This is a genomic window from Stenotrophomonas sp. FR024, assembly GCF_047500745.2.
Classification (GTDB): Bacteria; Pseudomonadota; Gammaproteobacteria; order Xanthomonadales; family Xanthomonadaceae; genus Stenotrophomonas; species Stenotrophomonas maltophilia_A.
This window is the reverse complement of sequence record NZ_JAXAXM020000005.1, coordinates 54,518-110,091: the sequence shown is the minus strand read 5'-3', so window position 1 is coordinate 110,091 and position 55,574 is coordinate 54,518. Positions and strand designations below refer to the sequence as shown.

54 protein-coding genes (1 of these 54 cut by a window edge) are annotated in these 55,574 nt (G+C 66.5%); 30 read left to right on the top strand and 24 right to left on the bottom strand.

What is annotated here, in order from left to right:
• The 10 genes from ACMZ91_RS07620 to ACMZ91_RS07575 all read left to right on the top strand — a co-directional run.
• Nucleotides 1–1,226 carry the 3' portion of an NAD(P)/FAD-dependent oxidoreductase gene (locus ACMZ91_RS07620; protein ID WP_049463350.1) on the top strand. It extends 52 nt beyond the left edge of the window, so only the last 1,226 of its 1,278 coding nucleotides appear in the window; the start codon falls outside the window, past its left edge; its stop codon occupies nt 1,224–1,226.
• The gene (locus tag ACMZ91_RS07615) at nt 1,223–1,990 is read left to right on the top strand and encodes a DUF1365 domain-containing protein (RefSeq protein WP_049463349.1); all 768 of its coding nucleotides are present in this window, start codon (nt 1,223–1,225) and stop codon (nt 1,988–1,990) included. Before ACMZ91_RS07620 ends, ACMZ91_RS07615 begins: the two co-directional genes overlap by 4 nt.
• Entirely contained in the window at nt 1,987–3,246 is a 1,260-nt protein-coding gene (locus tag ACMZ91_RS07610; protein WP_049463348.1) for an SAM-dependent methyltransferase, read from the top strand. Before ACMZ91_RS07615 ends, ACMZ91_RS07610 begins: the two co-directional genes overlap by 4 nt.
• A gap of 1 nt (nt 3,247) precedes the next feature.
• A complete protein-coding gene (locus ACMZ91_RS07605; RefSeq protein ID WP_049463347.1) occupies nt 3,248–3,793 on the top strand; it encodes a DUF2878 domain-containing protein in 546 nt (181 codons plus the stop codon).
• Nucleotides 3,790–4,575 carry a DUF1295 domain-containing protein gene (locus tag ACMZ91_RS07600; RefSeq protein WP_049463346.1) on the top strand — a complete coding sequence of 262 codons (786 nt, stop codon included), beginning with the start codon at nt 3,790–3,792 and terminating at the stop codon, nt 4,573–4,575. Before ACMZ91_RS07605 ends, ACMZ91_RS07600 begins: the two co-directional genes overlap by 4 nt.
• Nucleotides 4,572–5,645 (top strand): SAM-dependent methyltransferase, encoded by a 1,074-nt coding sequence (locus tag ACMZ91_RS07595; protein ID WP_049463345.1) that lies wholly within the window; start codon nt 4,572–4,574, stop codon nt 5,643–5,645. The genes ACMZ91_RS07600 and ACMZ91_RS07595 overlap by 4 nt, the downstream gene beginning before the upstream one ends.
• 8 nt (nt 5,646–5,653) lie before the next feature.
• Nucleotides 5,654–6,187 (top strand): lipocalin family protein, encoded by a 534-nt coding sequence (locus ACMZ91_RS07590; RefSeq protein ID WP_049421983.1) that lies wholly within the window; start codon nt 5,654–5,656, stop codon nt 6,185–6,187.
• A 135-nt stretch (nt 6,188–6,322) separates the two neighbouring features.
• Nucleotides 6,323–6,850, top strand: coding sequence for a GNAT family N-acetyltransferase (locus ACMZ91_RS07585; protein ID WP_032127338.1), 528 nt, complete (start codon nt 6,323–6,325; stop codon nt 6,848–6,850).
• Nucleotides 6,851–7,014: 164 nt separating this feature from the next.
• A complete protein-coding gene (locus tag ACMZ91_RS07580) occupies nt 7,015–7,641 on the top strand; it encodes a LuxR C-terminal-related transcriptional regulator (protein ID WP_049463344.1) in 627 nt (208 codons plus the stop codon).
• Nucleotides 7,638–9,962, top strand: a complete 2,325-nt coding sequence (locus ACMZ91_RS07575) for an ATP-binding protein (RefSeq protein WP_080356584.1) — start codon at nt 7,638–7,640, stop codon at nt 9,960–9,962. The genes ACMZ91_RS07580 and ACMZ91_RS07575 overlap by 4 nt, the downstream gene beginning before the upstream one ends.
• On the opposite strand, the gene ACMZ91_RS07570 is transcribed toward ACMZ91_RS07575, so the two are convergent.
• From ACMZ91_RS07570 to ACMZ91_RS07530, 9 genes are all read right to left on the bottom strand, one after another.
• Complete coding sequence (locus tag ACMZ91_RS07570) at nt 9,963–10,718, bottom strand: SapC family protein (RefSeq protein WP_032127340.1); 756 nt, start codon at nt 10,716–10,718, stop codon at nt 9,963–9,965. It abuts the gene before it with no gap.
• Between the two features lie 110 nt (nt 10,719–10,828).
• Nucleotides 10,829–11,101 carry a hypothetical protein gene (locus tag ACMZ91_RS07565; RefSeq protein WP_005409616.1) on the bottom strand — a complete coding sequence of 91 codons (273 nt, stop codon included), beginning with the start codon at nt 11,099–11,101 and terminating at the stop codon, nt 10,829–10,831.
• Between the two features lie 252 nt (nt 11,102–11,353).
• Nucleotides 11,354–13,390: an elongation factor G gene (gene fusA, locus ACMZ91_RS07560; protein WP_049463343.1), complete on the bottom strand. Its 2,037-nt coding sequence runs from the start codon at nt 13,388–13,390 to the stop codon at nt 11,354–11,356.
• Nucleotides 13,391–13,805: 415 nt separating this feature from the next.
• On the bottom strand, nt 13,806–14,555 hold the full coding sequence (locus tag ACMZ91_RS07555; protein ID WP_049463342.1) for a hypothetical protein: 750 nt from the start codon (nt 14,553–14,555) through the stop codon (nt 13,806–13,808).
• Between the two features lie 64 nt (nt 14,556–14,619).
• Nucleotides 14,620–15,381, bottom strand: coding sequence for a heme ABC transporter ATP-binding protein (locus ACMZ91_RS07550; RefSeq protein WP_049463341.1), 762 nt, complete (start codon nt 15,379–15,381; stop codon nt 14,620–14,622).
• Nucleotides 15,378–16,421 (bottom strand): FecCD family ABC transporter permease, encoded by a 1,044-nt coding sequence (locus tag ACMZ91_RS07545; protein ID WP_012511012.1) that lies wholly within the window; start codon nt 16,419–16,421, stop codon nt 15,378–15,380. The genes ACMZ91_RS07550 and ACMZ91_RS07545 overlap by 4 nt, the downstream gene beginning before the upstream one ends.
• Entirely contained in the window at nt 16,418–17,467 is a 1,050-nt protein-coding gene (locus ACMZ91_RS07540; protein ID WP_049463340.1) for a heme/hemin ABC transporter substrate-binding protein, read from the bottom strand. The genes ACMZ91_RS07545 and ACMZ91_RS07540 overlap by 4 nt, the downstream gene beginning before the upstream one ends.
• Before the next feature lie 51 nt (nt 17,468–17,518).
• A complete protein-coding gene (locus ACMZ91_RS07535; protein WP_049463339.1) occupies nt 17,519–18,895 on the bottom strand; it encodes a YncE family protein in 1,377 nt (458 codons plus the stop codon).
• A gap of 122 nt (nt 18,896–19,017) precedes the next feature.
• The gene (locus ACMZ91_RS07530; protein ID WP_049463338.1) at nt 19,018–20,046 is read right to left on the bottom strand and encodes an alpha/beta hydrolase; all 1,029 of its coding nucleotides are present in this window, start codon (nt 20,044–20,046) and stop codon (nt 19,018–19,020) included.
• Between the two features lie 203 nt (nt 20,047–20,249).
• Here ACMZ91_RS07530 and ACMZ91_RS07525 point away from each other — a divergent pair, with 203 nt between their 5' ends.
• Nucleotides 20,250–21,086: a class I SAM-dependent methyltransferase gene (locus tag ACMZ91_RS07525; protein ID WP_152911163.1), complete on the top strand. Its 837-nt coding sequence runs from the start codon at nt 20,250–20,252 to the stop codon at nt 21,084–21,086.
• Nucleotides 21,087–21,212: 126 nt separating this feature from the next.
• On the opposite strand, the gene ACMZ91_RS07520 is transcribed toward ACMZ91_RS07525, so the two are convergent.
• The 5 genes from ACMZ91_RS07520 to ACMZ91_RS07500 all read right to left on the bottom strand — a co-directional run bounded on the left by ACMZ91_RS07520 (nt 21,213) and on the right by ACMZ91_RS07500 (nt 28,390).
• The gene (locus tag ACMZ91_RS07520; protein WP_049463336.1) at nt 21,213–21,602 is read right to left on the bottom strand and encodes a DUF805 domain-containing protein; all 390 of its coding nucleotides are present in this window, start codon (nt 21,600–21,602) and stop codon (nt 21,213–21,215) included.
• A 189-nt stretch (nt 21,603–21,791) separates the two neighbouring features.
• Nucleotides 21,792–23,069, bottom strand: a complete 1,278-nt coding sequence (locus tag ACMZ91_RS07515) for a replication-associated recombination protein A (protein WP_014037159.1) — start codon at nt 23,067–23,069, stop codon at nt 21,792–21,794.
• 227 nt (nt 23,070–23,296) lie between these two features.
• Nucleotides 23,297–23,935, bottom strand: coding sequence for an outer membrane lipoprotein periplasmic chaperone LolA (gene lolA / locus ACMZ91_RS07510; protein WP_049452651.1), 639 nt, complete (start codon nt 23,933–23,935; stop codon nt 23,297–23,299).
• Between the two features lie 111 nt (nt 23,936–24,046).
• Nucleotides 24,047–25,990, bottom strand: coding sequence for a DUF3857 domain-containing protein (locus ACMZ91_RS07505; protein WP_049463335.1), 1,944 nt, complete (start codon nt 25,988–25,990; stop codon nt 24,047–24,049).
• 39 nt (nt 25,991–26,029) lie between these two features.
• The gene (locus ACMZ91_RS07500; protein ID WP_032127351.1) at nt 26,030–28,390 is read right to left on the bottom strand and encodes a DNA translocase FtsK; all 2,361 of its coding nucleotides are present in this window, start codon (nt 28,388–28,390) and stop codon (nt 26,030–26,032) included.
• A gap of 233 nt (nt 28,391–28,623) precedes the next feature.
• Between ACMZ91_RS07500 and trxB the strand changes: the two genes are divergently transcribed.
• Both trxB and ACMZ91_RS07490 read left to right on the top strand, forming a co-directional pair.
• On the top strand, nt 28,624–29,595 hold the full coding sequence (gene trxB / locus ACMZ91_RS07495; RefSeq protein WP_014037154.1) for a thioredoxin-disulfide reductase: 972 nt from the start codon (nt 28,624–28,626) through the stop codon (nt 29,593–29,595).
• A gap of 101 nt (nt 29,596–29,696) precedes the next feature.
• Nucleotides 29,697–30,821 (top strand): GNAT family N-acetyltransferase, encoded by a 1,125-nt coding sequence (locus ACMZ91_RS07490; protein WP_414576485.1) that lies wholly within the window; start codon nt 29,697–29,699, stop codon nt 30,819–30,821.
• An 85-nt stretch (nt 30,822–30,906) separates the two neighbouring features.
• Here ACMZ91_RS07490 and ACMZ91_RS07485 read toward each other — a convergent pair whose 3' ends face one another.
• The gene (locus tag ACMZ91_RS07485; RefSeq protein WP_414576483.1) at nt 30,907–32,175 is read right to left on the bottom strand and encodes a hypothetical protein; all 1,269 of its coding nucleotides are present in this window, start codon (nt 32,173–32,175) and stop codon (nt 30,907–30,909) included.
• Nucleotides 32,176–32,247: 72 nt separating this feature from the next.
• Here ACMZ91_RS07485 and aat point away from each other — a divergent pair, with 72 nt between their 5' ends.
• The 4 genes from aat to ACMZ91_RS07465 all read left to right on the top strand — a co-directional run bounded on the left by aat (nt 32,248) and on the right by ACMZ91_RS07465 (nt 34,244).
• The gene (aat, locus tag ACMZ91_RS07480; protein ID WP_414576481.1) at nt 32,248–32,988 is read left to right on the top strand and encodes a leucyl/phenylalanyl-tRNA--protein transferase; all 741 of its coding nucleotides are present in this window, start codon (nt 32,248–32,250) and stop codon (nt 32,986–32,988) included.
• 86 nt (nt 32,989–33,074) lie between these two features.
• Complete coding sequence (gene infA / locus ACMZ91_RS07475) at nt 33,075–33,293, top strand: translation initiation factor IF-1 (protein WP_005409596.1); 219 nt, start codon at nt 33,075–33,077, stop codon at nt 33,291–33,293.
• Between the two features lie 171 nt (nt 33,294–33,464).
• The gene (locus ACMZ91_RS07470) at nt 33,465–33,737 is read left to right on the top strand and encodes a hypothetical protein (protein WP_049399363.1); all 273 of its coding nucleotides are present in this window, start codon (nt 33,465–33,467) and stop codon (nt 33,735–33,737) included.
• Nucleotides 33,738–33,866: 129 nt separating this feature from the next.
• Nucleotides 33,867–34,244, top strand: a complete 378-nt coding sequence (locus ACMZ91_RS07465; protein WP_414576479.1) for a hypothetical protein — start codon at nt 33,867–33,869, stop codon at nt 34,242–34,244.
• A gap of 48 nt (nt 34,245–34,292) precedes the next feature.
• On the opposite strand, the gene ACMZ91_RS07460 is transcribed toward ACMZ91_RS07465, so the two are convergent.
• The 3 genes from ACMZ91_RS07460 to clpA all read right to left on the bottom strand — a co-directional run bounded on the left by ACMZ91_RS07460 (nt 34,293) and on the right by clpA (nt 37,336).
• Complete coding sequence (locus ACMZ91_RS07460; RefSeq protein ID WP_032127356.1) at nt 34,293–34,580, bottom strand: HigA family addiction module antitoxin; 288 nt, start codon at nt 34,578–34,580, stop codon at nt 34,293–34,295.
• Nucleotides 34,581–34,588: 8 nt separating this feature from the next.
• The gene (locus ACMZ91_RS07455) at nt 34,589–34,867 is read right to left on the bottom strand and encodes a type II toxin-antitoxin system RelE/ParE family toxin (protein WP_125895706.1); all 279 of its coding nucleotides are present in this window, start codon (nt 34,865–34,867) and stop codon (nt 34,589–34,591) included.
• A gap of 183 nt (nt 34,868–35,050) precedes the next feature.
• Nucleotides 35,051–37,336, bottom strand: a complete 2,286-nt coding sequence (gene clpA, locus ACMZ91_RS07450) for an ATP-dependent Clp protease ATP-binding subunit ClpA (RefSeq protein WP_049421950.1) — start codon at nt 37,334–37,336, stop codon at nt 35,051–35,053.
• Nucleotides 37,337–37,474: 138 nt separating this feature from the next.
• On the opposite strand from clpA, the gene ACMZ91_RS07445 reads away from it, so the two are divergent.
• Complete coding sequence (locus ACMZ91_RS07445) at nt 37,475–38,287, top strand: APH(6) family putative aminoglycoside O-phosphotransferase (protein WP_414576476.1); 813 nt, start codon at nt 37,475–37,477, stop codon at nt 38,285–38,287.
• Between the two features lie 138 nt (nt 38,288–38,425).
• Here the strand turns inward: ACMZ91_RS07445 and clpS are convergent, their stop codons facing one another.
• On the bottom strand, nt 38,426–38,752 hold the full coding sequence (gene clpS / locus ACMZ91_RS07440) for an ATP-dependent Clp protease adapter ClpS (protein ID WP_006444529.1): 327 nt from the start codon (nt 38,750–38,752) through the stop codon (nt 38,426–38,428).
• A 112-nt stretch (nt 38,753–38,864) separates the two neighbouring features.
• On the opposite strand from clpS, the gene ACMZ91_RS07435 reads away from it, so the two are divergent.
• From ACMZ91_RS07435 to ACMZ91_RS07395, 9 genes are all read left to right on the top strand, one after another.
• The gene (locus ACMZ91_RS07435; RefSeq protein ID WP_032127360.1) at nt 38,865–39,338 is read left to right on the top strand and encodes a hypothetical protein; all 474 of its coding nucleotides are present in this window, start codon (nt 38,865–38,867) and stop codon (nt 39,336–39,338) included.
• A gap of 1 nt (nt 39,339) precedes the next feature.
• Nucleotides 39,340–39,801, top strand: coding sequence for an NUDIX hydrolase (locus ACMZ91_RS07430; protein WP_414576474.1), 462 nt, complete (start codon nt 39,340–39,342; stop codon nt 39,799–39,801).
• Nucleotides 39,798–40,940, top strand: coding sequence for a tRNA 2-thiouridine(34) synthase MnmA (gene mnmA, locus ACMZ91_RS07425; protein WP_414576472.1), 1,143 nt, complete (start codon nt 39,798–39,800; stop codon nt 40,938–40,940). Before ACMZ91_RS07430 ends, mnmA begins: the two co-directional genes overlap by 4 nt.
• Nucleotides 40,937–41,551, top strand: a complete 615-nt coding sequence (hflD, locus tag ACMZ91_RS07420; protein ID WP_032127363.1) for a high frequency lysogenization protein HflD — start codon at nt 40,937–40,939, stop codon at nt 41,549–41,551. Before mnmA ends, hflD begins: the two co-directional genes overlap by 4 nt.
• A gap of 164 nt (nt 41,552–41,715) precedes the next feature.
• Complete coding sequence (locus tag ACMZ91_RS07415; protein WP_121503221.1) at nt 41,716–42,906, top strand: methyl-accepting chemotaxis protein; 1,191 nt, start codon at nt 41,716–41,718, stop codon at nt 42,904–42,906.
• Between the two features lie 98 nt (nt 42,907–43,004).
• A complete protein-coding gene (locus tag ACMZ91_RS07410; protein WP_049399379.1) occupies nt 43,005–43,220 on the top strand; it encodes a hypothetical protein in 216 nt (71 codons plus the stop codon).
• 97 nt (nt 43,221–43,317) lie between these two features.
• Entirely contained in the window at nt 43,318–43,665 is a 348-nt protein-coding gene (locus ACMZ91_RS07405; RefSeq protein WP_049399381.1) for a hypothetical protein, read from the top strand.
• Between the two features lie 119 nt (nt 43,666–43,784).
• A complete protein-coding gene (locus ACMZ91_RS07400; protein WP_223224721.1) occupies nt 43,785–44,042 on the top strand; it encodes a hypothetical protein in 258 nt (85 codons plus the stop codon).
• Nucleotides 44,043–44,134: 92 nt separating this feature from the next.
• Nucleotides 44,135–44,662 (top strand): hypothetical protein, encoded by a 528-nt coding sequence (locus tag ACMZ91_RS07395; protein ID WP_414576468.1) that lies wholly within the window; start codon nt 44,135–44,137, stop codon nt 44,660–44,662.
• Between the two features lie 117 nt (nt 44,663–44,779).
• Here ACMZ91_RS07395 and ACMZ91_RS07390 read toward each other — a convergent pair whose 3' ends face one another.
• The gene (locus ACMZ91_RS07390) at nt 44,780–47,539 is read right to left on the bottom strand and encodes a bifunctional diguanylate cyclase/phosphodiesterase (protein WP_414576466.1); all 2,760 of its coding nucleotides are present in this window, start codon (nt 47,537–47,539) and stop codon (nt 44,780–44,782) included.
• A 131-nt stretch (nt 47,540–47,670) separates the two neighbouring features.
• Here ACMZ91_RS07390 and ACMZ91_RS07385 point away from each other — a divergent pair, with 131 nt between their 5' ends.
• Together ACMZ91_RS07385 and ACMZ91_RS07380 are read left to right on the top strand one after the other, a co-directional pair.
• Nucleotides 47,671–49,773: a sensor histidine kinase gene (locus ACMZ91_RS07385; protein WP_414576464.1), complete on the top strand. Its 2,103-nt coding sequence runs from the start codon at nt 47,671–47,673 to the stop codon at nt 49,771–49,773.
• A gap of 4 nt (nt 49,774–49,777) precedes the next feature.
• The gene (locus ACMZ91_RS07380; protein ID WP_032127372.1) at nt 49,778–51,550 is read left to right on the top strand and encodes an EAL domain-containing protein; all 1,773 of its coding nucleotides are present in this window, start codon (nt 49,778–49,780) and stop codon (nt 51,548–51,550) included.
• Nucleotides 51,551–51,748: 198 nt separating this feature from the next.
• On the opposite strand, the gene ACMZ91_RS07375 is transcribed toward ACMZ91_RS07380, so the two are convergent.
• The 4 genes from ACMZ91_RS07375 to flgA all read right to left on the bottom strand — a co-directional run bounded on the left by ACMZ91_RS07375 (nt 51,749) and on the right by flgA (nt 54,433).
• Nucleotides 51,749–52,969: an ATP-binding protein gene (locus tag ACMZ91_RS07375; protein ID WP_019337422.1), complete on the bottom strand. Its 1,221-nt coding sequence runs from the start codon at nt 52,967–52,969 to the stop codon at nt 51,749–51,751.
• Between the two features lie 91 nt (nt 52,970–53,060).
• Nucleotides 53,061–53,399 carry a flagella protein gene (locus ACMZ91_RS07370; RefSeq protein WP_049399388.1) on the bottom strand — a complete coding sequence of 113 codons (339 nt, stop codon included), beginning with the start codon at nt 53,397–53,399 and terminating at the stop codon, nt 53,061–53,063.
• The gene (gene flgM, locus ACMZ91_RS07365) at nt 53,396–53,701 is read right to left on the bottom strand and encodes a flagellar biosynthesis anti-sigma factor FlgM (RefSeq protein ID WP_164079861.1); all 306 of its coding nucleotides are present in this window, start codon (nt 53,699–53,701) and stop codon (nt 53,396–53,398) included. The genes ACMZ91_RS07370 and flgM overlap by 4 nt, the downstream gene beginning before the upstream one ends.
• Before the next feature lie 75 nt (nt 53,702–53,776).
• On the bottom strand, nt 53,777–54,433 hold the full coding sequence (flgA, locus tag ACMZ91_RS07360) for a flagellar basal body P-ring formation chaperone FlgA (protein ID WP_132810065.1): 657 nt from the start codon (nt 54,431–54,433) through the stop codon (nt 53,777–53,779).
• A gap of 132 nt (nt 54,434–54,565) precedes the next feature.
• Here flgA and ACMZ91_RS07355 point away from each other — a divergent pair, with 132 nt between their 5' ends.
• Entirely contained in the window at nt 54,566–55,510 is a 945-nt protein-coding gene (locus ACMZ91_RS07355; RefSeq protein WP_032127374.1) for a chemotaxis protein, read from the top strand.
• Nucleotides 55,511–55,574: the final 64 nt, after the last annotated feature.

The following is a 55,574-nucleotide window of genomic DNA, read 5'->3' as shown; positions in this document are numbered from 1 at the left end:
GGCTCGATGGCCAGCACGACGTCACGCTGTTCGAGGCCAACGACTACCTCGGTGGCCATACCCACACGCACGACGTGCAGGTGGATGGCACCCGCATGGCGGTGGATACCGGGTTCATCGTGTTCAATCCCCAGCACTATCCGCTGCTGACCGCGATCTTCGACGAGCTGGGTGTGGCTTCGCAGCCGACCACGATGAGTTTCTCGATGCACAGCGAGCGCAGCGGCGTGGAGTACAACGCCACCTCGCTGGATGGCCTGTTCTGCCAGCGCCGCAACCTGGTGTCACCTCGATTCTGGGGCATGCTGGCCGACCTGCGCCGGTTCTATCGGGATGCGCCGTTGCTGCTGGCCGAGGAAGACGGCCCCACGCTCGGCGAGTACCTGCGCAGCCAGCGCTATGGCGAGGCCTTCATCGACGAGCACCTGCTGCCGATGGCCTCGGCACTGTGGTCCTCACCGACCGCCACCGTGCAGGACTTCCCGGCGCGCTACCTGGCCCAGTTCATGGCCAACCACCAGATGCTGCAGATGACCGGGCGCCCGAGCTGGCGGGTGGTCAGCGGGGGATCGGCGCGCTACGTGGATGCGCTGCGCCGCCGCTGGCGGGTGCATGAGCGGCTGCAATGCCCGGTCAGGATGGTCGAACGCATGCCCTGGGGTGCACGCGTGCACAGCGCGGCCGGCGCGGAGGCCTTCGACGAAGTGATCCTGGCCTGCCACAGCGACCAGGCGCTGGCGTTGCTGGCCGACGCCGATGCCATCGAGCGTGAGGTCCTCGGCGCCATCCGCTATCAATCCAACGAGGCCGTACTGCATACCGATGCCTCGTTGCTGCCGCGCAACCGCAAGGCGTGGGCGGCATGGAACGCGCACGTGCCAGAGGATCGCGCCGCGCCCTGCACGGTCAGCTACTGCATGAACCTGCTGCAGGGCCTGCCCGGCGATACGCCCCTGGTGGTTACCCTCAACCGCAGCGAGGCAATCGATCCGGCCAAAGTACTGCGTACGCTGCGCTACGCCCACCCGGTGCACGACCATGCCGCAGTGCGCGCGCAACAGCGCTGGGCGGAACTGCAGGGCCGTCGCCATACGTGGTTCGCAGGCGCCTATTGGGGCTGGGGCTTCCATGAGGATGGCATCCGCAGCGCCCGCCGCGTGGTCGATGCCCTGCAGGCCTGCGCTCCACATCGGCTGGCATCCGCCGCGGATGAGGTGGCGGCATGAGTGCCAGCGCGCTCTACATCGGGCAGGTGATGCATCGCCGGCATCATCCGCACCCGCATGCCTTCCGTTACCCCATCGCCCAGCTGCTGCTCGATCTGGACGAACTCGATACGGTGTTCGATGGGCGCTGGTTGTGGTCGGTCAATCGCCGCAACCTGGCCGAGTTCCGCCGCAGCGACTACTTCGGCGATCCCGCACGGCCACTGGCCGATGCCATCCGCGATCACGCTGCCCACACTCTTGGCTACCGGCCGACCGGCCCGGTGCGCCTGCTCACCCATCTTCGCTTTGCCGGGCACGTGTTCAACCCGGTCAGTTTCTACTACTGCTACCAGGCCGACGGCAGCACGCTGGACTGCATTGTCGCCGAGATCACCAACACGCCCTGGAAGGAACGGCACGCCTATGTGCTGCCGGTCGCCACCGCCACGCACGAAGGCAGCTCACTGCGTTGGCAGTTCGACAAGTGCTTCCATGTCTCGCCGTTCATGCCGATGGACTGCGGCTACGACTGGCGATTCAACCGCCCCGACCAGGACCTGCGCGTGCACATGCAGGTCTGGCGGGACGGCGTGCGCCAGTTTGATGCCACCCAGGCCATGCAGCGGCGTGCCTTGGATGGCCGCGGGCTGGCCCGGGTCCTGGCCTGCTATCCCCTGATGACCACCCAGGTGGTGGCCGCCATTCACTGGCACGCACTGCGGCTGTGGTTGAAACGCAACCCGGTGCACGACCACCCCACTCTTGCCGAGAAACCGCGATGAACTCGATGACTCCCTGGGTTGCCCTGCCGCGCCCCGGCGCCTTGGACGCGTTCCTGCGCCGCCGCCTGCTGGCCCAGCTTGCCCCCATGCGCGACGGCCGGCTGTGCGTGCGCGATGCACTCGGCGAAGTCTGGCTGGGCGATGCCCGTGGTGAACTGCATGTCACCGTCACCATCGATGACCCGGGGTTCTATCGCAAGGTTGCAGCGCAAGGCAGTGTGGGCGCAGGTGAAAGCTACATCCAGGGCGAATGGCACTGTGATGATCTGGTGGCACTGATCCGGCTGCTGGTACGCAATCGCGACCTGCTGGACGGCATGGAGCGTGGCCCGGCCCGCGTGGGTGGCTGGCTGCTGCGGGGCTGGAACCGCCTGCGCCGCAACAGCCGTGAGGGCAGCCGCCGCAACATCGCCGCGCACTATGACCTGGGCAACGATTTCTTTGCCCTGTTCCTGTCGCCGGACCTGATGTACTCGTCGGCGTTGTTCGCCCGTGAGTCCGAACCGCTGGAATCGGCCTCGCGGCGCAAGCTCGACCGCATCTGCCAGCAGCTGCAGCTCAAACCCGGCGACCGCGTGGTGGAAATCGGCACCGGCTGGGGTGGTTTCGCGGTCCATGCCGCCCGGCACTACGGCTGCCATGTCACGACCACCACCATCTCTGCGGAACAGCATGCGCTGGCCGCCCGGCGCGTACGGGAGGCGGGCCTGCAGGACCAGGTCACGCTGCTGATGCAGGATTACCGCGACCTGCAGGGCCAGTTCGACAAGCTGGTGTCGATCGAGATGATCGAAGCGATCGGCGCCGAATACCTGGACACCTACATGGCCACGCTGCAGCGCCTGCTCAAGCCTGATGGCGTTGCCCTGCTGCAGGCCATCACCATCGAGGACCACCGCTACGAACAGGCCCGGCGCAGCGTCGATTACATCAAGCGCTATGTATTCCCGGGCAGCTTCATCCCATCGATCAACGCGATCATGGCCGCCAAAACGCGCTCCAGCGACCTGCAGCTGATCGCCCAGCAGGATTTCGGCCACTCCTACGCATTGACCCTTCGCGCCTGGCGCCAACGCTTCCTGGCCCAGCTGCCGGCAGTGCAGGCGCAGGGCTTTGACGCGCGCTTCTGCCGACTGTGGGAATTCTACCTGGCCTATTGCGAGGGTGGCTTCCTGGAACGTTCGATCGGCGTCTCGCATCTGTTGCTGGCCCGTCCGGACCACCGGCCCATTTTCGCTGCAACCGGCAGCCACTGACATGCATCGCTTCTGGGCCAATCTGCTCGGCAACCAGCTGGTCTGGCTGTGTGCCGTGGCCGGCGCGGGCCGCGGCTGGCAGTGGCCCGCGCTACTGGCCGCTTCGCTCTACATCGGCAGCCAGCTGTTGACCTCACCGCGCCCCCGGCTGGATCTGCGGCTGTTGATGTTGGCACTGGCCTGCGCATGGCTGGTCGACGCCAGTGCCGCCGCCAGCGGCACGGTGCGCTACGCGGCGGCCCCACTGGGTTGGGCGCCACCGCCGTGGATCATGGCGTTGTGGGCGGCGTTCGCGATGACGCTGACCACGTCGATGCGCTTCCTGCAGCGCCACCCGGCCCTGCCGGCCCTGTTCGGCCTGCTGCTGGCACCGCTGGCCTATCTGTCTGCCGCACGCGGTTTCGACGCAGTGCGGTTCGCAGATCCTGTATGGCCAGGACTGCTGGTGCTGGGCGCGGGCTGGAGCATTGCGCTTTCCCTGCTGTGCCGGACCGCCCGTCGCGGCATGCACATCCCGCAGCCGCCCTTCGCAGGAGCGTCGTCATGATCAATCTGATGTGGGTCCTGCTGTACGCCGTACTGGTGATGAGCTGGGGCTGGGCCTGGCAGCGCCGCCACCACAACATCGGCGTGGTCGATGTGCTCTGGGCAAAGGGCGTGGGCGCCTCGGCGCTGTTGCTGGCGCTGCTGGGCGACGGTGCGGTGATGCCGCGGATCGCGCTGGGCGTGCTCGGCGGCCTGTGGGGCAGTCGACTCGCCCTGCACCTGTGGCACCGGGTCCGTCACGAAGAAGAGGACGGACGCTACCGCTACCTGCGCCAATACTGGCACGGCCACCAGGGCAAGATCTTCGGCTTCTTCATGGCGCAGGCGTTGCTGATCGTCCTGTTCGCCCTGCCCTTCGTGGCGGTGGCTGCCAATCCTCGGACCGACCTGACCCTGTGGGTGGTGGCCGCAGCGCTGGTCTGGCTGCTGAGCGTCGGCGGCGAAAGCCTGGCCGACCGCCAGCTTGCGCGCTTCCGCGCCGACCCGGCGAACAGGGGCCGCACCTGTCGCGCCGGGCTCTGGCGCTATTCCCGCCACCCCAACTACTTCTTCGAGTGGCTGCACTGGTTCACTTATGTCCTGCTCGCGGTCGGCTCGCCACTGTGGTGGCTGGCCTGGGCCGGCCCGCTGCTGATGTACGTGTTCCTGCGCTATCTGAGCGGCATTCCATTCACCGAGAGACAGGCGCTGCGCAGCCGCGGCGACGACTATCGCGCCTACCAGCGCAGTACACCGATGTTCTTTCCCTGGTTTCCCCGTTCTTCCAAGGAGCATGCCGCATGAGCGCGATCCCGTCACTGAACCCAGCCGAAGATGCGGAAACCGGGTTGATCGCCTGGGCCGAACGCGGGCTGGTCCCCGATGCGGCGCTGCGTGCGGGCATCCGCCGCTTGTGCGCGCAGCGCCTGCATGAAGAAAGCGAGGGTGGCATCGAAGGCCAATCGGCACGCTTCAGCCGGCGCATCGCCGAGCTGGCCGACAGCCCGCTCGCGTTGCATACCGACGCAGCCAACCGCCAACACTATGAAGTGCCGGCAGCCTTCTTCCAAGCCTGCCTGGGCAAGCGACTGAAGTACAGCAGCTGCTACTACCCCACCGGGCGCGAAACGCTGGACCAGGCGGAGGACGCCATGCTGGAACTGTACGGCCAGCGCGCCGGACTGGCCGATGGCCAGCAGATTCTTGAGCTGGGCTGCGGCTGGGGCTCATTGACCCTGTGGATGGCCGAACGCTACCCGCAAGCGCATATCACCGCCGTCTCCAACTCGCACAGCCAACGCCAGCACATCATGGCGCAGTGCCAGGCGCGCGGCCTGGACAACGTCGAGGTGCTGACCCGTGACGTCAATCAACTTGATCTGCCGACGGCCCGGTTCGACCGCTGTGTCTCGGTGGAGATGTTCGAGCACGTACGCAACTACCAGCGCCTGATGGCAGGCATCGCACGGTGGCTGAAACCGGATGGCGCGTTGTTCGTGCACATCTTCGCCCATCGCACACTGATGTACCCGTTCGAGACAGACGGCGGCGACAACTGGATGGGTCGCCACTTCTTCACCGGCGGACTGATGCCGGCGGCCGACACGCTGCTGCATTTCCAGCGCGACCTGCGCCTGGATCAACGCTGGTTGCTGAACGGCACCCACTACCAGCGAACGGCCAACCACTGGCTGGCCAACCAGGATGCCGCCCGCGAGCAGGTGATGCCGGTGCTGATCGCCACCTACGGCCAGGCTGCAGCGAAGGTCTGGTGGCAGCGCTGGCGGATGTTCTGGATGGCATGTGCCGAACTGTTCGGCTACGACGACGGCCAGCAGTGGCTGGTGGCCCACTATCTGTTCCGACCCCGCTGAGGTGCCCGATGCGCATGTTTCCGCTGCTTCCCCTGATCGCGGTCGGCCTGTTCGGTTCCGGCTGCAGTTCCAGCGACACCCGCCCGTTGCCGCGTCCACCGTCGGTGGATGTGCCGCGCTTCATGGGCGACTGGTACGTGATCGCGCATATCCCGTCGCGCCCTGAGCGCGAAGCCTTCGACGCCGTGGAGAGCTATGCCCTGCGCCCCGATGGACGCATCCAGACCACCTTCACGTACCGCAAAGGCAGCTTCGAAGCGCCACAGAAGTCCATGCACCCCATCGGCCGTGTCGAGAAGGAAGGCAACGGCGCGGTCTGGGGCATGCAGTTCATCTGGCCGATCCAGGCTGAGTACGTGATCGCCTGGCTCGATGAAAGCTACCGCCAGACCATCGTGGCACGAAGCAAGCGCGATTACGTCTGGTACATGGCCCGCACCCCGCAGGTGTCGGACAGTGACTACCAGCAGGCGGTCGAGCGGATTGCGGCCATGGGTTACGACACCCGCAAGCTGAGGCGGGTGCCGCAATCGGTGCGATGACGCGGCACCTTCTGCCCGGGTCGATCGTCCTGGAGCATCAGTCGATCATCAATCATTGCAACGTGGTGCACTCGCGACGCGCCCTGCAGATACGATGCTGGGCAGGCCAGCAAGGCCGGAACGGATACACGATCGATGAACAGCCCCGCGGACGATGCCATCACAACCTCCTGGAATGGATTCGAAGTCCGGCAGATCCTTCCGTGCGACCTCGACCTCATCTGCGCTCACCGAGAAGCGATGTTCCGTGAAAGCGGCCGGAGCGAAGAGATCCTTCAGCAGATGGCGGCCCCGTTCCGTACCTGGCTCGAACCGCGCCTGGTGTCAGGCGACTACTTCGGCCATGTCCTTTCCGACAATGGACAACCCATCGCAGGCATTGGCCTGATGCTGATCGACTGGCCGCCCCACCCCGCCCATCCAGAGCAGGACACGCGCGGCTACGTACTCAATGTCTACGTGGAGCCCGGCTATCGGCGTCGCGGCATCGCCCGCCAACTGATGAAACTGGCCGACCATGCATTCGCCGGACGAGCGGTGGCCTACGCGGTGCTGCACGCTACCACCCAAGGGAAACCACTGTATGCGGATCTCGGATGGGCTGCGACCAGCGAAATGGCCCGCGACCTGCGCAGCGCGAGCGAAGTACCCCGAAGCGCTTGATTGGGTACTGACGATCCACCTCATCAATCGGCGGCATTGAATTGATGGGCTTTACGCATCGATTCTTAGGAATAATCGCAAAATTCCAACAAGTTCGATGCTCGACGCGACAGCGGCGCCAGAATGATCGCCACGCCCTGCGGGCGCCGATCACCTCCCTGCGCATGAATGGATATCCTGCACCGCGCCGACTGCGGCTGGCACTCCTCGACGATCACGAAATCGTCCGCCGCGGCACCGCCCTGCACCTGTCCCACGACGTCCGCTTCAGCATTGTCGCCAGCCACACCCGCAGCGATGAGCTCATCGGCAGCCTGCGCCAGTTGGCAGTGGATGTCGCCATCATCGATCTCACCCTGGCGCCTGGCGACCGCAGCAGTGATGAGCTGGTTCCGCTGCTGCGCGAGTGCTTCCCACATACTCCCCTGCTCGCCTTCGCCACGCTGACGCCATCCACCCGCATCGACCACCTGCTGGCGACCGGCATCTCCGGCGTAGTCAGCAAGTCCGAGCCCCTGGAGATGCTGTCTGATGCCATCGTGCGCATCTCGCAGGGGCTGTGCCGCCTCCCTGCCGATTGCCTGTTCCCGGCGTGCCGCGAGGAACTCAGCCGCAATGAACGCGAAGTGCTGGACCTGCTCCTGGCCGGCCTGACTGTCTCGGAAATCGCGCTGCGTCGCCACCGCAGCGTCAAGACGGTCAGTACCCAGAAGGTCGCGGCCCTGCGCAAGCTCGGGTTGCGCAATGATGCGGAGATCTATGCACTGCGGCAGCAGCTGGAGATCCAATGAGGCGGCGCGTTCGCCTCCGTCTGCGCACGTCGTGCACGTTGTTGCTGGCCCTGATCCTGCTGCCGGCTGCATCGGCCGAGGATGCACAGTTGCGGAGATGGTCCGCCGGCCGCGAAGTGCGGGTTGCCACCGCGCCATCATTGCGACCGCTCCCCCCAACGCTGGCGGATTCAAGCGCACTGCCCACCCTCGCCCATGGCTATGCCAGGCTTGTGGCTCGGCATTCCGGCCTGCGCTTCCGCGATCTCAACTACCCCAGCACGAGCGCAGCGGTCGCTGCCGTCTGCCGGGACGAGGCCGACCTGGTGCTGGTCATGGGCAGCCCCTCGCATCACCCGCTTCCCTGTCCCGACCTGAGGGCCTCCGGCGCCTTCCATGGCGGCAAGACGGTATTGGCTGTGCGTAAAGGCGAGCACCCGCCCCGTGACATCACCGGCGTGAGGGCGCAGCTGCTGGCCGTGGTTGACGGCGGCCCCTATGCCGACTGGCTGACGATCCACCACCCCCGGATCCGCCTCCTGCATCTCCCGGACCGCCATGCGGCCCTGGCCGCTGTTGAAAGCGGCAACGCCGATGCTGCGATCGGCCTGGAAGCAACGCTGCACTCGATGATCCGGCAGCACTTCACGGGAAGCCTGCAATTGCACCCGTTCGACAGCGAATTCTCCACCGATCTGCACCTGCTTGTCCGCCGGGAGGACCAGCAGCTGCTGGCGCGCATCGATCAGGCGCTGCGCGCCATCACCCTCGAAGAGCACGCAGGCCTGCTGGAGTTGTGGGCGCAGCAGATGCTGCCCACATCCATCGAGAGCGCACTGGATCGTGTGCGTTCCCCGCTCCTGCTCTGGCTGCTGTGCCTGGCCGCGGCACTCATCGGCCTGCCCGTGCTCTGGCAGGCGTTACGCTGGCGAATCGGCCGAGCGGAACAACGCCTCGGGCGCGCGGCGGGAATGATCAGCCATGAAGTGCGCAATTCCGCGCAGACAGTACTGGCTTCGATCGACCTGCTGAGCCAGTCACACCTGCCCAAGGGGCAGCGTGAACTGCTCGCGGCTGCCCTTGCCGCCGGCCACTCGCTGCGCAGGCTGCTTGATCGCTCGCTGGCGTTCTCGCGCCTTGCCAGCGGCAGCTTCAGGCCGCATCCCACGCCCTGCGACGTCGGCCAACTCTGTGCCCGCGCACTGGAAGCAATCCGGCCGGAGGCACTGCGGAGAGGGCTGTCACTCCAGTTGGATCGCGCGCCCGATCCAGCGCCGGTGGTTGTGCTCGATGCTGATGGACTGCGCCAGATTGTCGACAACCTGCTGGGCAATGCACTGAAATTCACCGATGTCGGCGGTATCGAGGTGCGCCTGCAACTACAACCCGCCCTGTCTCCCCGGGAGCTGTTGCTGGATGTGATCGACAGCGGCATCGGCATCGCACCCGCTCAACTGGCGCTTCTGTTCCGACCATTCCAGCAGAACGAGGATGGCCAGAGACGTGGCGGCAGCGGACTGGGTCTGACGATTGCGCACGAACTGGCCGTTGCCATGGGCGGCAACCTGACCGCACACAGCGTGCATGGGCGCGGCAGCCGCTTCACCCTGCGATTGCCGGTCCGCGCCGTTCACGGCGATCAGCCGCCCATCGAGCCGCTGCAGCAGACGCCACTGACCGGCATCGACCTGCTCCTTGTCGAAGATCATGCACTCAGCCGGCATGTCGTCGCAGAGCAACTGCGTCGGCTGGGCGCCGACGTACGCGCGGTTGCCGATGCCGACGCCGCATTGGCCGAGCATGCGCTACGACCGCGCGGCACGGTAGTACTGGATATCGGGCTTCGCGGCTCGGATGGCTATGCACTGGCGCAGCAGCTGCGCGCGCAGGCACAGGCACCTCTGCGAGTGATTGCCCTGTCCGCCCGCATGGGGCGCCGGCACGCGGCACGCTGCCGAAGGGCCGGCTTCGACGCCATCCTGGTCAAGCCGCTGCAGGTTGCGAGCCTGCTGCAGGCGCTGGACCTGCCGCCCTCGGCGCACGGCACCGCGCCCGATGACACCCCTGGCGCCGAGCCGGATTACGCTGCGGACATTGCCCATGAACTGGCCAGGATTGAACAGGCCGTGCAGGACGCCAATACCTCGACACTGCGCCATCATGCACACCGGCTGCAGGGAACGCTGCAGATGTGCCGGGCAACGGATCAGGCCGGCACGGCGGCCGACCTGTGGGAACTGGGGCATGAGGCCGCGCCTGACTGGGTCGAGGCGCGGCGACTGCTGCGGGGATTGCAGCAGTGGCACGGCTCCCGCAAGGCGGAAGCCGCACCATCGGCCTGATCAGGCCGCCAGGCGCTCGACCTGGCGACGGGTCAGGTCATTGAAGCGACCCAGCGACATCAGGTGCTGATGGATCAGCGCCAGCCAGCCGCTGCGGTGCCACTCGACCACGGTCGCTTCCGGCAGCGCTACGAACTTCTCGACGTCCACCACCAGGAAGCCGTTGAGATTGAACTCGCGGCCATCCGGAGTGCGGACGGTGGCGTTGCGCTCGACCAGCAGGCCGTTGTCGATCAGCGCCTTGGAGAAGGCCTGGGTCTGTTCGTGCTCGCGGGTGTACTGGCCGCAGAACTCCAACGCCTGCTGCACCATGTCGGTGGCCTTGCCATCAACGAACAGCGGCTGGCCTTCGTCACCACCCTTGACCACGCGCGCGCTCTCTTCGTCGATGCCCAGCAGGAAGTCGTTGTCTGCACCGGTGTCGATGAAGATGAAGGGGTGGCGACGCAGGTAGGCCGGGATATAGGCCTCGTCTTCCCACAGGCCGTCCTTGATGAACAGGTTCTGGTCGGACACGCCCACGGCTGCCATCGGCACGGCGGTCGGGCCGGCGAACAGGATCGGGAAGTGGTGCAGGGCCAGCGAGAACTCGCCCAGCACCAGCGGAATGGCGTTGTTGCCGGCGGCAAACTCGAGCCTGCCCGGCAGGATGCGCAGATCGGCATGCACATCGGCCTGCAGCGGCACCGGACGGGTGTAGAACAGGGGGGCGCTGCTCGGCGCCGCTTCGGTGGTGGTGTCGCTGGTGGTCGTCATCTTGGGAACCGTTCGATCATGCGCGCCTGCCATCCCGGGCGCGCCAGCGGGAACAACCTGAATCCCGCATTATCAACAAGCTCGATGACAACGGCCACCCCACCGACGGCCTATTTCAACTGCAGGGGGTAGCGCTGCCAGAGGACGTGGACCAGGAACCCGGCCAGCTCGGTGTCGCGCGCGCTCACAGCAGCGCGGATCTTGTCCAGCAGCACCATGTCCGAGCAGGAGCGCACATCGGCATGGTTGGCCTGCCCGGCCCGGCGCGCGCGGTAGCGCGCTGCGCGCTGCGCGTCACTCATTGCGTACCCGAACTTGGGCGGACGACCGCGCTTTCGCGGCAGGGTCAGCTCCAGGGTTCCGGGGTCTTTGTCATCACGCATGAGAGGGGTGCGGGCGGCGGCGAGCAACGGGGGGTGCGCAATTTATCGTGAGGCATCACTTTAATCCAGCTTTTTCTGCAGTTTTGTTGCGATGCAGTGCATTATCCCGGTGTCGATGCGAATTCATCCACGCATGGCGTGGATCTACTGCAGGGCCTGCAACCCGATCACCCGGTAGATCCACGCCATGCGTGGATGGGCGTTCCCGACGACAAAAAAAGGGAGCCCGCGAACGGGCTCCCTCACCTTTCCTCATGCAGCGCGTACCGGCTCGTAACCATGCAGGTGCGCCTCACTGCTGGCCCGCCCCTGGCTGAGCGAACGCAGTGATGTGGTGTAACCCACCAGCTGCGCCAGCGGCGCAAAGCCGCTGACCTCGGCGCGACCGTCCTGGTCGTCGATGCGGGCAATGCGACCATGGCGGCGGTTGAGATCGCCCACCACATCACCCACCGACGCCGACGGCGAATGCACCGTCACCGCCATCACCGGCTCCAGCAGCTGCGTACCGCCCTCCACCAGTGCCGCCTTGACCGCTTCGGCACCGGCACGGTGGAACGCCATCTCCGACGAGTCCTTGGCATGGGTCTGGCCATCGACAAGACTGACCTCGATACCGACCACCGGATGGCCCTGCGGACCTTCCGACAGCGCGGCACGCACGCCCTTCTCCACCGCCGCGATGAAGCTGCGCGGCACCACGCCACCGACGATGCGGTCGTTGAACACGACCTGGTCGTCCTCGCGCGGCGACACATCCAGCACCACGTGCGCGAACTGGCCCTGGCCACCGGTCTGCTTGACCAGCCGCCCCACCACGCCGGTCATCGCTCGCAGCGGTGTCTCCTGGTAGGCCACGCGCGGCGAACCTACGCCCACCTCGACCTTCCACTCGCTGCGCAGGCGCTCGACCATCACCTCCAGGTGCAGCTCGCCCATGCCCCAGACCAGGGTTTCCGCCGTGTCGCGATCGGTTTCGACGCGGAACGAGGGATCTTCCTGGGCCAGACTGGCCAGGCCCTGCGCCATCCGGATCAGGTCGGCCGCACGCGCCGGCTCCAGCCGCCAGGCCAGCACCGGCGCCTGTGCCTGGATGTTCTCCAGCCGCAGCGGCTGCGCACGGCCACTCAGCGTTTCACCGCTGACCGCATCCTTCCAGCCCAGCACCGCGACGATGTCACCGGCCACAGCCTGTTCGATGTCGTGGGTCTGGTCGGCCTGCACCCGCACCAGGCGACTGACACGTCGACCCTGCGGATGCTGCGAACTGGCCACGGCATCACCGACCTTCAAGGTGCCCGAGTACAGCCGCACGAAGCTCAATGCGCCGTGCTGCTGGTGAGTGATCTTGAACAGCAGGCCGGCCAGCGGACCGTCTGGATCCGGCGGCAGCACCACCTCGCCGCTCTCGCTTTCAGCGGTGACGGCAGGCCGATCCAGCGGCGACGGCAGGTAATCGACCACCGCATCCAGCAGCGTCTCGATGCCCTTGTCCTTGAACGCGGCACCGGCCAGCACCGGCACGCCTGCACCGGCCAGCGTCGCGCGTCGGATCGCCGCGCGCAGCAGTTCCGCATCGATCACGCGACCCTCCAGCCAGGCATCAGCCAGCAGTTCGTCGTGGTCGGCCACGGCCTCGACCAGTGCGTCGCGCTGCGGCTGCCACAGGGTGCGCGCCGCGTCGTCCCACGGGGTCACCGTGGTTACGGCACCATCCTGCCAGTGCAGCACGCGCTCATCGACCAGGTCGACCCAGCCGTTGAAGTCGCTTTCGCTGCCCAGTGGCACACCGAGCGCCCACGGCCGCGCCCTCAGCTTGTCCTGCAGCTGCTCCAGCACGCACTCGAACGAGGCGCCGACGCGATCCATCTTGTTGACGAACGCGATCAGCGGCACGCGATGGCGACGCGCCTGGCGCCACACCGTCTCCGACTGCGGCTGCACGCCGTCCACCGCCGAGAACACAGCCACGGCTCCGTCGAGCACGCGCAGCGAACGCTCGACTTCAATGGCGAAGTCGATGTGGCCGGGAGTGTCGATCAGGGTCAGCCGATGCGGCGGCAGGTCGCGCGGCGCCCACTGCGCCTGCACGGCGGCGGCGCCGATGGTGATGCCACGTTCGCGCTCGATCTCCGAGAAATCGGTGGTCGCATTGCCGTCGTGCACTTCGCCGACGCGATGGATCTCGCCGCTTTTCCACAGCAGGCGTTCGGTCAGCGTGGTCTTGCCGGCGTCGATGTGGGCAATGATGCCGAGATTGCGACGACGGGAAAGGACTTGGGTGTTCATGAGAAAGGTTCCTGCAAAGCCAACTTCGGGGGCCGCGCACCCCGGTTGGCGACAGGGCGCGCGGCTAGCGTTCGGTCTCGGCGATCTGGTGCATGGCACGTTCTCCTTGCGGTACACCGGGTTACGGGGAATGGAACTACGGAAACAAAAAGAGCGCCCCGGAGGGCGCTCTGTCGAAGGTCCAGCGATGGCCGCTTCAACGGCCTCGTGGGGCTCCAGGCAGACACGCCCGTTCCGCGCTTGCGCGGGTCAGGGTGAAAAACTTCAGGAGCGGCATCCGGTTCATGGCGCGTATTCTAGACCTGCCAATCTGGCGCGCAAGTGAATATTGCGCACATAAATGGAACGATGAAGCCGACAGCGATTGGGGTCCGGTCCCTTGGCCACGGGCAAAGGGCTCTGACCCCAGCTGACCTCACTTGCACTTGTGCAGCTTGCGCGCCTCACCCACCGTCGCAGCCTGGTCGTCCCCCATCGAGATCCATCCCTTCAACGACATCGCCGGATCCACCTGCGCCTGGCGCGGGCCGCCATGGACCACCACCTCGGTCCAGCTGCCGACCGGCGCCAGCTCCGACAGTCGCGCCACCTGGTCGTCTTCGGTACTGAACATGTCGTCCGGCTCCGCAGGCTTGGCCTTGTTCACGGTCTCGGTCTTGCGTGCCCGGATCCGCAGCGCGCCATCGGCCATGCGCTGGGTGGTGACGTCATGGCGTTCCACCCCGTAGGCCCAGCTGCTCTCACCCGCGCGACGGGTCTCGCTGCCGTCGTCCGCCACCACCACCGAATCCCCCGCCGCTTCGGCCACGGCCGCAAGCGAACCCAGGCCGGACATCATTGCCTGATAGGCAATCATCTGCCGCTGTTCAGCGGCCAGCGCAACGTCACCTGCCTTGCCGGCAGGAATCTGCAGGTACACCGCCTCCCTGCACAGCATCAGCACCTGCTGGTCATCCCAGCTGATGAGCACTTCATCACTGGCGAAATAGCGGGTCGTCACCGGAACCACCGGAGCGCCCCCGCCGGCGGAATACCGGCTCTCGATCAGCGAGGCCTGCTCGGCGGCCTTGATCAGGGAGACCGAGGATGCGGACGCGGTGCTGGCGGCGCATACGGAGGCGACCATTGCCGAGAGCAGCACGCCATGTGAAACAGTACGGATCATCACATCAGTCCATTGAAGAAAACGAACTGCACATGATACGTGGCCGCGCAGAACGACTGGACGCTCAGGTCACAACCACCAGCGGCACGCCGCGCCGTGGGTGCTCCAGCACCACCACATCCTGCTGGTAGACCCGCTGCAGGTTGTCTTCGGTGAGCACCTGCAACGGCGTGCCATCGGCCGCCACCCTGCCCTGCTCCAGCAGCACGATGCGGTCGGCATAGCCGGCAGCCAGATTGAGGTCGTGCAGCACCACGATCACGCACGCACCGGCCTCGGCACAGGCGCGCACACTGCGCAGCGTGCGTTCCTGGTGACGCAGATCCAGCGCTGCGGTCGGCTCATCCAGCAGCAGCAGCGGCGTGTCCTGCGTCAGCACGCGCGCGAACGTCGTCCGGGCGGACTCGCCACCGGACAGCTGCTGCACCTCGCGCAGGCGCAGCGCCTGCAGCTCGGCGGCATCGATTGCCGCTTCCACCTGGGCGTCGTCCACGGCTGGATCCGGCGGATGCGGCAGCCGCCCCATCGCCACCACTTCTTCCACACTGAACGCGAAGCGCACGCCGTGCTCCTGCGGCATCACCGCGCGCTCGCGCGCCAGTGGCCCGGCCTTGTAGCTGGTCAGCGGCCGGCCCAGCAGACTGACTTCGCCCGCGTCAGCGCGCAGGTCACCGGCGGCGACCGCCAACAACGTGGACTTGCCCGCGCCATTCGGGCCAACCAGTGCGGTGACCGTACCCGGTTCGAACGCCAGCGAGATGCCGTGCAGGATCTCGCGCTGCTGGCGGCGTACCACCACCTCATGCAGCTTCAGCAGCACGCTCATGGCGCGGCCTTGCGGCGCTGCTGCAGCACCAGCCAGAGGAAGAACGGCGCACCCAGCGCGGCCGAGAACAGGCCCAGCGGAATCTCCGCCGGGGGATCGAGCGTGCGAGCCGCGGTGTCGGCCACCACGATCAGCAGTGCGCCCAGCAGCCCGGACAACGGCAGCAACCAGCGATGACCAGGGCCGACCAGCAGGCGCGCCACGTGCGGCACCACCAGGCCGACGAAACTGATCGAACCGGCAAACGCCACCGCTGCGCCCACCAGCAGCGCACTGAACGCCACCAGACGACGCCGCGTGCGGGTCACATCCAGCCCGAGGTGCTGTGCCTGGCGTTCGCCCAGCGCCAGCATGTCCAGCGGCGTGGCCAACCGCTGCAGCGCGAACACACCGATGGCAAACAACGGCACCACGGCCGCCACATCGGCCCAGTTGGCGCGCGCCAGCGAGCCCATCTGCCAGAACACCAGCGACTGCAGCTCGCTCTCGCTGGCGATATATGTAAGGAAACCGATCAGCGCCGAGCAGAACGCGGCCATCGCGATACCGACCAGCAGCAGCGTGGCGTTGCCCGTGCCCTTGCCGGGCCGGGCCAACGCGTAGGTCAGGCCGATGGCCAGTGCGCCGCCAGCGAACGCGGCCACCGGCACCAGCCAACCGGCCGCGCCCGCAGCACCCAGCACGATGGCGGCAACTGCACCCAGTGCGGCGCCCTGGCTTACACCGACAATGCCGGGATCGGCCAGCGGATTGCCGAACAGGCCCTGCAGGCTGGCACCGGCCATCGCCAGCGACGCACCGACCATCGCGCCCAACAGGGCACGCGGAATACGCAGCTGCCAGACCACAGCGAGGTCGCGGCTGCTGACCGCTTGCGGATCGAGCAGACCCAGCTTCACCGCCAACGCCTGCATCACCTCCATCGGCGGCAGCCGCAGCGGGCCCACGGCGAACGAGGCCAGCACTGCCCCCAGCAGTGCCAGCAACGCCACCAGCAACATCGTCCGCCCGCGACGGCGGCGCCGATCCGCCGGACTCATGCCTTCGGCAACGCCGCGAGGGCCTTGGCCAGCGCCAGCGCACCAGCACCGGAACCGACACTTGTGTACTTCAGCTGCACATCCGGCATCACCCAGACCCGATTGGCCTGCCCGGCCGGGGTCTGCTTCAGCGTCGGGTACGCCTTCCACAGGCCCTCGGCACCGCCGAACAGCTGCAGGTCATGCTCGGTCACCAGGATCACTTCCGGTGCCGCCGCGACCACGCCCTCATTGCTCAGCTGCGAGTAGTTCTTCACACCCGCCTCGGTGCCGATGTTGACGCCACCGGCCAGTGCGATCAGCTGCGCCGACGCACTGTCGGCACCCGCAACGGTGGGTGAGCCACCGGCGCCGGTGGCCGACACGTGGATCAGTCGTGGCGCATGGCCCAGGCCCTTGCCAATCGCTGCAGCCTCATCGAGCTGGCGCTGCACCTGCGTGGCAAGTGCCTGCCCTGCTTCGGCCAGCCCTAGTGCGGCGGCGACCTTGCGCACCTTGTCCGGTGCCGGCTGCAGGTCATCGATGACCACCGCCGGTTCGCCCACCTCACGCAGTTTCTTCGCCAGCTCGGTGTGGCGGCGCAGGCTGTTGCCGAGGAACAGCGACCCCTGCAGGCTCAGCACGCCCTCCACGCCCGTGGTGCGGTTGAACAGGAACTGGTGCGGGGCAGCCAGGCCAGCCTGGGTGGTGGTATTGGTCGGCGCTGCGAACACCTGCTTGTCCAGTCCCAGCGCCTCGATCACCGCGATCACGTCGTCACCACCGGCGATGATGCGGCTGGTATCGGCCACCTCGACGTCGGCGCCGTCATCGGAATGCACCTTGGCCGGCAGCACTGCCTTCTGGTCGCGCACGACCGGCATATCGGTGCCAGCCACGCGCTGCCAGCCTACAGGCAACGCAACTTCGCCAGCCGCGGTTGCGGCGGCGGCGGGCTCAACCGGCTTGCCGCTGTCCGAGGGCGTCGATGAACCGCCACAGGCAGCCAGTGCCAGCGAGACAGCCAATGAAAGCGCACACAGGCGCAGACGGGACGCGATGTTCATGCTCGTTCTCCTTGCTGGCGGGGCGATGCGCACGCCGCCCCGCCGTGTGACTTACTGCTTCGGGGTGATGCGGGTGATGCGGTCACCCTTCGGATCTTCAGCACCGCGCGACTTGTTCACCGCGAACACGTTGCCCTTGCCATCGGCACGGACGTGGTTCGGCAGCGTGCCGCCGTCGAGGTTGGCGACCACCTTGCCGTCACCGTTCACCACGGTGACCGTGCCAGCGCCACGGTTGCTGACGTAGGCCAGGCCGGAAGCATCATCGAAGGCGACGTTCAGCGCGCCGGCGCCGACCGGCACATCGTGCAGCACCTTGCCGGCGGCCACATCGACGATCAGCAGGTTGTCGGTGCCCTGCGAGGCCACGTACAGGCGGTTGCGCGCTGCGTCGAAGGCCACGCCCGAGGCACTGATCGAGTTGCCCAGGTCGATGACCTTCTCGACCTTGCCGCTGGCGACGTCGATCACTGCCGCTTCCGGGGTGCCGATGCTGACGGTGAACAGCTTGCCGCCCTTCTCGTCCAGCACCAGGCTCATCGGGGTGAACTTGCCGTCGTCCACGCCGGACTCCAGCGTCACCGCCGGCAGCTCCTTGAGGGTCTTGGCGTCGAACACCGACAGATGGTCCTCGCCCGTGGCCGAGGCGAACACCTTGCCGTGGGTGCCATCAACCACCACGTCGCGCGCGTGCGGCACGGCATCGACCGGGAACTGGTGGACCAGCGACAGGTCCTTCTGGCGGTAGACCGCGATGGAGTTCTGGCGGGTGTTGGTGACCCACACGTTGCCGTTGGTGTCATCCACGCCAACGCCGTAGACCGCGTACACCGCACCATTGGTGCTGCCCGGCACCTGCGCCGGGGTGATCGCCTTGGTCACCTTCAGCGACTTCGGGTCCAGCTTCAGCAGCTGCGACTGGGTCACCGGTGGGCGGCCCACGGCCGAGGTCACGAATACCGCGTTGCTGGCTGCGCTGTAGGCGGACTGGTACAGGCCCGGCACCAGCTTGTTGGACTGGATGGCGAACTGCGCCTGGCCGGACAGCGGCAACTGCGGCGAGACGCGCAGCTTCAGCACGGTGGCTGCAGCCGGCTGGCTGGCGCGCACCACCACCGGGTGGGTACCCGGCACGGCATCGGCCGGAATGCTCAGCTGGGTCTTGAAGTTGCCATCGGCATCGACCACCAGCGGCTGCGTGTTGAGCACGCTGTCGCCACGCAGCAGGCTGACTTTCTGGCCCGGCACGAAACCGCGACCGACCACGTCGGCAGTGCTGCCGGGAACCACGTTCTCACCGCGCGAGACGACCTCACCCTTGAAGGTGGCGTTGGCCGGCTGATCGAACACCGGCTGTGCGGTGGCGGTCACGGCCAGCAACAGGCCAGCGGCGAGAGAAGTGAGACGGAAAGACGGACGGAACGACATGGAAGGCTCCTTGCACACGTAGGCCGCGCCACGTGACGCGGGATTCATCGGTTGCCTGGGCCGCTGCACATCGGCAGCCTCGCCTGGGTAGTGGGGTCGCACGCCTTGGCATGCGAAGGGATTCATTCGGCGGCGTTGTCACCACCGTTGAGCGCGCCGTCACCGGCGCTGCGGTCGGTCACGCCGTACAGCTCATGCAGCGCAGCGTGGAACGACGCGGGCAGCATCGGGCCATGGCCGAGGCCGGGGAACTCGCGGTACTGCACGCGCATGCCCGGCACTTTGGCCAACCGCTCGGACAGCTGCATCGCCGCATCCGGCGTGGCGCCACCGATGCGGCGCAGGTGTGCGACCACGCGCGGATTGTTCATGTCGCGCTTGCCGCGATCGCCAACACGCTCGGCACCGCCCAGCATCAGCCAGAGCTTTGCTGGCTGGCCATGGACGTTCTGCACGAACTGCTGTTCCGGATCACCCAGCGCCGCGCCCTGGCTCCACCACAGCGACGGACTGGCCGCCAGATAGGACTGGAAGGCGGCGGGACGGGTGTACAGCGCATTGAGCACGAACAACCCACCCAGCGAGTGGCCCCAGAGTGCTTGCTGCTGCGTATCAATGCGTGCGCGGCGCTCGACTTCCGGCTTGATGCGGCGTTCGATCACATCCAGGAACGCGGCAGCACCACCGCCAACCGCCTGGGTCGTACCGCTCTCGTCGTCGGCGCGATCGATCCACGCGGTGTAGTCACGGGTGCGCGCCTTGGAATCGATGCGCAGGTCGTTGTCGTAACCGATCAGCACCAGTACCGGCGGCGCCCTGCGTGCCGCCAGCTCGGCCAGCAGCGGCTGGTCCAGCACCATCGCCACCGCATTGCCATCCAGCGCGTACAACACCGGCAGCGGCGCCTTGCCGGCCTTGGCCGGGATCGCCACATTCACCCGCCAGCGGCGTTGCTGGTCAGGGCTGTCCACCACGAACTGCTCGAAGCGATAGCTCGCCGCCGGTTCGTCGAGCACGGTGTGGCCGATCTTCTGCAGCGGATTGCGCTGCTGGGCATGGGCGTACGGGGTGGCCAGGAGCAGACCCATCATCAAGGCGACCAGGCCGCGGGCCAGTGGACCACGGCGCGAAGGCGGGACGAAATGCTTCATCAGCGGCAGCAGAAGCGGCTCACGGCCGCCGGTTCACAAGGGACCGCAGTCTACCTTAAACGCGAATGATTATCACATCGATCGAACGTCACGCTGTGTATCACGCGCGCAAGCCAGACCTCGAGGGCGAAGCGCACGCTGGATTCATACCATTGGCTTGCGGCAAGCTAGGCGGCATCAAATAGACCCTGGACTGCCACAGCGTGTATTCCATTTTCCGCAACCTTGCCCGACAGGCGCTCGACACGATTCGGCCGCACGTCTTCCCCGTGAGTACTCCGACAGTGGAAAGGCCCGCTTGCAATATCTGCGGCTTCCGCCTGCGAGCATCCCGCGAGGTCATTGCCGAGAGAGAATCCCGCAGCTGCATCGGCTGCGGATCCACCCTTCGATTCCGCGCCCTCATGGCTGCCCTGCAGTCAGAGACGGACGAATGGCGCGAGATCCGCGTGCTTGAGCGGATTCCTCCGCGCAAGCAGATCAAAGGGATCGGAATGACCGACGCTCATATCTACGCCACTGCCCTGCGCCGCAAGTTCAACTACATCAATACGTACTTCCATACCGAGCCGATGCTGGACATCCGATACCCGGCTGCACACCACTTGGGCAAGTATGACTTCGTCGTCACTTCCGATGTTCTCGAGCATGTGGATGGTCCGTGCGAGCGTGCGCTCGGCAATCTGCGTGCGCTGTTGAAGCCGGGCGGGCTGCTTGTACTCACCGTTCCCTATGGATTTCACGAGGTCACGATTGAGCACTTCCCTGAGCTCAATGACTACCGGATCGAGGGCGAAGGTGCGGATCGGGTTCTTGTCAACATCACCAGTGATGGCAGGGAGCAACGATTTTCTGACCTATCCTTCCATGGTGGTGACGGCTCAACTCTGGAACTGAGGATCTATTCGTATCCTCACCTGGTGCGATTGCTGGGGGAAGCCGGCTTTGTTGACGTCAAGCTGCACGATAGCCAGTACCCGCAATGGGGCATCATCCACGACAGCCTGCTGGGCTTGCCCATCACGGCACGCGCCGCATAGGCCGTCAGCCCCCTCCGACATCCTCCCTTGCGCAACCGGCACCCCCATGGAAATGACGAAGCCGGCGAAACGCCGGCTTCAGTTCATTGCCCTGGTAGAGTCGAGCCATGCTCGACTCCCGCAGCCTCACGGCCCCGTGGGCACCGGACCGTACACGTTCTCCTGCGGCGTGCCCGGCAGCAGCGAGAAGATCATGATCACAATGCCACCGCCCGGCACCAGCGCCAGCAGGAACAGCCAACCCGACTGGTTGCAGTCATGCAGGCGGCGCACGGTCACGGCAATCAGCGGCACGATCGTGGCCAGCCACATCACACCCAGCAGCACCACCATGCCGATCAGGATGCCGGCCAGTGCATCGGGACTGTTGCGCAGGAGGATCGCCAGCACACCGGCCAGCAGCATCACCGCGGTTGCGACCAGGAACAGAAACAGCTGGTATATCCAGTACTCGCGGCGGTTGGCGCGGCCCTCGAACTGGGCGTAGCGCTTCAACGGCAGAATCATTTCCTGCACGGCATCGATCCTTGAAAGAGAAGCCGCGGAGTGTGCCAAATGCAGGCGCACAGGACAATGTGGCGACGAACCATGCTCGACTGCCATTGCCCCCTGTAGAGCCGAGCCATGCTCGGCTGCTGCTCCAGAAGGCACCCGTAACCCGCGCAAGAGCGAAGTCGAGCATGGCTCGACTCTGCAAGAGCTGGGTCAGCGGCCCTTTGCCGCCCTTGCCGCCTCGCGCTCGGCGCGCAGCCGATCCAGCTTTTCCTTCAGCTTGATTTCCAGGCCGCGCGGCACAGGGTTGTAGTACACGCGCTCGCCCATCGCATCCGGGAAACCGGTTTGGTCCAGCGCAATGCCACCTTCAGCATCGTGGTCGTACTGATATTCGGCGCCGTAGCCCAGCTCCTTCATCAGCTTGGTCGGTGCGTTGCGCAGGTGCAGCGGCACTTCTTCGGTGCCACTCTCGCGCACATCGGCCTTGGCCTGGTTGAAGGCCGCATAGCCGGCATTCGACTTGGCCGTGCTGGCCAGGTACAGCACCAGCTGAGCAAAGGCGAGCTCGCCTTCCGGACTACCCAGCCGCTCGTAGATGTCCCAGGCCTCCAGCGCCATGCTCTGCGCGCGCGGATCGGCCAGACCGATGTCCTCGATGGCCATGCGGGTCAGCCGGCGGGCCAGGTAGGACGGATCGCAGCCGCCATCGAGCATCCGGGTCAGCCAGTACAGCGCGGCATCCGGGTTGGAACTGCGAACCGACTTGTGCAGCGCTGAGATCTGGTCGTAGAACTGCTCGCCGCCCTTGTCGAAGCGACGGGTGCGATCGGCCAGCACCTGGGTCAGGGTCTGCGGGGTGATGCGACCACCCTCCCCGCCCGCCAGCTCGGCAGCGATTTCCAACAGGGTCAGCGCACGTCGCACGTCGCCGTCGGCGGCGGTCGCGATTTCCAGCAGCAGCTCGGGGGCGACCTCGATACCCTCCTCGCCCAAGCCGCGTTCGCGGTCACCGAGCGCACGCTCCAGCGCCTCGACGATATCGGTAGGCGAAACGCCTTCGAGCACGTGCACGCGGCAACGCGACAGCAGCGCCGAGTTCAGTTCGAACGACGGGTTCTCGGTGGTGGCACCGACGAACAGGATGGTGCCGCGCTCGATGTGCGGCAGGAACGCATCCTGCTGCGCCTTGTTGAAGCGATGCACCTCATCGACGAACAACACGGTGCGCCGGCCTTCGGCGAACCGTTGCGCCGCCTCGGCCAGCACCTGGCGCACTTCCGGCAGGCCGGACAGCACCGCGGAGATCGCACGGAACTCGGCGTCGGAATATTCGGCCAGCAGCAGTGCCAGCGTGGTCTTGCCGCAGCCCGGCGGCCCCCACAGGATCATCGAGTGCACGCGACCGGACTCGACCGCGCGACGCAGCGCGCTGTCCGGCGCCAGCAGGCGCTTCTGCCCGACCATCTCGTCGAGGGTGCGTGGGCGCATGCGCTCGGCCAGTGGGCGCAGATGTTCCCGATCGACGCTCAGCAGATCGGGGCCGGGGAAGGAAGTTGAACGATGTCTTGCCACCCGCTCATTGTACCGCGAGAGCGTGCCAACCAAGGTTGGCAGCCACCAGCGGCAGGCCGTGATCGGTAGTGCCGGCCGCTGGCCGGCAGATCAAAAGCGTGTCAACCAAGGTTGACACCCACCAAGGCGTTTCCGCCCAGAGATCAGTTACCGATGACGTCGGTGCCCTTCGGCGGGGTAAAGCTGAAGGTGCCGGCGGCGAAGCCCGGGTTGCGCTTCCAGCCACTGAAGGTGATCACGGTACGCTGGCCGACGGCGTCGGTGATTTCCATCTTGGCCAGGCCCTGGGCATTGAAGCCCAGCGCGGCGTACTGGAAGCTGGCTTCGGTCTCGCGCTTCGGCGACAGCGACAGCCACTGCAGGCCGTCGCGCTGCGCGGCCTCTTCGCTGACGTCGTACTGCTGCTCCAGCAGCGCCGGGTTGATCAGCGCGGTCAGCGGGCTGTTCTGCTCTTCCTTGCCCTGCTCGCGAACAGTGGCCTGCTCCAGGTCCGGCTCGTACATCCAGACCTTCCTGCCGTCGGCCACGATCAGCTGTTCGTGCGGGCGCACGTATTCCCAGCGGAACAGGCGCGGCGCCGACAGCGCCACGCGGCCGCTGGTCGATTCCTTCACCTTGCCGCGGCTGTCGAACACCTGCTGGCTGAACTGGCCATCCAGGCCCTTCAGACCACTGGTGAAGGTCTTCAGGTCATCGCGGGCGCCAGCCCAGGCGCTGCCGGCGGCGGCGCAGGCCACGGCCAGGGTGGTGGTGGCAAGGAAACGGCGGAAGCGGAAGTTCATGCGGGAATCCTGTGGGCGCGGGCGCCAGGAAAGGTGGTTACCAGTGTGCCCGGGGAAAGATGAATGGGCGATCAGGGCGACATTATGCCGCCCCGAGCGTCCATCGGCGATTCAGCCGCCGGAACCCGGCAGCTTGCCGTACAGCACCTGCCCGCGGAAGCCGCGCCGCACTTCGCGGTACAGCGCGCGGAACGCCGGATAGTCCTGCGGCTGGCACAGCGCCTCTGGTCCACGCACCGCGTTCTGCTGCAACCGGTGATGCACGATCACGTCCTGGCCCTCGCGGCTCCAGTCCACCCGGTACTCGCCGGCGGCGTTGGCAAAACGCTGGCTGGCCGGGATGGCGATGATCGGCGCATTGGCCGGGAACTGCAGGCGATAGGTTTCCTCGCGCAGGCTGGCATTGCAGTAGAACGGCGTCTCGTTGGCCGGCGCCGAGGCGGTGGCGTACAGGCCGCGCACCGATTCACCACCCGGCGGGTCCGGCACGGCCATGCCTCCGGCCACGCTGAAGTCGGCGTAGTCCTCGGCCTGGAACGCCATGCGGTAGCCAAACGGCCGGGTCAGGTCCACCGGCACGCCCTGGATCTGCAGCTGCCCTCGCCCATCGAAACCGGACGCGGCCATGATCTGCTCTTCAGCGCGCGCACGGTTCTGCGCGTTAAGCTGGGAGAACTGGGCGCGCATGCCGATCTCGGCGTTCTCGCCCAGCTTCGGAATCGTCTCGCCGCGCAGGTTGCCGTTGGCGTCGAAGGTGAAACGCACTTCCATCGAGGTGGCGTTACGCTCCGGCGTGTTGGCCGGGGTGCGCGCCAGCGTGGCGTCGCGTGTACGCATCACCGGCGCACCGAGGTCGCCTTCCGGCAGCTGGCCGAAGCGCGCCCACGCCGTGGTCGAATCCAGGTACAGATCGAACTCGGGAATGTAGGTGATGGCGTGGTTGAAGCGACCCAGCACCGGAATCTTCGGCAGTGTCGGGCCGCCACCGGCACCGATCAGCACCGGTGAGCTGGCGATGCCCTTGGCCGCCAGCAGCGCCTCCAGGATCGTCACATGGTCCTTGCAGTCACCATAGTGGTTGTCGAGGATGCTCTGCGCACTGTTCGGCTCCAGGCCACCGTTGCCCAGGTACACCGCCACGTAGCGGATGTTCTGCGCCACCCAGCGGTACAACGCGTCGGCCTGCTCGCGACGGTCGCTGATGCCAGCAGTGATCTCATCGGCCAGCGCCTGCAGCTCCGGCGTGACCTGTGCCGCCGGGCCGGCCTTGAGCTGGTAGGCACGGCCCATCTGCGACCAGTCACGATAGGTGCTGGCCATGATGTTCGGGCCGAACTCCCAGCCCGCCGCCGACCAGTTCTGCGCCGGCATGGCTTCGCGACGCTGGTAGCGCCAGCGCCACTGTGCCTGTCCGTTCTTCACCGTCGGGCGATCACTACCCTGCACGCCGCGGCTGTCGACGAACATCGGCAGGTTGGCCGGCGCACTCAGGGTGACCTCGGCGTCCTCGTACTCGGTGAAGACATTGAAGGTTTCCCACAGGCCGAAGTAGCCGGGGAAGTACGGCGTGGCCTGGGTGCGGCGCACCTGGTAGAACAGGCGCGTGCCCGGGGCCAGGTTCGGGAACACGATCACCCGCACCTTGCGGTCGGCATACATCGCCGCCGAGGCGCTGGAATAGCTTTCCTGGGTGTAGATGCGGTCGGCCGGCACGTCGCGGCGCTGGCCGTCGGCGGTGATGGTGTAGGCGCCGAGTACTTCCAGCGTCTCCATCTTCTCGCTGTAGCTCAGCCGCACCTGGCTGAACTGCTCGACCGAGGCCTTGGTCTTGAGCAGGACTTCGTAGGTTTCGGTCTGCACATTGCCCGCATCCGGCCGCACCTGGTAGTCGGCGCGGTAACGGACAATGCTGAAATTATTGCTGGCTTCGGTATCGCCGCTGGTGGAAGGCGGCGCCGTGGCGGGCGCGGAGGTGGCGGTGTCTGCCAGTGCCGGGCCGGCAGCCAGGAAGGCTGCCAGCGCCAGTGCCAGCGCGCTTGGTACGGGGTGAAGCATGCGTCGGTTCCTTGGACGTCGTGGGGGATACGTCGGGTCTTACTTCGGCGGCGGCGGTGCCAGCACCGTGCGGTCGCCATTGTGCTCGGGCGGACTGACCACGCCGGCCGCTTCCATGGCCTCGATCAATCGCGCTGCACGGTTGTAGCCGATCTTCAGCCGGCGCTGCACGCCGGAAATCGAGGCACGCCGGGTCTCGGTGACCACCCGCAGCGCTTCGTCATACAACGGGTCGGACTCATCGCCGGCAGAGCTGTTCTCGGGCAGGCCGGTGGCGCCGACGACCACGCCGTCGCCCATCGTCTGCACTTCGTCCAGTACGCCGTCGACGTAGTCGGCCGGGCCCATCGCCTTGAGGTGTTCGACCACGCGATGCACTTCCTCGTCGGAGACGAAGGCGCCGTGCACGCGCTCGGGCATGGCGGTACCCGGCGGCAGGTACAGCATGTCGCCGTGGCCCAGCAGTGTTTCCGCGCCGGACTGGTCGAGGATGGTGCGCGAGTCGATCTTGGAGCTGACCTGGAAGGCGATACGGGTCGGGATGTTGGCCTTGATCAGGCCGGTGATCACGTCGACCGACGGGCGCTGGGTGGCCAGGATCAGGTGGATGCCGGCCGCACGGGCCTTCTGTGCCAGGCGCGCGATCAGCTCTTCCACCTTCTTGCCGACGATCATCATCATGTCGGCGAATTCGTCGATGAAGATGACGATGAACGGCAGCGTCTCCAGCGGCCGCGGCGCCTCGCCCAGCTCCGGGTTCGGCTTGAACAGCGGGTCCATCAGCGGCTGGCCGGCGTCCTGCGCTTCCTTCACCTTCTTGTTGAAGCCGGCCAGGTTGCGCACGCCCACCGCGCTCATCAGCTTGTAGCGGCGCTCCATCTCGGCCACGCACCAGCGCAGGCCGTTGGCGGCCTCCTTCATGTCGGTGACCACCGGCGCCAGCAGGTGCGGGATGCCCTGGTAGACGCTCAGTTCGAGCATCTTCGGGTCGATCATCAGCATCCGCAGGTCTTTCGGCGAGGCCTTGAACAGCAGGCTCAGCACCATCGCGTTGACCGCAACCGACTTGCCCGAACCGGTGGTACCGGCCACCAGCAGGTGCGGCATGCGTGCCAGGTCGGCCACGGTCGAGCGGCCAGCGATGTCCTTGCCCAGCGCCAGGGTCAGCACGCTGGCCGACTTGTCGTATTCCTTCGAACGCAGCAGCTCGGAGAGGTAGATCATCTCGCGGGTGACGTTGGGAATTTCCAGGCCGATCACCGACTTGCCCGGAATGACGTCGACCACGCGCACCGACTTCACCGACAGGCCGCGCGCGATGTCCTTGTCCAGCGAACTGATCTGGCTGACCTTGATGCCCGGCGCCGGCTCGATCTCGAAGCGGGTAATGACCGGGCCGGGGTTGGCGCCGACCACCTGGGCGTCGATGCGGAAATCCTTCAGCTTGAACTCGATCTGCCGCGACAGCGCGTCCAGGGTTTCCTTGTCATAGCCCACCGGCTGCGGCTTGGGATCGTCCAGCAGGGCCAGCGGCGGCAGGTCCGAGCCGTCGCCGTTGACGCCACGGAACATCGGGATCTGCGTGTCGCGCTTGGCCCGGTCACTCTTCTCGATCACCGGTTCCGGGCGCGGCTCGATCTTCACCGGCTCGCGCTTGGCGCGCACCTCGGCATCGGCCTTGCGCACTTCCTGGCGCTCCTCGCGCATCACCCGGGTCTGCTGCCACTCGGTGACCTCTTCCTTCTTGCGCGCCAGCAACGGCGCCAGCGACATCACGCCGCGACCGATCTTCTCCATCACCGTGAACCAGGACAGCCCGGTGGCCAGGGTGATCGAGGCCAAGAGCAGCACCAGCACGAACAGGTTCGCGCCCAGCGCACCGAAGCCCACCGTGAGTGAATTGCCGACCAGCTTGCCGAGGATGCCGCCGGCACTGGAGACATCGCCACTGAACAGGCGGACATGCAGGAAGCCGGTGCCGGCGATCAGGAAACCGACCAGGCCAACCAGGCGTAGCGCCGGGTCCAGATCGTTCTCGCCCTTGCTCTCGCGCTTGAGGCCGAACATGGCGATCCACGCCAGCGCGCCCAGCACCACCGGCAACAGGAAGGCGATGTAGCCGAACAGCTGCAGCAGCACGTCGGCGATCCAGGCGCCGGCGCGGCCGCCGAGGTTGTGCACCGGCGCGACCACGCTGCCGGTGTGCGACCAGCCCGGGTCGGTCGCTGAATAGGTGAACAGACTGGCCGCCAGGTACAGCAGCGCCGGCGCGATGGCGATCAGGCCAAGGTCGCGCCAGAGGCGTTGGCGGCGTGGATTGTCGGTCGTCGCCGCCGCGGCCGTGCGACGTGACGCCTTGCTGTCGTCGGACTTGGAGCGTTCGGGGACCTGCTTCGCCACCTTAGACCATACCTTTGGAATGCGCTGTTAGTGATTGATAATAAATGAGACGGCGTCAGTTTTCAGTTATGCGACATCTGACAGGGCAATCGGAGGGCCGGAACTACTGCTGGATGACGGCGTTCTGTTCATCGGCTTGAATCGCCCTGCCCCAGCCGCCACTCTATGACCAGCCACGGATGCTGCGCAAACATCGCCAGCGCCTTGTCCCATCTACTTTTTCGCGAGTCTACATGAGCACCAGCCTGCCCTCCCGCCACCAGCGCCTCGTCATCCTCGGTTCCGGCCCGGCCGGTTGGACCGCCGCCGTCTACGCCGCCCGCGCCAACCTGAAGCCGGTCGTCATCACCGGCCTGCAGCAGGGCGGCCAGCTGATGACCACCACCGAGGTGGACAACTGGCCGGGCGACGCCCACGGCCTGATGGGCCCGGACCTGATGGCGCGCATGCAGGCCCATGCCGAGCGCTTCGAGACCGAAGTCATCTTCGACCACATCCACACCGCCGACGTGTCGCAGCGCCCGTTCAAGCTGATCGGCGACAGCCACGAGTACACCTGCGATGCCCTGATCATCGCCACCGGCGCCACCGCCAAGTACCTGGGCATCCCGACCGAGGACGAGTTCAAGGGCCGCGGCGTGTCTGCCTGCGCCACCTGTGACGGCTTCTTCTACCGCGACCAGGACGTGGTCGTGGTCGGCGGCGGCAACACCGCCGTGGAAGAGGCGCTGTACCTGTCCAACATCGCCCGCAAGGTCTACCTGGTCCACCGCCGCGACACCCTGAAGGCGGAAAAGATCATGCAGGACAAGCTGTTCAAGAAGGTCGCCGAAGGCAAGATCGAGACCGTCTGGCACCACCAGGTGGAAGAAGTGCTGGGCAATGATGCCGGCGTGACCGGTGTGCGCGTGAAGTCCACCCTGGACGGCAGCACCCGCGACATCGACGCCCACGGCTTCTTCGTGGCCATCGGCCACCACCCGAACACCACCCTGTTCGACGGCCAGCTGGCGATGAACAACGGCTACCTGGAAATCCGCTCGGGCCTGGGCGGCAACGCCACCCAGACCTCGGTGGAAGGCGTGTTCGCCGCCGGCGACGTGGCCGACCAGCACTACCGCCAGGCGATCACCTCGGCCGGTTTCGGCTGCATGGCCGCACTGGACGCCGAGCGCTACCTGGACGCACAGGGCAAGGCCAGCTGAGAGGCGAACCCGCTGCTGTAGCGTCGAGCCAGGCTCGACTCAGGCAAAAGGCCGACGCCAGTGCGTCGGCCTTTCTGTTTCATCTGCCCTATCCTTTCCTCATGCCCTCCCCCCGTTTCCTCGACTCCCTGCAGTCCGTTTCCGCCACCGACTGGGATGCACTGCACGACGGTCGCAACCCCTTCGTCAGTCATGCCTTCCTTTCCGGGCTTGAACAGCACGGTTGCCTGCGCGAGGACTGGGGCTGGCAGTCGCAGCATTTCACTCTGTGGGAGGGGGGCACTCTGGTCGGCGCCATTCCGGGCTACCTGAAGACCAACTCGCACGGCGAATTCGTGTTCGACCACGCCTGGGCCAACGCCCATGCCCGCCACGGCCGCGACTACTACCCGAAGTGGCTGGGCGCGGTGCCGTACTCGCCGGTCACCGGCCCGCGGCTGCTGGCCCGTCACGATTCAGGGCGCGCCACCTTGCTGTCGGCATTGCGCGAGGCGCTGCCGGCACTGGACGTGTCCTCGGCCCATATCAACTTCCACACCGCATTGGACGAGGCGCTGTTCGGCGATGACTGGCTGCTGCGCGAAGACGTGCAGTTCCAGTGGCAGAACCCGGGTGACTGGACGACATTCGACCAGTTCCTCGGTGCGATGAACCACAAGCATCGCAAGAATATCCGTCAGGAACGGGCCAAGGTCATGCGCCAAGGCATCACCTTCCGAGTGGTGCACGGCGATGAAGCGAGCCGCGCCGATCTGCAGGCGATGTACCGCTTCTACCTGCAGACGTTCCTCGAGTACGGCAATGCCCCGGCGCTGACCGAGACCTTCCTGCGTCATCTGGCCATTTCTTTGGGTCAGGGGCTGGTGCTGTTCCTGGCCGAACAGGACGGCGAGCCGATTGCCGGCGCGCTGTGCCTGCGGGGTGGCGACACGCTGTACGGCCGTTACTGGGGCGGCGCCACCCTGCCCGGCCTGCACTTCGAGGCCTGCTACTACCAAGGCATCGAGTATTGCCTGCGCGAAGGGCTGACCCGCTTCGAGCCGGGCGCACAGGGCGAGCACAAGCTGGCGCGCGGTTTCCTGCCGACGCTGGTGCGCAGCCGGCACTGGGTGGCCGATCCGGATTTCGCAGACGCACTGCAGGACTGGTGCCGGCAGGAGCGGCGCAATGTGCGGCGTTACCAGCAGGAGCTGCAGGGGCATGGGCCGTTCCGCGTAGAACCGTAGAGGCGCGCTTGCTCGATTGGCGCGGTGCCGAAAAGCGTGCCAACCAAGGTTGGCACCTACCAAGGCAATAGCGAGGGCGCTGTGCTCAGGTGCACTGCCAGAAGTGCCCGCTCACCCGGCACTTTGCACACCAGAACGTATAGAGCATGCCGCCGCTGCCCCACAGCAGCGTGCCCTCACCCGTGGTCGGCAGTGTCGAATCCAGCTGCATCACGAACGGCATCTCTTCGCCGCAATCGATGCACGCCGGGTACCACGCACTCTGCACCCAGCTTGGCGCTCCGCCCACACGCGACAGGTTCTGCCGATGATTGGACTGGCCCCAGTCCTGTTGTTGCCAGCGCGCACTGTCCATGGCGACCAGACCCACCTCGGCCTGCATCAGGTCGCCACTGTCGGTGGGTGTGTTCGGCACCTCACGGTGCTGGCTGGGGTGGCAGCTGGGCAGGCCGGCCGCATCATGGCGATAGAAACGCACGGGCGGGTCTTCCCAGCCGCAGCAGTCCAGGCACAGCCCCAGCGTGATCTCGCCCGACGCGCCCGGCTGCAGCGCGGCGGCATCGGTCTGCAGCAGGCGCTGAAGCGGCGCATGGCAGCTGCTACACAGCGCTTCCAGCGGCCCTCCCATCTGCCCAGCATGGTGTACCTGCCCACCATTCCAGGTCGGGTGCAGGCGCCAGGTGCGCTTGCGCCAGCTCGGTTCGTCCGCCTGCTGCGCGCGATGCTGTTCGCGGCCGAAGCGGAAGTGCAATGGCCGCTCGCCATGTAGGCGACGCGGCTGCGGACCTTCGGCGACGCCGGCCCAGTGCGCCCAGACCTCGGCATCCAACCGCCCCCAGTCGACCAGGTAGCCGCGAGCAATGGCGTAGGTTTCGGGCTGGGCGGCGAGCAGCAACGCCCTGGCCCGCGCCGTTTCGCGATCGTCATCGGCTTCGGCCAGGACCTGCGCCCAATGCGCGGCCGTCGCGCTGGGCAGGCCCTGCCAGACCTGCGTGGCCAACTGCACCTCATCCTCACTGGCGACCGCCAGCAATGCCTCCCAATCGTCCTGCAGCACCTGCGGCGCCTGATAGCTGGCGAACTCCATCACGCTCGTCAACACGTCACCGCGCTCGCCCGCGCGATAGCGGCGCCACGCGTCGGCCGCGACCGCGGGCACCGCGTCATCCGGCAGCAGGTCCAGTGCCATGTCGAGGAAGGCCGAGCCCGGCGAAGGCCGCGCCAGCGCCTGCAGCATCAACTCTCCCAGTTGACGCGGCTGTTCAGTGGCCATCGACAGCAGCATGCCTTGGCTGTCGTTGCGCGTGCGCGGGGCGTCATGCAGGTCGAGGATGGCGCTGATCGAGTCACTCATTCGGAGGCTCCTTGCCGGTGAACAGTGATGGTGCCAGACATCACGAATCACCACGACGAATACAATGGCCCCATGACCCGCCAGCTGCCCTGGCGCCTGGCCGATGCGCCGGACGCCCCCTTCCCTCCGGCCGAGACCGCACTGCGCCAGCCCGATGGCCTGCTGGCGGTGGGCGGCGACCTGCATCCGGTGCGTCTGCTCAATGCCTACGCCGGCGGTATCTTTCCGTGGTTCAGCGAGGGTGAGCCAATCCTGTGGTGGTCGCCGGACCCGCGCATGGTGTTCCGCACCGACGGCGTGCATCTGTCCAGCCGCTTCCGCCGCCAGCTGCGCAGCAGCACGTGGGAGGTCACCGCCGACACCGCCTTCAGCCAGGTGATGCGCGCCTGCGCCGCCGCACCACGCCCTGGCCAGGACGGTACGTGGATCAGCCCGGCGATGGTCGAGGCCTACAGCCAACTGCACGACCTTGGCTTCGCCCATTCCTTCGAAGTCTGGGATCGGCAGACCCTGGTCGGCGGCATCTATGGCGTCGCGATCGGTGCCATGTTCTTCGGCGAGAGCATGTTCAGTGGCGCCAGTGGCGGCTCCAAGATCGCCCTGGCCGCGTTGGCAGCCACCCTGCGTGGCTGGGGCTGGGAACTGATCGATGCCCAGGTGGAGAATCCGCACCTGCTGCGGATGGGCGCCGAGCACCTGCCGCGCGCAGACTTTCTGGAGCACGTCCGCCAGGCCGTCCACCGTGACGGCCGTGAAGGCCCCTGGACCCAGGCGGTAGGACGCTTGCCAGCACAGCGTTTGGCCGGGGGTTAACACAAACTTTGCAAGCCGGGCCCATCACGCGTAAAATACCGCGCCTTAGGCCCAGCGTGGCCGTTTTCTGAACCGCACAGGACTACATGTCGAAAGACGATTCCATCGAGTTCGAGGGCACCGTCAGCGAGACGCTGCCGAACACCACTTTCCGCGTTCGTCTGGAAAATGGGCACGAAATCATCGCCCACATCTCCGGCCGCATGCGCAAGAACTACATCCGCATCCTCACCGGTGACCGGGTCAAGGTTGAAATGACCCCGTACGACTTGACCAAGGGTCGTATCACCTACCGCATGAAGTAAGCGGTCGGCGCATTGCGCCACTCCGACAGGGCCGGCCTCGCTGCTGGCCCTTTGTCGTGCGCGGAAGAAGGCGACCGGCACCGGGACCGCTCGATTTTCGTCCCTGTCCGAAATACCGCATCGCTCCGCGACTCTAGACTCAACGCGTTCTTCACAGAAGGCGTTGCGCGCATGACCTACCTGATCGTCCTGGACCCCCAGTCCGTCACCAGCCGCTGCTACGCCAGCAAGGGCCCGGACGGCACCTGGTTCGGCCAGCCCTGCCTGGTCTGCACCAGCATGGACGCCTCGCACCCGCTGTACCTGGCCGTGCAGCGCGAGATTCCGCATATGGGCAGCACCCTCAAGCAGCGCCTGCACATTCCGCACGAGGCGGTCGCCTTTGTCATCGAAGACGGCGGCGACCAGGGGCGCCAGCAGGGATTCCGTTCGATCGCGGCCTGAGGCGCCAAAGGTCATCGTGACCGATCTCACCGTGGCGTCGGTCAGCCCTGCTTGCGGCAGATTCGCATTTGCAGCGGCGGCGGCATCCTGGGATCCGATCCAGTCCGGATCGCTGCCCCCTGCCCCGCCATGAACCTGTCTTCCCTGCTCATCCCCCTGGCCTTGTCTGCCGTCACCCTGCTGGCGTCGTCCGCCCATGCCGCCGACACCGCGCCGGCACAGTGCGTATCACTGACCGGCGAACAGCAGATCGTTCGCGCCGGCGCCGACAAGAACATCCTGCTTCGCTCCGGCGAAGACCACTATGTTGTGCATTTCCGCAACAGCTGCCCTTCTGCCGTACTGGCCACCCGCCTCGGCTTCAAGACCGACGGCAAAGAAGCTGACGAGCTGTGCAGCGAGGGCCGAAGCGCACTGGACACAGGTCGCGGCAGCTGCGAGGTTGCACGCATCGAGCCGATCGATTCCGAGCGATTCAAGCGTGAGGCGCGCCGCCGCAGCCGCTGACCCCAGACAGGACAAGGGCGGCCGAAGCCGCCCTTGTCGCGATATACGTCAACGCGTCGCGGCAACCAGCGACAACACTCTCGGTTGCGCGCGCTGCCGTGCCAACCAGAGATCGTAGCTGGATTGCAGCCCCATCCAGAAAACCGCAGTACTCACCCCCGCCATCTCAAGGCGGATGGCCAGGTCAGGACTGATGCCCGCCTTGCCGTTCAGAACCCGCGAAAGGGCTACCCGCGACATTGCCAGGCGCTCGGCCGCTTCGGTCACAGACAGATCCATTGGATCAAAGACCATTGCCTTGATCGCCTGCCCGGGATGCGGATGGTGATGAATCATGCGCGGCCTCAGTGATAGTCCAGGTAATCCAGCAGCTCCACGTCGCTGCCGGCGAAACGGAAGGTAATCCGCCAGTTTCCATTGACCCATACAGACCAATGCCCTTTCAGGCCGCCCCGGAGCTTATGCAGACGCAATCCAGGCATGGCCAGATCCTCAGGACCCGAAGCAACATCCAGGATCGACAGGATCAACAACACCTTGCTGGCGTGACTGTGGCGGATTCCACTGCTACTGCCGGAACGGTAGAGCCGCTCGAGGCCCCTGTGGCGAAAACCGATGATCATCACTGTATCCTGTATCGTTTCGCGATACAAACAGGGCAACACCCCATCGCGACCAGAAGACAGCATTGGCACCTCCGTTCCGTTCAAGCAAGGCCGCGGACGACAGCCCCACTGGAAACAACAAGGGCGGCCGAAGCCGCCCTTGTCATTTCCAGGCTTTCACGCCAAGCCTATGGCATCAGCTCATTCCACCGTGACCGGCAGCAGCCGCTCCGGCTCAGCCTGGGTCTCGACCACCAGCTCGTCATCGCGGACATCGATGCTGACCTTGCCACCGTTGACCAGCTTGCCGAACAGCAGCTCGTCGGCCAGCGGACGCTTGATCTTGTCCTGGATCACGCGGGCCATCGGGCGGGCACCCATCAGCGGGTCGAAACCATGGTGGGCCAGCCAGTCGCGCGCGGTCGGGGTGGCCGACAGGCTGACGTGCTTGTCCTGCAGCAGCATCTCCAGCTCGATCAGGAACTTGTCGACCACGCGCAGGATGTGCTCGAAGCCCAGCGCCTGGAACTGCACCACCGCGTCGAGGCGGTTGCGGAATTCCGGGGTGAAGCTGCGGCGGATGGTCTCCATCGCGTCGGTGGCATGGTCCTGCTTGGTGAAGCCGATCGAACGCCGCGAGGCCTGCGCCGCACCGGCATTGGTGGTCATCACCAGCACGACGTTCTTGAAGTTGGCCTCGCGACCGTTGGTATCGGTCAGCACGCCGCGGTCCATCACCTGCAACAGGATGTTGAAGATGTCCGGATGCGCCTTTTCGATTTCGTCCAGCAGCAGCACGCAGTGCGGCGTCTTGACGATCTTCTCGGTCAGCAGGCCACCCTGGTCGAAGCCGACGTAGCCCGGAGGCGCACCGATCAGGCGGCTGATCGAATGCGGCTCCATGTACTCGGACATGTCGAAGCGGACCAGCTCGATGCCCAGCTGCAGCGCCAGCTGCTTGGTCACCTCGGTCTTGCCGACACCCGTGGGACCGGCGAACAGGAAGTTGCCGATCGGCTTTTCCGGGTTGCCCAGGCCCGAACGGGCCAGCTTGATCGCCGAGGACAGCGTCTCGATGGCCGGGTCCTGGCCGAAGATCACCATCTTCAGGTTGCGCTCCAGGTGCTGCAGCACATCCTTGTCGGTGGCGCTGACCTGCTTGGTCGGGATACGCGCCATCTTGGCGACGATCGCCTCCACTTCCTCGACGTCGATCAGTTCCTTGCGCTGGCCTTCCGGCAGCAGGCGCTGGCGGGCGCCCGCCTCGTCGATCACGTCGATGGCCTTGTCCGGCAGCAGGCGGTCGCCGATGTGCTTCACCGACAGGTCCACCGCCGCCTGCAGCGCCTCGTCGGAATAGGTCACACCGTGGTGCAGCTCGTACTTGGACTTCAGGCCCTGCAGGATCTCGTAGGTCTCGCCGACGGTCGGCTCGACGATGTCGATCTTCTGGAAGCGGCGGGCCAGCGCCCGGTCCTTCTCGAAGATGCCACGGTACTCCTGGAAGGTGGTCGAGCCGATGCAGCGCAGCTCTCCGGACGCCAGCGCCGGCTTGATCAGGTTGGAGGCATCCATGGTGCCGCCCGACGCCGAGCCAGCACCGATGATGGTGTGGATCTCGTCGATGAACAGCACCGCATTGGGCACCTTCTTCAGCGCGGTCAGCACGCTCTTCAGGCGCTTTTCGAAGTCGCCGCGGTACTTGGTGCCAGCCACCAGCGCGCCCAGGTCGAGCGAATAGATCACCGCATCGGCCAGAACGTCGGGCACCGAGCCCTCGACGATGCGGCGGGCCAGGCCCTCGGCGATGGCGGTCTTGCCTACGCCCGCCTCACCCACGTACAGCGGGTTGTTCTTGCGGCGGCGGCACAGGACCTGGATGGTGCGCTCGATCTCGTCGGCACGGCCGACCAGCGGGTCGATGCGACCGGCACGGGCCTGTTCGTTGAGGTTGCTGGCGAACTCGGTCAGGGCATCACCCTTCGGCTCGCCCTCCCCGCCTTCGATGCGGCCTTCGCCCTCGGAGGAGGAGGACGGCTGCTCGCCTTCCTCGCCCAGCTTGGCGATGCCGTGGGACAGGTAATTGACCACATCCAGCCGGGTGACATCCTGCTGGTTGAGGTAGTAGACGGCGTGCGAGTCCTTCTCGCCGAAGATGGCGACCAGCACATTGGCGCCGGTGACCTCCTTCTTGCCCGAGGACTGCACGTGGTAAACGGCCCGCTGCAACACGCGCTGGAAGCCCAGGGTCGGCTGGGTATCGCGGCCGTCATCTTCGGCCAGGCGGGACACGGAGGCCTCGATGGCCTGCTCCAGCTCCTGGCGCAGGCGTTCGGCGTCGGCGCCACAGGCCTTCAGTACGGCCTGGGCGGACGGGTTGTCGAGCAGTGCCAACAGCAGGTGTTCGACCGTCATGAACTCATGCCGGGCCTCACGGGCGCGCTTGTAGCACTGGCCGATGGTGTGTTCGAGGTCTTTGCTGAACATGGATTACTCCGGCGGCAGATGGGGACAATATGCGGCCTGACTACGCGATTTCCATCACCCTAGCGGATTGCTGCGTTCAGATGGCGTTATCAGTGCGAATCGCTTGATCTTCATTCACTCCAGGACAGCCCACCCAGCATGAGCGAACCCTACCTGAGCCGCTGGCGATTGCGGCGTGATGGCGCAGCCATCGAAACGCCCCATGCCCGGCTCTGGCCGGTGCTGACCGCCGCCGGCGAGCCGGCCATGCTGAAGATCAGCAGCGAAACCGAAGAGCAGAACAGCCATCGCCTGCTGCATTGGTGGGACGGTGACGGCGCCGCCCGCCTGCTGGCCCACGAGGGGCCGGCGATCCTGATCGAACGTGCCGGCGGCGACTCGCTGCGGCAACGTTCGATCAAGGGCGACGATGACACCTGCACCACGGTCCTGTGCCAGGTCCTGCAACGGCTGCACCGGCCACGGAGCGCACCGCCAGCGGAACTGGTCTGCCTGCGTACATGGTTCGCCGACCTGCTGCAGCCAAGGGCGCCGCTGCCATCACTGCTGGAACAGTGCGGATTGCTGGCGGAGGGACTGCTGCAGCAGGAACAGGAGATCCGGCCGCTGCACGGCGACCTGCACCACGACAACGTGCTGGATTTCGGCGCGCGCGGCTGGTTGGCGATCGACCCGAAGCGGCTGCTGGGCGACCGCGCGTTCGATTACACGACGATGTTCAGCAATCCGGACCTGTGCGGCCCCGGCATCCATGTGGCCACCCGGCCCGAGCGGTTTGCCGCCCGGCTGGAACAGGTGAGCGCACTGGCCGGCCTGGAGCGCACGCGCCTGCTGCGCTGGATCGCGGCCAGCATGGCGCTGTCGGCAGTGTGGTTCAGGGATGACGGCGACCCGGCCGACGTGGACGAGGCGGTGGCGCGGATGGCGCTGGAGGCGTTGGCGGAGGGCTGATCCCGCGCTCTGGTAGATGCCCACCTTGGTGGGCACGCCCCATCCACTATCGATACAGTCCCCTGCCTTGGTAGATGCCCACCTTGGTGGGCACACCGGGTCCGGAGTCCATGTGCCCGGACGAAAATCGGCAGCCGGTCAGGCCTTTTCCATCGTGCACAGCAGCGGGTGCTGGTTCATCCGCGAGTACTCGTTGACCTGGGCGACCTTGGTCTCGGCCACTTCGCGGGTGAACACCCCGCACACGCCGCGGCCACGGGTATGGACGTGCAGCATCACCTGCGTGGCCTTGTCCAGGTCCATGCTGAAGAACTGCTGCAGCACGTCCACCACGAAATCCATCGGGGTGTAGTCGTCGTTGAGCAGCATCACCTGGTAGAACGGCGGCGGCGCCACTTCCGGGCGCGCGGGCTCCACGGCAACGCCGTGCTCGTGATGGGAATCGGGGGAAGACTCATGGGGCATCTGCCCATTATAGAGGCACGGGCCAGCCTGCGTCGGCCTGCCGCAGATTGGACGGCACGCACGCCCACCGTCACAATTGCACCCTCTCTCAACACTGTTTCACAGGATCTTCATGAAAAGGACCCTTCTTCCCGCCCTGCTGATCGCCCTGGCCGCCGCCGGCTCCGCCGCCGCCGAGACCCAGGCCGACAAGGCCGTGGCCCGCCATCTGGACAAGCTGGGCTATACCTACGAGGTCGACGAGGACGGCGACTACCGCATGGTGTTCGACGTCGAGGGTGATCGCACCCAGATGGTCTACGTGCGCTCGTCGGTGGAAGATTTCGGCACCCACAACATCCGCGAGATCTGGTCGCCGGCCTACAACGCCAAGACCAAGCAGTTCCCGGTGGCCGTAGCCAACCGCCTGCTGGAAGATTCGCAGGACGCCAAGATGGGCGGCTGGGTGAAGCAGGACACCACCGCCATGTTCGTGGTCAAGATCGACGCCGATGCCACGGCCGACCAGCTCAGCGACGCCATCGATGCGGCCATCCGCACCGCCGACGCCATGGAGCTGGAACTGACCAAGAAGGACGAGTTCTGAGTTGAACACCACGCCGGACCCGCGCTGGGCACCGCACGCCACTGTCGCCACCGTGGTGGTCGACGGCGGCCGCGTGCTGCTGGTCGAGGAGACCATCGACGGCCGCCAGGTGCTGAACCAGCCGGCCGGCCACCTCGAGCCGGGCGAAAGCCTGGCCGAGGCAGCCCTGCGCGAGACCCGCGAGGAAACCGGCTGGACGGTGCAGCTGACCCACTTCATCGGCTGCTACCAGTGGACGGCCGCCGACGGCACCACCTTCCTGCGCTTCTGCTATGCGGCGCATCCGGTCTCGCACGACCCGGCGCAGCCGCTGGACACCGGCATCGATCGCGCGCTGTGGCTGACCCCGGCCGAGCTGCAGGCCGCCACGGAGCGCCTGCGCAGCCCGCTGGTCTGGCAGGTGGTGGCTGATTTCCTGGGTGGCCAGCGCCATCCGCTTTCGCTGGTCCGGGAGGTCGCATGAGCACTCCGCGCGTGATGGTGGGCGTCTCCGGTGGCGTCGACTCCTCGGTCGCCGCCTGGCGGCTGGTGCAGCAGGGCCAGGCCGTAGCCGGTCTGTTCATGCAGAACTGGGCCGACGACGGCAGCGGCGACTGCCGCGCCGAGGACGACCGCCGCGATGCAGTGGCCGTCTGCGGCCTGCTCGGTATCCCGTTCCACTTCCGTGATTTCTCCAGCGAGTACTGGCAGGGTGTGTTCGAGCACTTCCTGGCCGAGTACGCGGCCGGCCGCACCCCGAACCCGGACGTGCTGTGCAACCGCGAAGTGAAGTTCAAGCACTTCCTGGATGCCGCCCGCGAGCTGGGCGCCGAACGCATTGCCACCGGCCACTACGCGCGCGTGGCCCAGCGCGGCCACCAGTGGCTGCTGCTGCGTGGTGCCGACCGCTCCAAGGACCAGAGCTACTTCCTGCACCAGCTGGGCCAGGCGCAGCTGGCGGCCACCCTGTTCCCGATCGGCGACCTGGAAAAGACCGACCTGCGCCGGATCGCGCGTGACGTCAGCCTGCCGACCCACGCCAAGAAGGACTCCACCGGCATCTGCTTCATCGGTGAGCGCGACTTCCGCGAGTTCCTCGGCCGCTACCTGCCGGCCAAGCCCGGGCAGATCCTGGACCCGGCCGACGGCAGTGTGATCGCCGAGCACCCAGGCGTCTTCTATTTCACCCTGGGCCAGCGCGAGGGCCTGAACATCGGCGGCGTGCGTGGCCGCCCGGCCGCGCCGTGGTACGTGGTCGGCAAGGATGTGGCCAGCAACGTGCTGTACGTGGACCAGGACCGCGACAGCAAGTGGATGCTGTCCGACCGCCTGCGCTCGGAAACCGCGCACTGGATTGCCGGCGCGCCGCCGGCACGGCGCTTCGAATGCACCGCGCAGACCCGCTACCGCCAGCCCGACGAGCCGTGTACGGTCGAGGTGCTGGACGATGGCAGCGTGCTGGTCACCTTTGCGCGCCCGCAGCGCGCCGTTACTCCCGGTCAATCACTGGTGCTGTATGACGGTGATGTGTGCTTGGGTGGCGCGGTGATCGCCGCCACCGATGCGCCGCTGGAACAGCGCCTGCGCACCACCCCTTCCCCTTTTGAGGTAATCGCTGCATGAGTTTCACTGTCGACGACCGCGTCCTGGCTTTGGCCGGCATTGCCCAGGCCCTGCAGCAGGTACGCCGCATCGCCGATACCGGCCATTCCGACGCCGCTGCCGTGCGCACCGCCGTGGACAGCGTGTTCCGCGTCGATGCGTCTTCGCCGCAGGAGGTGTTCGGTGACCGCCATGCATTGAAGGCTGGGCTGCGCCTGCTGCACAACTACTTCCGCAGCCAGGGCCAGGACCCGATCCTGCCCAAGCTGGCCCTGTCGGTGCTGCAGCTGGAGCGCCGCTTCGTGCAGGACGGCGCCACCGTGAACAAGGTCGCCTCGGGCATCGAACGCGCCCAGCGCCAGGCCGTCGAGCTGGGCGACAGTGGGCACCCGGACGTGCTGGCCAACCTGGGTGGCCTGTACGCCGACACCATCAGCCACCTGAAGCCGCGGGTGATGGTGCAGGGCAACCCGCATTACCTGGGCCAGGCCGGCGTGGTCGCCGAGATCCGCGCCCTGCTGCTGGCCGCGGTGCGCTCGGCGGTGCTGTGGCGGCAGCTGGGCGGCAGCTACTGGGACTTCCTGTTCAGCCGCAAGGCGATGATCGAGGCCGTGGACCGGCAGCTGGCCTGAGCCCCATGGGGTCGGATCCTTTTCCGGCAAGGAAAGGGCTCTGACCCCGAAGCCGCCGAGGCGTCGGAAAACCGGCGCATTCAGAATGCACTTCGAGGCATTTCGACGTTAAAGAGAAAGGGGGTACGGCCGATACATCCTCCGTGCACCTCCCGAGAACGTCCATGTACTCACGCATTTTCATCCGTCTGGCCGCCCCCCTGGCTCTGACCCTGCTGCTCCCCTTCGCCATCGGTTTCGAATGGCCGGCCGCCCTGCGCTGGGCGATCCTGACCACGATGACGCTGAGCTGGCTCGGCTTTGCGTGGTGGACCACCCGCGCCCAGGCGCACCGTTCCCCGGAACACGCCCGTGTCCTGCGTGAGCAGGACCAGCTGCTGACCGAACTGCGCAACTTCGTCGGCAACGAGATCGACGGTTCGCGTGGCGAAGTGGAACGCGCCCGTGACCTGATCCGCCAGGCGGTGTCCAGCCTGGGCGGCAGCTTCGATGCCATGAACCGCAAGTCGCGCCAGCAGAGCCAGGCCCTGTCGCGCATCGTCGATCGCGCCGGTGATGAAGGCAATGCCGGCCTCGACGTTGCCCGTTTTGCCCAGCACGCCAGCAACCGCATGGAACAGCTGGTGGAAGCATTGGAACAGGTGAGCGGCCAGAGCAGCACCACCGTGCAGCACATCGACCAGATGGCGCAGCACCTGGATGGCATCTTCGCGCTGCTGGAAGACGTCAAGTCGATCGCCGACCAGACCAACCTGCTGGCCCTGAATGCCGCCATCGAAGCCGCGCGTGCCGGTGAAGCCGGTCGTGGCTTCGCGGTGGTCGCCGACGAAGTGCGCAACCTGTCCGAGCGCTCGACCACGTTCAACGAGCAGATCCGCAAGCTGGCGCACAGCTCCAAGGACGCCATTGCCAAGGTGCGCGAGACGGTCTCGCACATGGCCTCGCGTGACATGGACCGCTCCCGCGAAGCGCGCCAGGAAGCGGCGGCGATGCTCGATAACGTCGCGCAGATCAATGCGTCGCTGGGTGATGGCATGCGCGAAGTCTCCGACTGCGCCCGTTCGATTGATGGCAGCGTGGCCGAGGCCGTGCGCGCCCTGCAGTTCGAGGACATCGCCACCCAGGCGCTGGGCGGCGTGCACACCCACCTGGACCGCCTGACCGCGATCAACCGCGAGGCGGTGGCCCTGCAGGAACTGCTGCACCGCAATGGCGGCGTGTTCGACGAAGAGATCGCCACCGCCCTGCAGCGCACCGGCAGCCGCCTGCGCGAACTGCGCAGCGAGTGGGAACGCCCGCCGCACAAGCCGGTTGCCCAGCAGAGCATGGGCGCCGGCACCGTCGAGCTGTTCTGATCCTGATGTCCGCTGCCCTCGCCGGCAGCCCGCAAGGCCCCGGTTCGTCCGGGGCCTTTGCCTGTAACCCGCCGTTGGATGCATCCTGTACACGCACCATGACCCTGATCCGCGCCCTGCCCTCCCTCGCCGACACCGAGCGCCCGCGCAACGCGAGCGTGCGTGAGCAGCTGCAGCAGCTGGAAGAGGTGGCCCGCGAGGAGATCCGCGAACTGCAGCAGCTGGCCGATGCGCGCCCTGCCCTGTCCCGCACGGACGACGCGCTGCTGGGTCTGGCGTGGGACCTGGGGTTGGATGGGGAAGCCTTGAGGTAGATCCACGCCATGCGTGGATGGTCTTCACCACCACCCGCTCCAAACCCATGGCATGATCCGCCCATGCCACCTACGGCTGGACACGGAGTGTCGTCGCATGAGCACCACGTTCATGACCTGGCTGGGATTTGCTGTGATGGTGCTCATCGCGGTCACCTTCACCTGGCGCCCCGCCTACGCCACTTTGCGGCCACCCCGGCATAGACCTGTCGCATTCCTGTTCGGCAGCCTGCTCTTCATGCTGATGGCCTTTCTATTTGCCTGGGCGCCGGCAACTGCCATCAACACCGGGCATGTTCATCTGAGCCATCACCGCTCCGGCACCATTGATGCATGGCGGGACATCGAGCCGATGACCTTCTGGCTGATCATCGTCGCGGAGTACGCGTTCGGGCTGTTGATCGCCAGCTATTCCATTGCAGGCATCGCATTGATGAAACGGTAGATCCACGCCATGCGTGGATGCATGCGATCGCCCTTCCACCCTCCATCCTTTCGGACTTGTTGCATGGCCTGGATAACAGGCACAGGGCACACTCGCCGCTCTCCCTCCCTGGCAACCGCATGACATTCAATCCGGAAGAAGCGCGAGAAACCTTCGAACAGTTTCTGATCATCATGGACGATCAGATTGAATGGATGATCGAACAAGCACAGCTCCGCGGCCTCGATCTTGACGGCAGCCTGGAGAGCCTTGATCGCTTGGAGGCGCTGTACACAACGATGGCTGCAACGTTGTCGGAGGACGAACAGGATGGCCTGAGGATTGTGTTTGCACGATATCTGGGCGATGTAGTGTGGGAGCATCACGGCGGCAAGTAGCTGGTTCCGGGCAACATCCACGCATGGCGTGGATCTACTGGGGTGGCGAAATCGCTATGGCATGATGCGCAGGTCCCGTTCATGGAAGACCGATGGCCATCGCCCTGATCGCCGTGCTGTTGATCGAAGTCCTGCTGCTTGTGCTGTGGGCGCCGTTCTTTTTCCGCACCGGCATCGTCCTGTTCAATCAGCGCATCGCCGCTACGCCCGCAGAGCTGGCGCAGCTTTCGCTGGCCGGGTTGGAGCATGATCTGCCGGCCGATACCTGGCTTCGCCTGGTGTTCCGCGCGCTGCCGGACGGCAGTATCGCCTTTCGCGAGAGCTTCGCGCCGAGCTTTGGCGGCCGCTACTTTCCGCTGATGCGCGGGCGGGTGATGATCGACGCGCAACGCAGGGAGGTGCGGGTGGTCGGGCGGTGCAGCTGGTTCGCGCTGGGCCTGACACTGATGCTGGTGCCCATCATCCTGGTCCGCCCGGCTGCGTCGCCGATGCTGGTGGCCCTGCTGCTGTTCTACATGGGCTATTTCATCCAGCGCCGACGCTATGTACATGTGGTGGAAGCAGTGCGCGCACGGCTTCGCTCCGAATTTCCGCAGCGAACGGTTGCCGCATTGCAGTAGATCCACGCCATGCGTGGATGATCGCAAGCACCGGCATTCGTGTCGACCAAGGTCGACACCTACCAGAGCGGTGCGTCGGCGTGCGGCGATCCCGGCGGGCATGGCCCGGCGCCAGCCTCAGCGCGCCAGCACGACCTCGCTGGCAGCGTCTGTGCGCCCGGGCGCGGCGTGCTGCTGCCGCAGCCACTGCGCCAGGTCGCGCGGGCTGAGCGGGCGCGAGTACAGGTAGCCCTGGATCTCGTCGCAGCCCTGGCGACGCAGCATGTCTTCTTCCTGATGCGTTTCCACGCCCTCGGCCACCACCTTCATGCCCAGTGCGTGACCCAGGTGCACGATGGCCTGGGTGACTTCGGCGGTGCCAGAGTCATGCAGCATGCCCTGCACGAAACTGCGGTCGATCTTCAGGCGGCCGACCGGGAAGCGGTTGAGATAATTGAGGTTTGAGAAGCCGGTACCAAAGTCATCCACCGCCAGCGGCACGCCGTGCCGTTCCAGCACGTCGAAGCAGTGGCGCAGGATGTCGGTGTCACGGATCAGCGCCGACTCGGTCAGCTCCAGTTCCAGCCTCTGCGGCGGCCAGCCATGGGCATGGCAGATCTCGATCACGCGTTCGGCGAAGCCACGATCACGCAGCTGCACCGCCGACACATTGACCGCGATGCGGTCGAAACACAGGCCGGCCCGGTCCCAGGCGATTGCCTGGCGGCAGGCTTCGTTCAGCACCCAGTCGCCGATGCGCACGATCTCGCCGCACTTCTCTGCAATCGGAATGAACTCGGCCGGGCTGCAGTAGCCGATGCCGGGCCGATGCCAGCGCAGCAGTGCCTCGATCGCCGGTGGCTCGCCCTGGTGCGCATGCAGCAGCGGCTGGTAGGCCAGGCTGAACTCTTCGCGTTCGATCGCGCCGTGCAGGGCATGCTCCAACTCAAGCTTGCGCTGGATGCGGGCCAATGCGTCCTGGCTGTAGTACTGGTAGGTGTTGCGCCCCGCTTCCTTGGCCGCGTACATCGCGGCGTCGGCGGCACGCAGCAGTGAATCGAAATCGGTCTGCGCATCGCCCAGCATCGCGATGCCGACGCTGGCACCGACCTTCAACGTGGTCTCGCCACGGCGCAATGGCTCGGCCAGCGAAGCGATCAGCTTCCGCGCCACGTGGCCGGCGTCTTCCGGCTCGGCCAGGTCGCGCAGCACGACGATGAACTCGTCGCCACTGAAGCGGCCGAACAGGTCGTTGTTGCGCAGGTTCTGGTGCAGGCGGGTGGCGGCGGCCTTCAGCAGCGCATCACCGGTGGCATGACCGAAGCTGTCATTGATGGTCTTGAAGCCGTCCAGGTCGATGAACAACATCGCCAGCGAGGTGCCGCGGTCGCGCGCTTCCTCGATGGCTTCGGCGGTCTGTTCGCCGAGCAGCACACGATTGGGCAGGCCGGTGAGCAGATCGTAGTGCGCCAGCAGCTCGATGCGCTCGTTGGCCTCGCGCTCGCGGGTGATGTCACGGAACAGGACCACGAACCGAGGCGGCAGGCCGTCACGGCGATCCAGCTCGATCAGCACCTGCACCCACACGCGCAGGCCTGACTGGCGGTAGAAGCACAGGTCCAGCTGTTCGGGCAGCCCGCCGCCGGCAATCCGGACCAACGCGGCATCGAAGGCATTGCGCGAATCCTCGGTGTACAGCGCCAGCGCCTGGTCGAGGGTGATCGGCTCCTTGCGCAGGCCGTGGATGCGGTAGCACTCCTCGGTCCACTGCATATGCCGGGTCTGCACTTCGATCTCGCAACCGCCGATGCGGCCCAGTGCGGAGACACGGTTCAGCAGCTCGGTGCGCCAGCGGATCAGTGCGTCGGTCTGGTGCTGTTCGGTAATGTTCTGCACCTGGCCGAGCAGGCGCTTGGGCTGGCCATCGGTGTCCAGCAGCGGCTGCATCCACAGCCGCAGATGCTGCGACGGTTCGTTGCCGCGGGTCAGTTCCAGTTCGATGTTGGCGGCCCGGCCATCGCGCCACAAGCGTCGCCATGCTGCGCGTAGCGCACCACGCGAGCGCGGATGCAGCTGCTTCAGCCAGCGCCGCTGGCCGGGTACGGCCCCCTGCTCCAACGCCAGCAGCGAACGCAGCTCCGGCGACCACCAGAAATGACTGCTGTTGGGGTCGAACGACCAGCTGCCCATGCTGGCGATGCGCTGGGCCTCGCTCAGGTGCAGCTGCTGTTCCTGAAGCAGCCCTTCCAGCTGCTTCTGTTGTTCGATATCGGTATGCGTGCCGACCATGCGCAGCGGCTGGCCATCGGCGGTGCGCGCGACCACGCGCCCGCGGTCCAGTACCCAACGCCACTGGCCATCGGCCTGGCGGAAACGGAACTGTGCGCTGTACTGCTCGCTCAAGCCACGCAGATGCTCCTCCAGTGCAGCCCGCACCTGTGCGATGTCCTCGCTGTGCACGCGGGCCAGAATCTCGGTAGCGGTTTCATCGCCCAGTGCCGGGGTGCGCACCACACGGTCGCTGGGAATGTCCCAGTCCCAGAGGCTGTGCCCGGCACTGTCCAGCGCCAACTCCCAGCGCCCACCGCCGCTGAGCGGCACCGGCTCGGGAATGCTCAGCGTGAAGGCCAGCAGGTTGCCGGCGCCATCATGCACCGCGCGCAGGTGGCCGTCGTAGTGGCCGTGCGGGCCGCCCGGCAGCGTGCAGGCCACGATGCCGCCATCGGCGGCCATCAGGCGCAGATCTTCCAGCATCGGCGCATACGCAGCCACGGTCGCCGGCAGGCCATGCTCGCGCGCAGCCGGATTGGCCGCCAGCGGGCGGCCCGTGCGGTCGACGATGACCAGCGCCGACGCAAGCGGGTGCTGCAGCAGGCTGGCGATGATCCCTTGGTCCACGCGATCTTGCTCCGGATGACACGCCCGTCAGCGGGGCACGCAGTGGTTAACGGCGCCTGCGGCGGATAATTGAGTGGTCTGGGCGCACCTGCGCGGTAAGATGGCCGGCGCCCCCTTCTTCCGCCCTGTCCATGCCCGCAGAACCGACCGGCAACGCCCCAGTTCCCGACCCGCGGATGGCGCAGGCGCTGAGCCGCGACCGGCGCCGGGTGGTGCTGAGCTACCTGGCGATGGCGCTGGCCTGGATGATCTCCACCGACAGTGCAGTGCAGGCACTGGTGCCCGACCCGCAGCAGGCGGCCTTGTGGCAGGGCCTGAAGGGCTCGTTCTTCGCCCTTGCCAGCGCCGGCCTGCTGTATCTGCTGCTGCGCCCGCTGGCCGAGCATGTGCTGCACACCCATGCACGCCAGCAGGCCTCCGAGCTGCGCCTGCGGCAGATGTTCGAAGGCAACCCCGGCCCGATCCTGGTCTACGACCTGGACACACTGGCGATCCTCGATGCCAATCCGGCGGCCTGTACGGCCTTCGGCTGGGACCGTGACGAACTGCTGGAGCAGACCATCGATTCGCTGTGGCCGCCAGGCCAGGACCAGGCACTGCAGACCAAGCTGGAGGCGATCCGCGAGGCACCGGAGGAACTGTGCATCCTGCGTACCCAGCTGCAGCTGCGCGACGGCTCCCTGCGCCAGATGGAACTTCGCTCCAATGCCATCAGCTATGACGGCCACAACGCCCGCCTGCTGATTGCCATCGACCGCACCGCTGAAGACCTGGCCCAGCTGCGCCGTGACCAGGCGCTGGCGCGGGTCGAAGAAGCCCACGAGCTGGCGCGCATCGGCGCCTGGGAACTGGACCCCTCCACGGGACTTGGCCGCTATTCGAACCAGGTCTATCGCCTGCTCGGTCGCCGCCCGCCCGAGGCGCGGCGCTGGCATCGCTTCGACGAACTGCTGGTGCCGGCAGACCCGGCCACCGCCACCCAGACCGAACAGCTGCTGGCCGAGCTCTGCTCCGGCGAGCCGGTCCAGGTGGACGTGCTGTTGCCGTTGCTGTCGATGGATGGGGGCGCCTTGATGGTGCATCTGCGTGCGGCCAGCGGCATCGACGAGGCCGGCCGCAACCGCGTGCTGGGCACCCTGCAGGACGTGACGGAGCGCGAGCAGTCGCGACGCCTGCTGCGCGAGCGCGAGGAGCAGTTCCGCGAGCTGGTACGAGTACTGCCCGACGGCGTGGTCATCCTCTCCGACGAACACGTGCTGTACGCCAACGCCTGGGCCGCCAGCCTGTTCGGCTATGGCAGCCACACCCTGCTGGGCGAACCCCTGTCAGCACTGGTGGACAGCGCCGATCTGGCCCGCGTGCGCAGCCAATTGCGTGCAGGCCAACCACACCTGGGGCCCGGTCACAGCAGCGTGGTGGCGATGCAGCGCGCGGATGGCCGCAGCTTCCATGCCGGCCTGGCGGTGGGCGAAGTGCGTTATGGCGGACGCGACTGCAAGCTGCTGATCGTGCGCGACCTGAGCGATTCCGAGCGCACCCGCAGTGCACTGGAAACCAGCAACCGCGAACTGCAGGCGATGGCCGGACGGCTGTTCTCGCTGCAGGAGGACGAGCGTCGTGCAATCTCGCGCGACCTGCACGATGACATCGGCCAGGCCATCACCGCGATCAAGCTGTCGGCGCATGCGGCGCAGGATGAGGACGATCCGAAGCGCCGTGGCGAAGATCTGGCGCAGATCGTCAGCCTGGCCGACACCACCGTGGCCAAGCTGCGCGACATCTCCACCCTGCTGCGCCCACCGCAGCTGGATGCACTGGGCCTGGAGGCGGCACTGAGCTGGCAGGCGCGTGTGCTGTTCCGTTCGTCGCCAGTGGAACTGCTGGCCGAGATCGAGCCGCTGCCGCATCGTCCCGACAACAGCATCGAGCAGGCCTGCTTCCGCATCGCCCAGGAAAGCCTGACCAACGTGCTGCGCCACGCCCGCGCCAGCCAGGTACAGCTGCAGCTGCGCGATGTCGGCCAGCGCGGCCTGCACCTGCAGATCCGTGATGATGGCGAGGGCTTCGACCCGGACGGTCCGCGCGGGCTGGGCCTGATCGTGATGCGTGAGCGTGCGCAGAGCGTCGGTGGCCATGTGCGGATCGAATCCGCACACGGCGAAGGCACCCTGATCGACGTACACCTCCCCTACCAGGCGGCCAGCATGGCCGCCGTTGAGTCACCGGAATACTGAGCCTATGTGGAATCCCAACCAGCCCCCGGTCAGCATCGATGATGCGCCTGATCGCCTTGGCGCCGGCAACCCCGAGCTGCAGGCGATGGTCGCCGAGGCGGCCTCGGGCGGCACCGCACTGATGTTGATGCACGTGGACATCGACCACTTCGCCTCGGTCAACGAAAACATGAGCGCCGAGGTGGGTGACCAGGCCCTGGTGCTGGTGGCGCAGCGGTTGCAGTCCTACCTGCGTGGTCGCGGCAAGCTGTGGCGCCACGGCAGCGATGAATTCCTGATCGCAGTGCCACGCACCGCCGACGTGCCATTGCCGGAGGACTTCGCAGAGGAGATCCGGCAGCAGATGGAGCTGCCGCTGTCGGTGCTGCCGTACACCTTGTTCATGACCGGCAAGCTGGGCGTCAGCCTGTGCCCGGACCATGCCAGCAGCACCTCGCGCCTGCTCGATCATGCCGAGGATGCGCTGTACCAGGCGGCCCGCGAAGGCGGCAACGCGGTGCGCATCCACGCCGTGGATACGCCACCGAGCGCGCACAGCGAAAGCATCATCGCCCGCCAGATCGTGGACGCCATTCCCAACGGCGAACTGAAACTGCGTTACCAGCCGCTGGTCAGCGCCCGCGATGGCCACGTGGTCGGCATGGAAGCGCTGCTGCGCTGGCAGTCGCCGACGCTGGGCATGCTGGTGCCGGAGCGCTTCATGCGCACGGCAGAGCGGCTGGGCATCATCGTGCAGATCGGCACCTGGGTGCTGGAAGGCGCACTGAAGCAGGCACGCCTGTGGCGCGACCAGGGCTTCGACGACTTCACCATCGCGGTGAATGTCTCCACCCTGCAGCTGCTGCGGCCCAACTTCTTCGCTGAAGTCATGGGCCTGATCCAGGCCGCGGGCGTGCCGGCACAGATGCTGACGCTGGAGATCAACGAAAGCGCGCTCACCAACAACGTCAACTTCGTGCACGAGACGCTGGCCAATCTGCGCAACGAAGGCATCAGCCTGAGTCTGGACAATTTCGGCACCGGCGATTCCAGCCTGAGTGCACTGGTCCGCTACCCGGTGGACAAGCTCAAGATCGACCGCAGCTTCATCAAGAGCGCACCGGCCGGCAACCGTGAGGCGGCCATCGCCCGCGCGATCATCGCCATGGGCCATCAGCTGGGCATGACCGTGATCGCCAACGGTGTGGAATCGCAGGCCCAGCTGGGCTTCCTGCGCCGCAACGACTGCGATGTGTTCCAGGGCTACCTGTTCGGCGAACCGATGTCGGCCGATGCCGCCGGCATGACCCTGCGCCGCCGCTACCTGCGTCCGGAAGCCTTTGCCGAGACCCGTCCCGACCGCACGCTGCTATTGCTGGACGACGAAGAGAACGTACTGCGCTCGCTGGTGCGCCTGTTCCGTCGCGACGGCTACCGCATCCTGGCCGCCGGCAACGTGCGCGATGCGTTCGACCTGCTGGCAATCAATGACGTGCAGGTGATCCTGTCCGACCAGCGCATGAGCGACATGAGCGGCACCGAGTTCCTGGGCCGGGTGAAGATGCTGTACCCGGACACGATCCGCCTGGTGCTGTCCGGTTACACCGATCTGAACACCGTGACCGACGCGATCAACCGCGGTGCGATCTATCGCTTCCTGACCAAGCCGTGGAACGACGACGAGCTGCGCAAGCACATCCACCAGGCGTTCCGCACCTACGAGGAGCAGCGCCGCAGCAACGCCGGTCCGGCGCCGGTGGAAAGCGGAGATGGCGGCGAGGATCGCCCATTGCGGTAACGATCCCCTCTGGTAGCGCCGGCCGCTGGCCGGCTGCTCTCGATGCCCGGTCCAATGGGATCGCCGGCCAGCGGCCGGCACTACCCGAAGCGCGGACCCGGTCGGGGACAAGCCCTGGTAGAGCCGGCCGCTGGCCGGCTGCTCTCGATGCCGGGTCCAATGAGGTTGCCGGCCAGCGGCCGGCACTACCCTGAGCAGTCAGCGCGGCTGCTTCACCGGCAGCACCACGCGGAAGCGCGAGCCCACGCCTGGGGTACTGTCCAGGTCGATGCGGCCGTGGTGCTTGTTGATGATGCTGTAGGAGATCGACAGGCCCAGGCCGGTACCGCTGCCCACCGGCTTGGTGGTGAAGAACGGATCGAAGATGCGCTGGCGCAGTTCCGGCGAGATGCCACCGCCGGTGTCTTCAAACTCGACCCACACGTGATCGCCATCGACGCCGGTGCGCACGGTGATCGTGCCGCGCTCGGCGATGGCGTGGCCGGCGTTGAGCAGCAGGTTCATGTAGACTTGGTTCAATTCCGACGGCAGGCACTCCACCAACGGCAACTGGCCGAACTCCCGCACCAGGGTGACCTTGTACTTCAGCTCGTTCCAGATGATGTTGATGGTCGATTCCAGACCCGCGTGCAGGTCGACCAGCTTCCACGACTCGTCGCGGCCGGAATACGAGAAGTCCTTCAGATCACGCACGATGCGCGTCACCCGCTCGATGCCTTCGCGCGACTCGGCCATCAGCTGCGGCAGGTCGCGGCTGATGAAATCGATGTCCAGGCGGTCACGGATATCGTCGATCTCCGGGATCAGCGCCTTCGGGTCCGGCGCCCGCAATGCGCGCTCGTAGGCTTCGATCACGGTGAACAGGCTGCGCAGGTACTCCTGCAGGCTGCCCAGGTTGGAGTGCACGTAGCCGATCGGGTTGTTGATCTCGTGCGCGACGCCTGCGGCGAGCTGGCCGATCGAGGCCATCTTCTCCGACTGCAGCAGTTTTTCCTGGGTACCGTTGAGGCGCAGGTAGGCCTGCCGCAGCTCTGCATGGCGCTGCTGCAGTTCGCGTTCGTAGTCTTCCTGGCCTTCGATGTGGCGGAACAATGCCAGGAAGTGGCCCTGGCCCACCGGGCCGTGGTGATACAGATGGGCGATGACCACGCCCTCGCCCAGCGGCAGGCTGCCGTTCCAGTGACCATGCTGGCGCGCCTGTTCCAGCGCATCGGGCGGCAGCAGTTCACGCAGGCGCTGCGGCGGTGGCAGACCGCCGCCCTCACCACTGGCCAGCAGGTTCTGCGCAGCCGGGTTGGCCAGGGCCACCTGCCCGTCTTCGGTGAACAGCAGCAGCCCTTCGCGCAGGCGCTCAAGCAGCGCCTGCAGCACCGGCTGCGGCGGAAGGGGGGCGGTAACCAGGGCATTGGCAGCGGACACGGCGACTCGGGGCATTCGAACAGGCGCCCAATATACGCGGTCGTGCGGCGGGCTTCAGCCCGCGGGGGTGGGATGTGCGACCGCCGTCGCGTCAGGCGATGGCGAGTGGACGCCGCGCAGTGACCGTATGCGACTGGCCCTTGGCATCATAGGAGGAGGATGCCTCGGTACGCCCGAGCTGGCGCAGCGCCCAATCGACCTCGCGGCGCCGGCGCGACAGCAGCACGCCATTGGCTCGGTTGCGTTCGGCCAGTTCCTGGAGGTGATCCCCCTCACCAAGCGGCGGCGTGCCTTCCAGTGCACGCAGCGCCTCCAGCTTGGCACCGGTCGCCCGGATCAGCGCGTGTACGTCATGATCGACCAGCGCCTGACGTTCAACGTCAAGCGCCTGGGCCAGCCGCTGCAGTTGTTCGCTCATCGGCGCGGTCATCCGTGCAGCTGCTGATCCAGCTCAAGCATGCGCGATGCGATCGCGTCCGGATTGATCTTGTAGGTGCCGTTCTGCAGCGACTCGCGCACTGCGGCCACACGCTGGGTGTCGATTGCCGGGGCGGTGGTCAGCTCACGCTCGATGGCCTGCAGATTGGTGGCCTCGCCGGTCAGGCGCAGGCTGTCGGCCGCTTCGACCGGGCGCGCCGCCGCATCGGTGCTGACGCCGGGCTTGTTGGCCGGGGTCGTCACGCTGCGCAGTGCCTGGGGGACCTGCAGGTTGCCGTCGATTTTCTGGCTCATGGGGTGTCCTGGAGTTGCCGTTCACAAGGGATAACGGCCGCAGGGCCGTGATCTTTAGGGATATTTTGCGGTAAATCAACGCGCCACGATTACGTCACCGGCGGCATCGACCGTGCCCTGCACGATCCGCCGCGAGGACAGGTTCTCCACCGAGACCCGTTCGTTTTCACCGGCATCGCCCATCGCACGGCCTGCAATACGGACCTCGACCGAGCCACGACGCGAAACCAGGGCCACATTGTCTCCTCGCTTGATGAGACGCTGCACCACCAGATCGTTGTTCGACAGCAGGGCTCCGGCCTGCAACGGACGGCGGGCGATGCGGCCGATCGCTGCATTCGGATCGGCCAGCACCGCACCGGCAATCCGGGCGGCGTCACGCTGGGCAGTGGTGATATCGGCGGCGGTGAGGGTTTCTCCAGTACCGATTCCACGGTTGAGCACCAGCACGGTCTGGTTGCGCCGCACCTTTACTGGTACGAACAGGCGCCACCCGCCGGCATCGGGGCAGCTGACTTCAACCGTGGTGTTGGCGGTGGGCTGCACCTGCAGCGCGCCACCACACCTGGGCAAGCGCAGCGCATCGGCCACCTGGGCCTCGCCCTCGCTGCCTGCCGGCAGCGTCGACAACGCGGCGGTGCGGATACTGGCCACCGGCTGCCAGTCGGCGGCATCCGCCCACGGCGAGGCCAGGGCAAGCGCGATGGCGAAGAGCGATGTGACCCGGCGCATGGCGCCTCCTGTCGAAGGGATCTGGCCCAGGTGCGTGCAAGGGGTGTGCCAGAGCGGCTTGTGTAGAGTCGAGCATGGCTCGACTCTACAAAAGCGCTCAAGTTCGGCGCCCACCCCGCCGATACAGCAGCCATGTCCCATGACCTGCTCAACCGGATCGACCAGCGGACCCGACTGGCCGGCCACAATCGCCTGGCGCTGCTGCTGTTCCGCCTCGGCGGACGTCAGCTTTTTGGCGTCAATGTCTTCAAGGTGCAGGAAGTCCTGCGCCGCCCGGAGCTGTTCCAGGTGCCCGGACTGCCCAGCCAGTTCGCCGGCGTGGCCGACGTCCGTGGCCGCTCGGTGCCGGTGCTGGACCTGGGCCTGGCCATCGGCCACCCCGAGCGTGAGCCCGATGCGGACACCTCGCCCGGCTACCTGGTCGTGACCGAGTTCAACCGCTCGATCCAGGGCTTCCTGGTCAGCGGCGTGGAGCGCATCGTCAACATCGCGGTGGAAGACATCCACCCGCCACCGGAACTGGGCGCCGAATCGAGCTATCTGACGGCGGTGACGCGCTTCCAGGGCGAGTTGATCCAGGTGATCGACGTTGAAAGCGTGCTGGCCGATATCGCCCAGGTACGCGGTGAAGCAGTACTCGACCCGGCGATGGCAATGCCCGCCGACGGCCCGCAGCTGCAGGTGCTGGTGGTGGACGACTCTCGTGTAGCCCGCCAACAGATCCGCAGCGTGCTGGACCAGCTTGGGGTGGGCGCCACCCTGCTTTCCGACGGCAAGCAGGCGCTGGACCACCTGCTGCAGATCCAGGCCTCGGGCGAGAACCCCGCCGAGCGCTACGCCATGGTCATCTCGGACATCGAAATGCCGGCCATGGACGGCTATACGCTGACGACGGAAATCCGGCGCCATCCGGGCCTGGCCGGCCTTTACGTCCTGCTGCATACCTCGCTGTCGGGCGTATTCAACAATGCGATGGTCGAGCGCGTCGGCGCCAACGCCTTCGTCGCCAAGTACTCGCCGCACGAACTGGCCGACTTCGTGCTGGACCGCCTGCGCAAGGTCGCGATGGCGGCCTGAGGCCTCTGATCCGGTAGTGCCGGCCGCTGGCCGGCTTCCCGGATTGTCTGTGGTTGCCGGCCAG

What these genes read in the sequence shown, in the direction of transcription:
- ACMZ91_RS07615 (WP_049463349.1), top strand. Translation starts at nt 1,223, where the DNA reads ATGAGTGCCAGCGCGCTCTACATCGGGCAGGTGATGCATCGCCGGCAT.
- ACMZ91_RS07610 (WP_049463348.1), top strand. Translation starts at nt 1,987, where the DNA reads ATGAACTCGATGACTCCCTGGGTTGCCCTGCCGCGCCCCGGCGCCTTG.
- ACMZ91_RS07605 (WP_049463347.1), top strand. Translation starts at nt 3,248, where the DNA reads ATGCATCGCTTCTGGGCCAATCTGCTCGGCAACCAGCTGGTCTGGCTG.
- ACMZ91_RS07600 (WP_049463346.1), top strand. Translation starts at nt 3,790, where the DNA reads ATGATCAATCTGATGTGGGTCCTGCTGTACGCCGTACTGGTGATGAGC.
- ACMZ91_RS07595 (WP_049463345.1), top strand. Translation starts at nt 4,572, where the DNA reads ATGAGCGCGATCCCGTCACTGAACCCAGCCGAAGATGCGGAAACCGGG.
- ACMZ91_RS07590 (WP_049421983.1), top strand. Translation starts at nt 5,654, where the DNA reads ATGCGCATGTTTCCGCTGCTTCCCCTGATCGCGGTCGGCCTGTTCGGT.
- ACMZ91_RS07585 (WP_032127338.1), top strand. Translation starts at nt 6,323, where the DNA reads ATGAACAGCCCCGCGGACGATGCCATCACAACCTCCTGGAATGGATTC.
- ACMZ91_RS07580 (WP_049463344.1), top strand. Translation starts at nt 7,015, where the DNA reads ATGAATGGATATCCTGCACCGCGCCGACTGCGGCTGGCACTCCTCGAC.
- ACMZ91_RS07575 (WP_080356584.1), top strand. Translation starts at nt 7,638, where the DNA reads ATGAGGCGGCGCGTTCGCCTCCGTCTGCGCACGTCGTGCACGTTGTTG.
- ACMZ91_RS07570 (WP_032127340.1), bottom strand. Translation starts at nt 10,718, where the DNA reads ATGACGACCACCAGCGACACCACCACCGAAGCGGCGCCGAGCAGCGCC.
- ACMZ91_RS07565 (WP_005409616.1), bottom strand. Translation starts at nt 11,101, where the DNA reads ATGCGTGATGACAAAGACCCCGGAACCCTGGAGCTGACCCTGCCGCGA.
- fusA (WP_049463343.1), bottom strand. Translation starts at nt 13,390, where the DNA reads ATGAACACCCAAGTCCTTTCCCGTCGTCGCAATCTCGGCATCATTGCC.
- ACMZ91_RS07555 (WP_049463342.1), bottom strand. Translation starts at nt 14,555, where the DNA reads ATGATCCGTACTGTTTCACATGGCGTGCTGCTCTCGGCAATGGTCGCC.
- ACMZ91_RS07550 (WP_049463341.1), bottom strand. Translation starts at nt 15,381, where the DNA reads ATGAGCGTGCTGCTGAAGCTGCATGAGGTGGTGGTACGCCGCCAGCAG.
- ACMZ91_RS07545 (WP_012511012.1), bottom strand. Translation starts at nt 16,421, where the DNA reads ATGAGTCCGGCGGATCGGCGCCGCCGTCGCGGGCGGACGATGTTGCTG.
- ACMZ91_RS07540 (WP_049463340.1), bottom strand. Translation starts at nt 17,467, where the DNA reads ATGAACATCGCGTCCCGTCTGCGCCTGTGTGCGCTTTCATTGGCTGTC.
- ACMZ91_RS07535 (WP_049463339.1), bottom strand. Translation starts at nt 18,895, where the DNA reads ATGTCGTTCCGTCCGTCTTTCCGTCTCACTTCTCTCGCCGCTGGCCTG.
- ACMZ91_RS07530 (WP_049463338.1), bottom strand. Translation starts at nt 20,046, where the DNA reads ATGAAGCATTTCGTCCCGCCTTCGCGCCGTGGTCCACTGGCCCGCGGC.
- ACMZ91_RS07515 (WP_014037159.1), bottom strand. Translation starts at nt 23,069, where the DNA reads ATGCGCCCACGCACCCTCGACGAGATGGTCGGGCAGAAGCGCCTGCTG.
- lolA (WP_049452651.1), bottom strand. Translation starts at nt 23,935, where the DNA reads ATGAACTTCCGCTTCCGCCGTTTCCTTGCCACCACCACCCTGGCCGTG.
- ACMZ91_RS07505 (WP_049463335.1), bottom strand. Translation starts at nt 25,990, where the DNA reads ATGCTTCACCCCGTACCAAGCGCGCTGGCACTGGCGCTGGCAGCCTTC.
- trxB (WP_014037154.1), top strand. Translation starts at nt 28,624, where the DNA reads ATGAGCACCAGCCTGCCCTCCCGCCACCAGCGCCTCGTCATCCTCGGT.
- ACMZ91_RS07490 (WP_414576485.1), top strand. Translation starts at nt 29,697, where the DNA reads ATGCCCTCCCCCCGTTTCCTCGACTCCCTGCAGTCCGTTTCCGCCACC.
- ACMZ91_RS07485 (WP_414576483.1), bottom strand. Translation starts at nt 32,175, where the DNA reads ATGAGTGACTCGATCAGCGCCATCCTCGACCTGCATGACGCCCCGCGC.
- aat (WP_414576481.1), top strand. Translation starts at nt 32,248, where the DNA reads ATGACCCGCCAGCTGCCCTGGCGCCTGGCCGATGCGCCGGACGCCCCC.
- infA (WP_005409596.1), top strand. Translation starts at nt 33,075, where the DNA reads ATGTCGAAAGACGATTCCATCGAGTTCGAGGGCACCGTCAGCGAGACG.
- ACMZ91_RS07470 (WP_049399363.1), top strand. Translation starts at nt 33,465, where the DNA reads ATGACCTACCTGATCGTCCTGGACCCCCAGTCCGTCACCAGCCGCTGC.
- ACMZ91_RS07465 (WP_414576479.1), top strand. Translation starts at nt 33,867, where the DNA reads ATGAACCTGTCTTCCCTGCTCATCCCCCTGGCCTTGTCTGCCGTCACC.
- ACMZ91_RS07460 (WP_032127356.1), bottom strand. Translation starts at nt 34,580, where the DNA reads ATGATTCATCACCATCCGCATCCCGGGCAGGCGATCAAGGCAATGGTC.
- ACMZ91_RS07455 (WP_125895706.1), bottom strand. Translation starts at nt 34,867, where the DNA reads ATGATCATCGGTTTTCGCCACAGGGGCCTCGAGCGGCTCTACCGTTCC.
- clpA (WP_049421950.1), bottom strand. Translation starts at nt 37,336, where the DNA reads ATGTTCAGCAAAGACCTCGAACACACCATCGGCCAGTGCTACAAGCGC.
- ACMZ91_RS07445 (WP_414576476.1), top strand. Translation starts at nt 37,475, where the DNA reads ATGAGCGAACCCTACCTGAGCCGCTGGCGATTGCGGCGTGATGGCGCA.
- clpS (WP_006444529.1), bottom strand. Translation starts at nt 38,752, where the DNA reads ATGCCCCATGAGTCTTCCCCCGATTCCCATCACGAGCACGGCGTTGCC.
- ACMZ91_RS07435 (WP_032127360.1), top strand. Translation starts at nt 38,865, where the DNA reads ATGAAAAGGACCCTTCTTCCCGCCCTGCTGATCGCCCTGGCCGCCGCC.
- mnmA (WP_414576472.1), top strand. Translation starts at nt 39,798, where the DNA reads ATGAGCACTCCGCGCGTGATGGTGGGCGTCTCCGGTGGCGTCGACTCC.
- hflD (WP_032127363.1), top strand. Translation starts at nt 40,937, where the DNA reads ATGAGTTTCACTGTCGACGACCGCGTCCTGGCTTTGGCCGGCATTGCC.
- ACMZ91_RS07415 (WP_121503221.1), top strand. Translation starts at nt 41,716, where the DNA reads ATGTACTCACGCATTTTCATCCGTCTGGCCGCCCCCCTGGCTCTGACC.
- ACMZ91_RS07410 (WP_049399379.1), top strand. Translation starts at nt 43,005, where the DNA reads ATGACCCTGATCCGCGCCCTGCCCTCCCTCGCCGACACCGAGCGCCCG.
- ACMZ91_RS07405 (WP_049399381.1), top strand. Translation starts at nt 43,318, where the DNA reads ATGAGCACCACGTTCATGACCTGGCTGGGATTTGCTGTGATGGTGCTC.
- ACMZ91_RS07400 (WP_223224721.1), top strand. Translation starts at nt 43,785, where the DNA reads ATGACATTCAATCCGGAAGAAGCGCGAGAAACCTTCGAACAGTTTCTG.
- ACMZ91_RS07395 (WP_414576468.1), top strand. Translation starts at nt 44,135, where the DNA reads ATGGCCATCGCCCTGATCGCCGTGCTGTTGATCGAAGTCCTGCTGCTT.
- ACMZ91_RS07385 (WP_414576464.1), top strand. Translation starts at nt 47,671, where the DNA reads ATGCCCGCAGAACCGACCGGCAACGCCCCAGTTCCCGACCCGCGGATG.
- ACMZ91_RS07380 (WP_032127372.1), top strand. Translation starts at nt 49,778, where the DNA reads ATGTGGAATCCCAACCAGCCCCCGGTCAGCATCGATGATGCGCCTGAT.
- ACMZ91_RS07370 (WP_049399388.1), bottom strand. Translation starts at nt 53,399, where the DNA reads ATGACCGCGCCGATGAGCGAACAACTGCAGCGGCTGGCCCAGGCGCTT.
- flgM (WP_164079861.1), bottom strand. Translation starts at nt 53,701, where the DNA reads ATGAGCCAGAAAATCGACGGCAACCTGCAGGTCCCCCAGGCACTGCGC.
- flgA (WP_132810065.1), bottom strand. Translation starts at nt 54,433, where the DNA reads ATGCGCCGGGTCACATCGCTCTTCGCCATCGCGCTTGCCCTGGCCTCG.
- ACMZ91_RS07355 (WP_032127374.1), top strand. Translation starts at nt 54,566, where the DNA reads ATGTCCCATGACCTGCTCAACCGGATCGACCAGCGGACCCGACTGGCC.